Genomic DNA, 56,959 nt, shown 5'->3' with positions numbered 1-56,959 from the left:
GACCTGGTCGCGCTGGATGGGCTGGATGCGGTGGCCGGGCAGCGCGAGGACGAGGTGGCGCTGTTCGATTTCCACAACCGCGCGCGCAGTGCCGGCATCACCCTGCTGTATACCGCCCAGCACGGTCCGGACCAGCTCGGCCTGGTGCTGCCGGACCTGCGCTCGCGCCTGCAGCAGTGCGTTCGCGTGCAGCTGCAGCCGCTGGATGACGAAGGCCGCGCGGCGGTGCTGCGCGAACGCGCGTTGCGCCGTGGCCTGGCCATCGACGAGGCGGCGATCGAATGGTTGCTGACCCGCACCGGCCGCGAACTGGGCAGCCTGGTCAGCCTGCTGGACTGGCTGGACCGCGAATCGCTGGCCGCACAGCGACGCATCACCGTGCCGTTCCTGCGGCAGGTCCTGGAAGACGGCCCGCACCGGTTGTAGAGCCGACCGTTGGTCGGCTGCTCTGGAGACGGGCCCCCACCATGTAGAGCCGACCGTTGGTCTGCTGCTCTGGAGACGGGCCCCCACCGTGTAGAGCCGACCGTTGGTCGGCTATCTGCCAGGCCCGAGCGGAGAGCAGCCGACCAACGGTCGGCTCTACCACCGGGTCGCCCAGGTTCGTGCCTGCGGTGTTTTACCCGTGCCGGGACTGCAACTGGGCGTCCAGCTGCGCCAGACGCTCCGGCGTGCCCACGTCGGTCCAGCGCCCGCGGTGATGCTGCCCGCCCACGCGGCCCTGGCCCATGGCATGCCGCAGCAGCGGGGCCAGGCCGAACTGCGGCGGTTGGGCCGCCGCGCCTGCGGTGGCGCCGATCACCGCGCGCCAGCGGTCAAGGATGGCCGGGCGGTACACGCCGATGCCGGCATAGGTCAGGCGTGCGGCGTCGCCATCTTCATCAATGCGGCCATCGGGATGCAGGATGAAATCGCCGCGCGGATGCTGGACCGGATTGTCGACCAGCACCAGGTGCGCATCGCCCGCCGGTGCCTCCGGCAGCGTGCCGAAATCCAGGTCGGTCCAGACATCGCCGTTGACCACCAGGAACGGCGCATCGCCGAGCAGCGGTAAGGCGTTGAGGATGCCGCCGCCGGTTTCCAGTGGTACCGGGCCTTCGTCGATGAGGTGCAGGCGCAGGCCCCAGCGCGCGCCGTCGCCCAAGGCGGGGGCGAACTGGTCCCCCAGCCACGAGGTGTTGACCACCACCTCACGGACGCCCGCAGCGGCCAGCTTTTCCAGGTGCCAGGCGATCAACGGCTTGCCGCCGGCCCGCAGCAGCGGCTTGGGCGTGTGCAGGGTCAGCGGGCGCATGCGCTCGCCTTTGCCCGCCGAGAAAATCAGTGCCTTCATGGGCGCGCCAGCACCGGGCTGGCCAGCTGCGCCAACGCCGGTTTGATGCGCCGCTGCAGCAGGTCGTCCAGCGCGGCCAGTTCGGGATGGCGCGGCAGCACTTCGTCCAGGTAGGCGATGAAGCGCGGCGCGTCGTCGAAATAGTGGCCCTTGCCGTCGCGGTCGCGCAGGCGCACGAACAGGCCCAGGATCTTCAGATGGCGCTGCACGCCCATCCAGTCGGCGTCGCGCAGGAAGTGCGGCCACGGCCGCACCGGCAGGCCCGCGGCCAGCGCCTGGGCGTGGTAGCGCGCCAGCCACGCATCCACCTTGGCCAGCGGCCAGCTCAGGAACGCATCCTTGAACAGGCTCACCGGGTCGTAGGCGATCGGCCCGCGGACCAGGTCCTGGAAGTCCAGCACGGCCGGGCCGCCGTCGACCGGCATCAGGTTGCGCGGCATGAAGTCGCGGTGGGTGAGCACCTGCGGCTGGTTCAGCGCGTTGTCCATCAGCCGCCGGTGCACCAGTTGCAGCTGCTCCAGCTCGCCGCAGTCCAGCTGCAGGCCCAGGTGGCGCTGCAGGAACCATTCGTCAAACAGCCCGGCGTCGCGCTGCAGCAGCGCCTCACCGAAGCTGCCCATGCCCTCGGGCACGGGAATCTGTTGCAGGCGGATCAGCTGCGCGAACGCGGCATCGAACCACGCATCGGCATTGCGGTCGTCGATGTGCCGGGCCAGCGTGGGCCCGCCCAGGTCTTCCAGCAGCAGGAAGCCCTGCTCGACATCGCGCTCGAGCACCTGCGGCACGCGCACGCCGTTGGGTTCCAGCAGGTCGTGCATGCGCAGCCACGGGCGCACGTCCTCCAGCCCGGGCGGGGAGTCCATCACGATGTGGCTGCCGCGCGTGCTGGTGGCACGCCAGTAGCTGCGGAACCCGGCGTCGACCGAGGCGCGGTCGAGCGCCAGCTGCGGGTCGTTCAGCGCGGTGCTGGCCCACTGGCGGCGCAGTTCGGCGCGCAGGGGATCGGAAGCAGGATCGTTCATGGACAGGTACGTCGAAGCGGCACCGGGGGGCGCCAGGGGAATGGGAAACGTGCGGGGGCTCAGCGCTTGTCGCCGCCGCTGACCAGCCGCAGCACGGCGAGCACGGCCACCGCACCGAGGACCGCGCCGAGGAAGCCGGCCGGCTCACCGGCGGCATACCAGCCCATGTACTGGCCGAACCAGCCGGCCAGCAGTGCGCCGACGATGCCCAGCACGATGGTCAGCAGGCAGCCCATGCGGTTGTTGCCGGGCATGAAGAAGCGCCCGAGCAGGCCGACCACGAAGCCGACCAGGATGATGTAGAGCCAGCTGGTGCTGCCAAACAGTCCGTTCATGCCATCTGCGCCGTCGAAGGATGGACGCAGCCTAGCAAGGCCAGGCTGCGTCCGTCACGGCATCACGCAATCAGCAGCAGCCGTGGCCGCCGTGGCGGGTGCCGCTGTCGGCGGCAACCGGCGAACCGCTGGTCTCGCCGCGCAGGCTGGCCGCGTAGTGCTCGCTGATGACCTTGGACACGCACGCGGTGACCTTCTTGCCCATCGGAATGTGCAGGAACTCGTTCGGGCCATGCGCGTTGGAATGCGGGCCCAGCACGCCGGTGATCATGAACTGCGCGCCGGGGAACTTCTCACCCAGCATGCCCATGAACGGGATCGAGCCGCCTTCGCCCATGTACATCGCCGGCTTGCCGAAGAAGGTCTGGCTGGCATCGTCGATGGCCTGGGTCAGCCACGGCGCCATGGCCGGGGCGTTCCAGCCGCTGGAGGCCTTTTCCAGGTCCAGCTTCACTTCCGCGCCGTTCGGCGGGTCGCGCAGCAGCGCTTCCTTGAGCAGCTCGCCGCAGGCCTTGCCGTCGGCGGTGGGCGGCAGGCGCAGCGACAGCTTCACCGCGGTATGCGGGCGCAGCACGTTGCCGGCCGACGCCAGCGGCGGCATGCCGTCCACGCCGGTCACCGACAACGCCGGGCGCCAGGTGCGGTTGAGCACCAGCTCGGTGAGGTCTTCGTTCATCGGCTTCAGGCCGTCGACCATCGGGAATTTCTCGAAGATCGCGGTGTCCACCACATCGGCGGCGCGCTTGGCCTGTTCCAGGCGCTCGGCCGGGATCTCGACATTCATGCCGTCGATCAGGATGCGGCCGGTGTTCTCGTCCTCGATGCGCGACAGCAGCTGGCGCAGCAGACGGAAGCTGGACGGGATCACGCCGGAGGCATCTCCGGAATGCACGCCTTCGTTGAGCACCTTGACCGAGAAGTTGCCGCCGGTCAGGCCGCGCAGCGAGGTGGTGCACCACAGCTGGTCGTAGTTGGCGCAGCCCGAATCCAGGCACACCACCAGCGACGGCTTGCCGATGCGGTCGGCCAGGTGGTCCACGTAGGCCGGCAGGTCGTAGCTGCCCGATTCTTCGCAGGCTTCGATCAGCACCACGCAGCGCGCATGCGGCAGGCCCTGTTCCTGCAGCGCCAGCACGGCAGCCAGCGAACCGAACATGGCGTAACCGTCGTCGGCGCCACCGCGGCCGTACAGCTTGTCGCCGCGCAGCACCGGAATCCACGGGCCCAGGTCGTCGTCCCAGCCGGTCATTTCCGGCTGCTTGTCCAGGTGGCCGTACAGCAGGATGGTGTCGTCGCCGGTCTCGGCGCCGGAGGCGGGGATTTCCAGCAGCAGCAGCGGCGTGCGGCCTTCCAGGCGCACCACCTCCACCGTCAGGCCCGGCAGATTCTGGGCACGGGCCCAGGTTTCCATCAGGGTAACGGCCTGCTCCATGTACCCATTGGCCACCCAATCTGCGTCGAACATCGGCGATTTATTGGGAATACGGATGTAATCGACCAATTGCGGGACGATTTCGCTGTCCCACTTCTCACTGACGAATTGGCCGAGTTTGGTGCTGTCCATCTGACACTCCGGATGCATTGGCAAGTCCTCACATTCTACGCCCGGAGTAGGGGTAGGGATTTCCCTACACAACGTCAGGTATTTGGCTGGCTGTGTGAAGCTGCTGTGGACGATAGGCTGTGTGTATGTGGCGAGGCACGCTGGAGCTTCCGACGGGATAGCCGGCAGGCACCGGTTCCGAGCCACAAGGAGTAGCAAGGTGGGGCCTTGGTTTTCGTGTAAGGCGCTGGTGCTGGGACTGTTGCTGATGGGGGCTGCGCAAGCATCCGACCGGATCGACATCAATACAGCAGATGCGTCGACGCTGCAGCAGGGATTGGCGAACGTGGGGCCACACAAGGCCGAGGCGATCGTCGCGTACCGGCGACAACACGGCCACTTCCTTCGCGTCGAGGATTTGACGCGGGTGAAGGGGATAGGGACAGCAACGGTCGAACGGAATCGACAACGGATGACGACGGGGATCATGAAGAGTCCCGCCGCGGAACCGCCCAGGAGGGCGTTGCCGGCATCCGTACCGAGGCGCTGACCAGACAGGACAGGTCGGGGACGGGCAGGGAGCCTGTCACTGGTTGCCGCGCAGGACGCGCGGTGACACCGACATACGCAGGGACGCGGTGCGCAGGGATGCGGGCGCGGAAGGAATGGCGCGGATCCACCAGGACGGTGGCATCCAGACCCGGGAAGGGCTGTGATGGCGGAACAGGATACGGCCGAGTGCAGGGAGCATGGCCGGCACCCATACTGGGCAGGATGCACAGGGGGAAGGCGGGATGCCGACAAGGATGTGACGATTGCCCGGTACTGCGCAGGGATGCGTGGCCGGGCAATTTCTTTTTGGACGGCGTGGTGTGCTCGCGCCGCTGGCGCCACACGCTGCGTGGCGGCGGCTCCCGACCCTGCGAACACCTGTTTCATGCAGCGCGTTGGTGTAGCGTCTGCGCATCACTGGATGGAATGACCCCATGGCACCACGCCGCGCGTTGCTTACCCTGGCCCTGGCCACCCTGTTCGCCAGCGGACTCTGCTCGGTTGCGGTCGCTGCACCGCCGGCCGCAGCCGCCGTCGAAAAAGCCACCGCCGCACCGCGCGGGCCCACCGATCTCAAGCCGGGCGAATTTCTCTGGCATCCGGAAATCTCGCCGGCCGGGCCGATCGTGCTGGTGGTCAGCCTGGACGAGCAGCGCGCCTATGTGTACCGCAACGGCATCGCCATCGGCCTGAGCACGATCAGCTCGGGCAAGACCGGGCATGAAACCCCCACCGGTGTGTTCACCATTCTGCAGAAGGACAAGGACCACAAGTCCAACCTCTACAACAGTGCGCCGATGCCCTACATGCAGCGGCTGACCTGGGACGGCATCGCCCTGCACGGCGGCAACCTGCCCGGGCACCCGGCCTCGCACGGCTGCGTGCGCCTGCCGCAGGCGTTCGCGCAGAAGCTGTTCGGTGAAACCAAGCGCGGCGACACCGTGGTGGTGGCCGACGCCAAGAGCGCGCCGATGACGCTGGCCTACCCGGCGGTGCTGGCCCCGGTGAACAGCACCGGCAAGCCGCTGGTGGAAACCACCGATGCGCCGGCGCATTACTGGAACGACGCGGCCGCGACGAGTGGCCAGGTGGGCATCCTGGTCAGCCTGCACGACCAGCGCCTGTACGTGCTGCGTGATGGCGTGCTGATTGGCGAATCGCGGCTGGAGGCCAAGGCGCTGCCGGCGTTCGAGGGCACCACCCTGTTCGTGATGCAGCAGGGCTACTCGGACGTGCCCAGCCCGCTGGACGCGCACCAGCGCCTGCACAAGTGGACCGCCTACCCGTTGCTGGGGCAGAGCGCCGGCAACGCCAGCCCGGACCTGCTGGCTACCCCCAGCCTGCCGATGGCGCTGCCGCCTGAATTTGCCGAGCAGCTGTACAAGGCGCTGGTGCCGGGCACCACGCTGTTGGTGACCAGCCTGCCGGCGGTTCGGCCGGTGGCCGATGAACAGAACCTGCAGCCGGTGTTGGAATCGGACGCGGGTGGGTCCACCTTGTAGGGATTGGCCCTGTTGGTATGTCGTCCATGCGCGTGACCCGGATAACTCGAACTGCCCTGTGTGGGCTGGCGCTGGCCGGGGCGGCCGTGGGCGCATGCGCCGCTGCCGCGCCCGCCCCGTTGCCGCCGGCGCAGCTGGCCGACATGCTGGCGCGCGCGGCGCCGGGCGCCGACCGCAAGGTGCTGCAGCTGGCAGCCAAGGCGATGACCTGCGCACTGAGGCGGCCGGAACTGGGCATCGACCCGACCCGGCTGAGCGTGATCGACTACTCGCGCCCGTCCACCGAGCAGCGCATGTGGGTGTTCGACCTGGCCCGGCAGAAACTGCTGTTCGAGGAATGGGTGGCGCATGGCCGCAACAGCGGCGGCAACCAGACCGAACATTTTTCCAATCGCGATGGCAGCTTCATGTCCAGCCTGGGTGCGTTTACCGCCAAGGAAACCTACATGGGCGGCAATGGGTATTCATTGCGCCTGGAAGGGCTGGAGCCGGGCTTCAACGACAAAGCGCGCGACCGCGCCATCGTCATCCACGGCGCCCCGTACGTGAACCCGACGATGGCCCGGTTGCAGGGTCGGCTGGGCCGCAGCCTCGGCTGCCCGGCGGTACGGCTGACCGTGGCCAAGCCGCTCATCAACAGCCTGCGTGACGGTGCGATGGTGTTCGCGTATTACCCCGACAAGGACTGGCTGGCGCGCTCGCAGCTGCTGGGTCCGGACTGCGGCGGCCGCGCTGGCTGAGGCACAATGCGGGCATGTCGACCGACCCTGTCCTGAGCGCGGCCACGCGCGTGATTCCAAGTTTCGAGTACCGCCGCGAGCGCTGGCGCAATGGGCTGGGCTGGACGCGGGAAATTCTGCGCGTGCCCGACACCGATGATTGGCAGGTGCGCCTGTCGATCGCCGAGATCGAGCAGGATGCGGCGTTCTCGTCGTTCCCCGGCATCGAGCGCGAACTGGTGTTGCTGCGCGGCGAAGGCCTGCGCCTGCGCTTCGCCGACGGGGCCGTGCAGACGCTGCTGCCGCCGCACGACAGGTTGCGCTTTGCCGGCGAAGCGGAGATCCACGGCGAGCTGGTGGACGGGCTCACCCACGACTTCAACCTGATGTGGCGCCGCGACGCACTGGAGGCCGAACTGCTGCACCGTCCGCTGGTGGGCAGCATGTTCTTCTTCACCGAACCGACCACGGCGTGGGCGATCCATTTGTTGGCCGGGCAGGCGCAGTTCGAGGGCGACACCGACCTGCCGCCAATGGACGCCGGCGACACCGCCTGGCTGGCGGCCGGCCCGCGCACGCGATTTGCGTTGCGTGGCGGCGGTGAACTGCTCGCGATTCGACTGAGCCCCCGGTAGGGTCGCATCCCGATCGACTGCCGATAACCTGTGCAGCGTTCGGTGGTGGCATGACCTGTGTCGAAGGCGCCCCCGTTGCGGGTCATGCGTTCGCCGCGTCGATCACCGTCATCGGCAGTCGTTTGGGAACCCACCCTACCGGTGGTCGTGCAAACGGTCATCGGCGGTCGTTTGGAGGCCGGTGGCGGCGTGATCCGCCTTGGTAGGGTCGCATCCCGATCGACTGCCGATAGCCCGTGCAGCGTTCGGTGGTGGCATGACATGTGTCGAAGGCGGCTCCGTTGCGGGTCATGCGTTCGTCGCGGCGATCACCGTTATGGGCCGTCGTTTGGGAACCGACCCTACCGGTGGTTGTGCCAACGGTCATCGGCGGTTGATTGGGAGCCGGCGGTCGCGCGAGAGGTCATCGGCCGTCGCTTGGAAACCGGCGTTGGCGCGAGAGATCATCGGCCGTTTATTGGGGGCGGTAGCGGCGTGATCTGCCCTGGTAGGGTCGCATCCCGATCGACTGCCGATAGCCTGTGCAGCGTTCGGTGGTGGCATGACCTGTGTCGAAGGCGGCCCCGTTGCGGGTCATGCGTTCGCCGCGTCGATCACCGTCATCGGCAGTCGTTTGGGAACCGACCCTACCGGTGTGTGCCAACGGTCATCAGCGTCGATTGGGAAGCGGTGGTGGTGCGAAAGGTCTTCGGCGGTCGTTTGGGCACCAACGTCACCGGCGCGCGGCGCGTCCGTGCACTCAATACACGTCGCGCCGGTAGCGGCCGGCCACGATCAGCGCTTCCTTGCCTTCGCGGCCCAACGCGCGTTCGATCACTGCGTCCACGGCCGGGGCCATGCCCTGCAGGCTGCCGCAGACCAGGATCGTGGCGCCTTCGCGCGACCACTCCCACAGTCGGTCGATGTGCGCCTGCAGGCGATCCTGCACGTAGCGGTGCTCGCCGCCGTCGCGGCTGAACACCGTATCCAGGTGTTCGATCCAGCCGGCCTGCTGCCAGGCGGTCAGTTCGTCGCCAAAGTAGAAATCGTGCGCCTGCGTGCGCTCGCCGAACAGCAGCCAGGTGCGCCGCGCGCCGGCGTCGATGCGGGCACGCAGGTGCGCGCGCAGGCCGGCGATGCCGGTGCCATTGCCGATCAGGATCAGCGGGGCGTCTGGCGCCGGGGCATGGAAATTCGGGTTGCTGCGGAAACGCAGGTCGATGCGGCCGCCCAGCGCGGCGTGGTCGCACAACCAGCCGCTGCCCAGACCGGGCGTGCCGTCCGGACGCAGTTGCCGGCGCAGCAGCAGCTGCACGTGGCCTTCGCCGGGCATGCTGGCGATGGAGTATTCGCGGTGCGGCAAGGGGCGCAATGACGCCACCAATGCCGCCGCATCGTTGTCCGGTGTTTCATCGGCATCGGGCAGATGGGCGCGCGACAAGTGCGTGTGCAGGGTGTCGCCGTCGATCTGCTGCGTGCCGTCCAGCGCGGTGGCGGCCAGCCACGCATCCACCGCGGCGGGCGCATGCCGCGGGCCGATTTCCACCACGTCGCCGGCCTGCCACGCGGGCAGGACGCCGTCGGCGGGCACCAGCGATACGCGCCAGGTGCCGGCACCGGGGCTGCCCGGGTTTTCCAGCGTGCGGCTGCGCAGCTGCCAGTGCAGGTAATCGGCCGGGGTCCAGTCGGGCAGGTCGGTGGCGGTGCCGCCGAGCTGGCCCAGCAGCTGCTGCCAGTGGCGCAGCGCAGCCGGGTCGGCGTTGTCCACTTCCACGGTGTCGAACAACGGGTGCGCGCCGTGCTGGCGCAACCACGCATCCAGCTGGTGGCCGAACGCGCAGAAGTGCCCGTAGCTGCGGTCGCCCAGTGCCAGCACGCCATACTGCAGCTGCGGCAGTGCCAGCGCCTGTGGCATCACCGTGCGCAGGAACGGTAGCGCGTGGTCGGGCGCATCGCCCTCGCCGGTGGTGCTGGCGATGAACAGGACCTGCGTGGCCTGCTGCAGCGTGCTGGCGTCCACCTGGTGCAAGCCGCGCAACCGCACCGGTATGCCCGCCGCGCGCAGGGCCTCGGCGCTGCGTTCGCACAGTTGCTGGGCAAAGCCGGTCTGGCTGGCCCAGACCAGCAGCAGCGGTGCCTGCCCGCCTGCCACCGCGGCATCGTCGCGCGGCCGGCCCCGCCACCAGATCAGGGCGCAGAGCGCGGCATAGCCGAACACGCTGGCGGCGGCGATGCGCCAGTGCGATGCCAGCGGTGCGCCCTGCCACCACGGTTCCTGCAGGTGCAGGCGCAGCAGCAGCCACGCCAGCACCACCAGCAGGGCGATCACCAGCACGTTGCCGACCGTGGCGCGCGACGGACGGCTCATGCGCGCGGCGCCTGTGGTGCATCCAGCAGCTGCGCGAAGGCCGGGCTCATGTGTTCTTCGATGCCGTGCGCGCCGCGGCTGACAAAACGTGCGGCCAGCGCGTGCTCGCGGGCGAAGGCCAGGCCCTGCGTAACGCCCATCACGGTCAGGGCGGTCGCCCAGCCATCGGCGTGCATCGCATCGCGTGCGGCCACGGTGACGGCCGCGGCGGCACGCGTGACCGGCGCGCCGGTGCGCGGGTCCAGGGTGTGGCTGAACTGCGCGCCGTCCTGTTCGAAGTGGTGCCAGCGGTCGCCGGAGGTGGCCACGGCCAGGTCATCCAGTGCGAGCACCCGCGGTGGCAGCGCGCTGCTGGCCTCTTCCTCGGGACCGGCTTCGACCAGTACGCGCCATGGCTGGCCATCGGGCTTGCGGCCGTAGCCGTGCAGTTCACCGCCCACTTCCACCAGCGCGGCGTGCACGCCCTGCTGGCACAGCCAGGCGCTGACCTGGTCCACGCCGAAGCCTTTGGCAATGGCGGACAGATCCAGTTCCACGCCACCGGGTTGCTGCAGGGTCTGGTCGGCCCAGTGCAGGCGCTGCCAGCCGCAGCGGGCGCGGGTGGCGGCCAGCGTGGCGGGGTCGGGAATGCGTTGTGCGTGGGCGTGCGCGCCAAATCCCCACAGCGCGACCAGCGGCCCCACGGTGGGGTCGAAGGCACCCGCGCTGCGGCGGGCGATGTCCACGGCGGCGTCCACCACGCGTGCGAACAGGTCGGGCACGCGCTGTGCGCTGCCGGGCGCGGCACGGTTGAAACGGGCGATGTCACTGTTGGCTTCCCAGGTGCTCATCTGCGCCACGATGGCGTCGAGCTGGGCCTGGATGCCGGCATGCAGCGGGTGCAGGTCACGCGTGCGCGCGACCACCAGCTTTACCTGCCAAGTGGTGCCCATGGTGTGGCCACCGAGGCTGGCGATGTCGAGGGGTACGTCATTCATGGGCTGGGGCAGGGGGGGCGTGCGGCCCGCGCCATCATCGATCCTGGTCAAAGGCCCCCTCCGCCGGGGAGGGGGCGTGCCGCAGGTGCGGCCTGAAGCGGAACTGCGCGGGTTACTGCGGCAGCACTTCGAGGGTAGCCACATAGCTCAGGCGGCGGGTCTTGGCCTGCTTGAGCGAGGTCTTCTTGTCTTCGCTGCCGGTTTCCAGCCAGTACATGCCGGCCTCGGGCCAGGTGACGCTGAACTCGCCCTTCTTGTCGGTGGTGACCTTGATCTCTTCCTGGGCGTTGCGGTAGCGCGTACCGCCGCGGGTGATCTCGAAGGCCAGGCCGGCGCGCGGCTTGCCGTCGACCAGCACGCGGAAGCGGGCGGCTTCGCCGGCGACCAGGTCGTTGGGATGACCCAGCGCGACCATTTCGATGCCCTGCTTGGTCGGCTTCAGCGCGGTGTCGTTGGGGGTGCCGTTGGTGACGAAGGTTTCCACCCGGCCGACCGACTGCGCTACCTGCAGCTTCTTGGCCTTCTTCGGCACTTCGGTGGCGAAGGTGGCGGGGGTACCGCGCCAGCGCTTGGGCTTGCCGTCTTCTTCCCAGCTGGCCGACAGGCCGTTGTTGACGGTGGCCAGGCGGTAGGTGCCCTGCTGGGTGAGCTCGACATCGAACACGCTGCGGAACTTGCCGGTGGCTGCGTTCTGCGGCTGCACGAGGGTGCCGTCCGGAGCGGTGATGATCAGGTTGTCCAGGCGCAGCGGCACGTGGTTGAAGTAGAACAGGTCGTTGGACACGGCCGCATCGACGGTGATCCACGGCTTCTCGCCGGCGACGACGGTCTGCGAGGGCTGCAGCCAGGCTTTGTGGGCCAGGGCGGAGAACGGAAGTGCGGCGGCCAGGGCGGCGGCTAGGACGAGCGAGCGCTTCATCAACAACTCCATGTAAGGGGGCAGGTACGAGGGACATGCCCGGTGAACGGGGAACGGTCCGACCGCCGATGCTACGCGGCGGTGCGGGGGTGTGGTGTGCCCGCCGGCGAAGACGGGCGGAAGGTCACGGTTTGGCGGTGAGGGTGACCAGGCCGAGTTCGGTGGCGCCCTGCGCCTTGCCGTTCTGGGCGGTGGTGACCGGCCAGGTGAAGGGGATTTTGAGCAGTTCGCGGCCACCGACTTCGCGCACGGCTTCGACCACGAGGGTGTAATTGCCGGGGGCCAGGGCCTTCAGCGCGGGCTGCTTGTCGTTGAACGACAGGGCCTGCTTGCCGGCGGGGCGGGTGGGGCCGGTGACGCCGTCGACGGGGACGTCCAGGGTGCGGCCGCTCTTGCGCCACCACTGGCGCAGGTCGGGCAGCCACTTGGTGCCATGGCCTTCGCTGTTGCCGGTCTGCTGGTACCAGACCGAGAGGTTGGCGGCCACTGTCTGGTCGGCGCCTTCCAGCCACACCGCGACGTAGGGGCGGTGATATTCGGCGACGGTGAGCTTGGGCACTTCGAGGTTGATGTCGAGGGTGGCGGCGTAGGCGGGGCTGGTGGCGAGCAGGCCGCTCAGGGCGATGGTCAGGGTGACGCGCATGGTGCGGCTCCGTGGGGGCGATCAGTGGATGAGGATGAGGGCGATGAGCAGGGGGATCATCAGGCCGAGGCCGACCAGGGGCCAGGTCATGCGCCGCTGGCGGGCATGCAGGTGGAGCAGGAACAGGCCGGTGATGCAGAACACCAGGCAGGCGGCGGCGAACACGTCGAGGAACCAGCCCCAGGCGGGTCCGGCGTTGCGGCCTTTGTGGAGGTCGTTGAAGTAGGAGACCCAGCCGCGGGTGGTGGCTTCGTATTCGACGGCGCCGCTGTCGCGGTCGATGCTGAGCCAGGCGTCACCGCCGGGGCTGGGCATGGAGAGGTAGATTTCGCCGTCGGACCATTCGGCGGGGCGGCGGCCGATGGCGATATGCAGTTGGGCATCGAGCCAGCGGGCGGTGGCACGGGGCAGGGGCGCGTTGCCGTCGGCGCGGTCGCCGAGCGTGGCGAGCAGGTCGGCGGGCAGGTCCAGCTGGCGGTTGACGACCTGCGGGGTGGCTTCGATCCTGGCGGCGTGGTTGAGGGTGATGCCGGTGGCGGCAAACAGGAGCATGCCGATGAGGCAGACGGCCGAGCTGATCCAGTGCCACTGGTGCAGGGTGCGCAGCCAGAAGCCGCGACTTTGTTGCTGCTGCACGCTGGAGGTTGGAGTGGGCACTGGGGGTGGACTTTGATCGAATGGCGAATTACACCATTGATGAGAATGGTTCGCAATTTGTGGGTGGTTTTGGCCAAAGCTCAAAGCTTTCAAGCAAAGCGGCACTGTGGTCTGCCGGGGCGTGACGGCGGGTATGGGTTCACGGGACACGCCGCAAGTACGTCCTTGTAGCAACTGTGTTGCTGGAGGAGGCTTCGGCCCCTCCAGCAGACGGGCACGGTAGTGCCGGCCGCTGGCCGGCAGCCGTTGGAGATGTGCCCGGGCGCGCTTCAGGCGGGGATCGGTCCGCTTTGAGCGTCGCGCACGCGGGCGTTGAGGATCACCAGCATCTTTCGCATTACCGCCACGATGGCTACTTTGGCCTCCTTGCCGCGGGCCCGTAGCGACCGGTAAAAGTCCCGTATGCGCGGTTCGTGCTGCAGGGCTGACATGCCGGCCATGTAAAGCACCTGACGGATCTCGGCTCGACCGCCGTGGATGCTTCGTTTTCCACGCATCGTCCCGCTGTCGTGGGACATCGGCGCCACGCCCACCAGGCTGGCGATGGCCTTTCCACTGATATGGCCCAGCTCAGGCAGGTAGCTGGCCAGCACCGCCTGTACCACCGGCCCGACGCCCTTCATCGACTTCAGAACCGTGAGCTGGGGCTGTTGAGCGAGCTGCTCGGCAATCTGCTTTCCCAGGCGTTTGACCAGTGTCTTCAGGTGGGTGATGTTGGCCTGCAAAAGCCGGCGCAGTTCACGATCACCCACCATTTCCTGCTGCTGTCGCGCGACGGCCAAGGCCTGGATCATCTGTCGACGTGCCCGCACAAACTCCCGCAGTTTCTGCTGCCAAGCCTCCAACGGCTGATAGGCCGGCAGCTTCACCAGCGTGGCCATCTGTGCCAATGCATAGGCATCCAAGCGGTCGGTCTTGGCCCTCTGGCCCAGCCCCTGAGCAAGCTTCCGCGCCCGCAAGGCATTGGCCCGAACCACCGGATGACCGGCCTTGTGCAGAAAATCCAGCACAGGCTGTTCGTAGCCACCGGTGGCCTCCAGCACGATCTGGTTACTCGGGCGCTGCCTCAGCCAGAGGTCCAATTCAGCGAAACCGGAGGGGTCATTGCTGACCTGCAGGGTTTGGCCGTCGGAGGTTCCAACATCCAGCCGGCGCTTGCTTACATCAATCCCGATCCCGTTCATCGCCCGACTCCGTATAGTCTGGAAGGGTCGAGAGCTCCCCCGCTTGCCCAGTCTTATCGCTTCGAGTGACAGCTCCAGCAACTGTTCGGGCGGATCAAGGGAGATTCCGGCGTGGGCGCCAAGCTACACGGCGATCGTCGAGATCCAGGCTCACACGGCGGCCCACGCCGGCTCTCGACACCTAAACTGCCAGATTCCGATCAGATAAGGCTCCGCCACCGCATCCATGCGGTGGAGGGTCCCGTGAACCCATACCCGCCGTCGCGTGGACACAGGGTCGGCGCGCATGGGAAGAGCGGACTGTTGGCCGTTTTTTGGAGAGGGGTGCCGAGCATGGCTCGGCAAAAACCAAGCCGCGATCCGGTAGAGCCGAGCGTTGCTCGGCTGCTGTTGCTCTGGATCTTGCTCTTGCTCTTGCTCTTGCTCCCCGCCCTTGACTGCGCCGGGGCCCCCGACCACCTGTCTGGGGTCGGTGGGGGTGGGGTTATGGGGCCGTAGAGCGCCATGGATGGCGCGAACGAGCTTACACGGACGTACTTGCAGCGTGCCCCATAACCCCACCCCCACCGACCCAGCCAAACACCCCGAAAGCCCCGACGCAGTTAGCCTCAGAACTTCGCGTTCAACGACATCCAGTAGCTGCGGCGCTGGTCCTTGGTTGCGTAGTCGTCCACGCAGTTGTATTCGCTGTCGCTGATCAACACGCACGACTGCGACACGAAGTCCTTGTCGAACAGGTTGTTGACCCGTGCATTGAGCGTCAGCCAGCGGTTGATGTTCCAGCTGCCGCCCAGGTGGAAGATCGTGTAGTCCTCGTAGTAGCGCACCTGCGACGTGCTCACCCCGCCCACGTTGCCCACCAGCGTGTCGCGGTAGCGGTCGTAGCGGCCTTCGCCGATCAGCGACAGACTGACCGCATCGTTGAGCTGCCAGTTCAGGCTGGCATTGGCCATGTGCCGGGCCGGCGTGGTCGTGCCACCCACCGGCTTGCCCTTGTCCACGCCGCTGGTCTGCTCGGACGTGGTGTAGGTGTAGTTGCCGCGCAGCTGCAGGCTGTCCAGCAGGTCCACGTATGCCGCCGCCTCGACACCACGCGTTTCGGCCTTGTCGATGTTCACGCTCTGGCTGAAGGTGCTGTAGCCCAGCGCCGCCCAGCCCGGGCCCACGTCCACGCAGTAGCCGCTGCCGGCCGGGGCCACTTCGCAGTTCGGGAACGTGCCGCCGCTGGCGATCTTGTCGTCGAACTTGTTGAGGAACCCGGTGACGTTGAAGCCCCAGTTGCTGCCTTCGTAGTACGCCGCCACCTCATAGTTGGTGCTCGTTTCCGGCTGCAGGTTCGGCGAACCCACCAGCGGCAGCACGCCCTGGCCGCCGAACCCGGTCACGCCCGGGAACAGCTGGTCCGGGCGCGGGGTCTTGTAGCCGGTGCTCACCCCGCCCTTGATCGTCCACGCGTCGCTCGCGTTCCACACCAGATACCCGCGCGGGCTGACGTGGCTGCCGAAGATGTTGTGGTCGTCGTAGCGCACGCCCACCGTGGCGGTCAGCGTGTCGGTCAGCGACCAGTTGTCCTCGGCGAACACCGACCACATCCGGTGCTGCTGCTTGACGTTGTCACGGTAGCCGGCGCCGTCCATGCCGAACACGCCGTCCACCATGTCGGTGTCGTTGTACTGGCCACCCACGGTCAGCTTGTGCGCGCCGAAGGTCATGTCGAGCATCGTGTCCAGCACGTAGCCTTCCAGCTCCATCGTGCGCAGCGGGCGCGGCAGGAAGGCCTGCAGGCGGGCCTGCTCGCTGGCGTTCAGGGCGGTCAGCGCATTGCCACGGCCTGCGGCGCAGTTGGCCGCCGCGCCGGTGCGTGCGCACACATCGTTCCACAGCGTCTGCAGGTCCGCGCGCTCGTCCAAGGTCAGCGGCAGCGAACGGCCCAGGTTGTTGCTGGTGGTGTGCGTCAGCGTGGTCTGCCAGGTACCGAAGCTGTAGCGGCCCTGGTGGCTCAGCGCCAGCTGGTCGCGCTCATAGCGCTGGTAGGCGGTGTAGCCCACGCGCGGCTGCACCACGCGGCGGGTGACCGTGCCGCTGCCGTTCGGATTGGGAATGGTCGCGTTGCCCACGCGCCACAGGCTGGCGGCGCTGTCCAGGGTGCCGGTCTGCCCTTCGCTGTTGTCGTACTTCTGGCGCGAGACGTCGTAGTCCAGGCTCAGGTCGTGGTCGTCGTTGATCGTCCAGTTCAAGCGCAGGCCGGTATTCCAGTTGGTGTTGGCCACCGCCTTGCCGCCACCGCCGAAGCCGATGCTGCGCTCCCACAGCGTGCCGTCCGGCAGCGGCAGGTCATCCCACTCCGGGTTGGACGCCTTGGCGTCGTAGTAGCTGCCGCGCACCGCCAGGGCCAGGCGGTCCTTGAGCAACGGGCCGGTCAGGTACACATCGGTAGTGCGCGCATCGCCGAACTGGTCGTCCTGCTGCACGGTGAAGCCCTGGGTGACCGAGCCGTGCCAGCTGTCCTGGTTGCGCCGGGTGATGATGTTGATCACCCCGCCCATCGCGTCCGAGCCATACAGGGTGGACATCGGGCCACGCACCACTTCGATGCGCTCGATGGCATCCAGCGGCGGCAGGTAGGCAAACTGGCCGCCGCCGAAGTTGTTCGGGTACAGCTGGCCCACGTTGCTCTGGCGGCGGCCGTCGATCAGCACCAGGGTGTATTCGGACGGCATGCCACGCATGGAAATGGTGGCGCGGCCGTTCTTGTCGGTGGTTTCCATGCCCACGTCGATGCCTTCCACGTCGCGCAGCGCATCCACCAGGCTGGTGTACGGGCGCTTGCTCAGTTCTTCGCGGCTGACCACGCTGATGCTGGCCGGGGCGTCGGTGATCTTCTGCTCGAAGCCGGCGGCGGTGACCACCACCTTGTCCAGGGTGGTCGGCGAGCTGGCAGCGGCACCGTTGGCGAAGGCCGGGGCACTGAGCGCGCCGAGCAGGGCGATGCTCAGCGAACAACGGGAAAGGGACGTATGACGACGCTGGCGCTGGGCCATGGCAATAACCTCGAAGGAAAGCAGACGGACGCGCGCGGGCGCGGCCAGCAGGCCACGCCACGCACCACAGATCAGGAAGGGGCCCGCAGGGCGGGCAGACAGGCGGTGATCGGCATCGACGGCGCGTTGGCGCCGCAGGCGATGCGCGGGATCAGCCCTGCGGTGGCGCCTGGCCGCGCTGTACGCGCAGCCCCGGCGCCGACGGCAACGGCGTGGCCGGTGCCGAATCAACAGACGGCGATACCTGCGGCGGCAACACGATCATCGTGGCCATCAGCGCGCCCAGTGCATCCACCGGTTCGGGCAATGGCGGCAGCGGCGTGCTTGACGCCCGCGCGCTGGCCACTCGGCGCAGCTTGGCCGGTGCGTCTTCCTGAGCGGCGGTTTCTCCGCCGCCGGCGGGGCGTTCTTCCACCGGCATCTGCAGCACGATGTCGCTGCTGCCCGGTACGGCGTGCTCCAGCACCGGCAGGCCGGTGAGCAGCATCGCCACCAGGGCCAGCCAGGCCAGCACGCTCGCCAACGCCGGACGCTGCCCGCGCATGGCGGGGGCGAAGCTGCGGTGGCGGTGCGGGTGGCGCAAGTGGGGGGTGTCCGGTCTACGGCGGCCCGGAGTTTCGGGACGCAACGCGCCGGGATTGTAGTGAGATACGTTCCCGGGTGCAAATGGGAATGATTTGCGATTGAGGATGATGCACCTGCCGCAGGACAGGCCCCGGTACGATCAGACCTCGCTCCAGCGGCGCAGCAGGTTGTGATACACGCCGGTGAGCTGCAGTACGGCGGCCGCGTCGGCACCGCCGGTGCGCAGCGTCTCGATGGCGCTGTCCATCTCCAGCAGCATGCGCCGCGCGCTGTCATCGCGGACCATGCTCTGTACCCAGAAGAACGAGGCAAGCCGGGCACCGCGTGTCACCGCGTTGACCCGGTGCAGGCTGCTGGACGGGTAGACCACCAGATCGCCGGCAGGCAGTTTCACCTCGTGCTCGCCATAGGTGTCGCTGACCACCAGTTCGCCGCCGTCATAGGCCTCCGGCGGGCTCAGGAACAAGGTGCAGGACACATCCGAGCGCAGGTGGGCACGCTGCTCGCCGTGGCCGGTGATCATCACCGCCCCGTCGACATGCAGGCCGTATTCGCCGCCGCCCTGGTAGCGGTTGAAGCGCGGGGGCAGGATCCGCAGCGGCAGCGCGGCGGCAAAGAACAGCGGATGCCGCTCCAGCGCCGCCAGCACCACCTGCCCCAGTTCGGCCTTCAGGGGCGAGGCGTCGGGCAGTTGCTGGTTGCGTTTGACCTGCGCGCCCTGTGCCCCCACCGTTTCGCGGCCATCGGCCCAGTCCGCCGCCGCAAGCGCGCGCTGCAGATGGGCCAGTTCATCGGCGGAAAGTACGTTGGGAACATGCAGCAGCATGGCGGGATCCTCTACGCGGCGCGGGGAACCTCCCCGCGCCGCCCACGCATCAGAAGCGGTAGTCGGCGCTGAGCAGGAACGAGCGCGGTGCGCCCGGGGTGTAACGGTACCCGCTCTTGTTGATCGCAGCCACGTACTGCTTGTCGAACAGGTTGTAGGCGTTCAAGCGCACCACCAGGTGCGGGTTGATGGTGTACGAGGCCACCGCATCGTAGACCGTGTAGGACTTGGTGAATGCCGGGGTGCCCACCGCGCCATCGGTACCGCGGTGCATCTGGCCGGCATACCGCGCGCCACCGCCCAGGGTCAGGCCGAACGGGAAGGTATAGCTGGTCCAGCTGGTGAAGGTATCGCCCGGCGTGTAGGTCAGGTTGCGGGTGCCGTCGGCGGCAACGTTGGCGCCTTCCTCGACGTCGGTATCGAGGTGGCTGTAGCCGGCGCTCACCGACCAGTTGTCGGTGATGCGGCCCACCGTGGACACCTCGATGCCCTGAACCGACTTCTTGCCGGTCTGGGTGGGGTTGCCGGCATCATCGAGCACCTGGGTGTTGATCTCGTTGCTGACTTCGGTCTTGAACAGCGCCACGTTCAAGGCCAGTGCGTCGTCCAGGAAGCTCCACTTGGTGCCCACCTCGAACGTCTTTGCCTTCTGCGGATCCAGGCTGGGATTGTCGGCGCTGCTGGCCGAAGCGCTCAGCTGGAAATTGCTGCCACCGGGAGGCTGCTGCGAGATAGCGTAGTTGGCATACAGGCTGACCAGGTCATCGACCTTGTACACCGCGCCGACTTTCCAGTTGAGCAGGGTGTCCGACTGCGCCAGCGACGGATTGCGGATCACCGTGCCGACCGGATTGCTGCCACAGGCGGGGCCGCGCCCACCGCAGACCGACGCGCTCTGGTAGTCGGTCTTGTAGTGGTCTGCACGCAGGCCGGCGGTGAGCAGGAAGCTCTCGCCGATGGTGAGCGTGTCGAACAGGTACGCCGACGACGTCGTGGTCTTGCCATGACTGTCGGCGCCGTTGTGGGCCCAGGTCAGGCCGGTGGCGTTCCAGTCCGGTGCGTACAGGTTGGCCGCGGACCACACGCTGCCGCCGGTGGCGGCCTGCCCGAAACTCTTCAGTTCTTCGCGGGTGAACTCCAGGCCGGTGCTCAGGTTGTGCGCGACCGCAGCGGTGGTGAAGTCGGCGCGCAGGTTGAGCTGGTCGGTAAGGATGGTGTTCTGCTGGTCCTTGAAGGTCGGCAGGCTGCGCGCGAGGGTGTAGCTGCCCAGGTCGGCGGCCGTGGTGTAGCGGATGTTGCCGGTCGCCGCGCCATTGGCACCGCGGGTGCCGGTGCCCATGAAGGCGGTCAGCATGTAGTCCTGGTCGGTGCGGCCCCAACGTGCGGTGTTGGTCAGGCGGACGTTGTCGTTGACGTCGTGCTCGATGCGGAACGTGGCCATCTTCGCGGTGACGTCGTCGTGGTCGGCGCGGGTACCGTAGAAGTTCTCCGGGTCCACCGGGTGGCCGGCCAGCTGCTCCAGCGTGGGCTGCGGCGTCCAGCCCGGCAAGCCGAGGGTGGGCACGCCGCCGTCGGGCACGTTGTCCTGTTCCACGTAAAGCAGGTTCAGGTAGTAGCGCGTGGCCGTGCCCAGGCCGAACGCGAGCGACGGGGCGATGCCCCAGCGGCTGTTGTTGACGTGGTCGCGGCCGGGCTGGTCGTTGTCCTGCCACATGGCATTGAGCCGCAGCGCGCTGGTAGCGCCCAGGGTCTGGTTCCAGTCGGCGGTGGTGCGCGCCTGGCTGTCGGTACCCGCCGACACGGTGCCGGACACCGCGTCATGCAGGGTGGCCTGCTTGCTCACCATATTGATCGCGCCGGTGGGGGCGGAGCGGCCGTTGTCGGTACCGGCCGGCCCCTTGGCCACTTCCACCTGTTCGGTATTGAACACATCGCGCGAGATCGAGCCGATGTCGCGCACGCCATCCACGAAGATGCTGCTGGAGGTGTCGAAGCCGCGCATGAAAATGCTGTCGCCGGTATTGGTGTTGCCGTTCTCGCCCACGTAGAACGTCCCCACACCCGGACTGTTGCGCAGCGCATCGGTCAGCGTGGTGGCACCCTGCTGGTTGAACAGGTCGGCGGTGATCACCTGGATGGTCTGCGGCGTGTCCTGCAGCGACTGGGTGAACTTGGGCGAGGCGACCTTGTCGGCCTTGTAGCCGCGCACCCCGAGCACGTGCACCTGGTCCAGGGTCTGCGGCGTGGCGGTGCTGGACTGGGCAAGGGCTGTGACGGGCAGCGCGGCCAGGCCGAGGCCGGTGACCAGCCCGGCGGTGGCCAGGCAGGCGGCGCTGCGCGAAGAGGGAGAGTGCTTGCGGCTCTTGATCATGGAGGACGGTCCAGAAGGGCGAAGGTAGGCAGCAGGGGCATGCAGCGATCTGGCGGGCCGATCGGCGGTGCAGGCGGGGCAGGGCAGGGCGAACAGGCGCGGCCGCTGGCTGCGCGACGCGCAGGCAGGGCAGGGCCACCACGCGGTGCGTGGCAGCGGGATCAGGCGTGGGGAGGGGCGTGGCCGGGGTTGAGCCGCAGCGACGGTTCCATCCGCTGCCAGCGCAGCGCATCGGCCGGCCACAGCGGCACCACCGCCACCCAGGCGGTGCGGCGCAGGCGCAGGGTCACCCCCGCGGCGCTGGTGTCAGGATCGGCGCCGCCTTCGGTGGTGGCGGCCTGTTCACTGGCCGGGGGTTCGGGGCAGGGGACCGGTGTCTGCGGCAGCGTGGCGGTGGCATCGACAGGCGACAGGGACAGCGCGGACAGCGCCACGGTCGGCGGTGCCAGCGGGATGCTGGCGCGTGCGCCGCTCAGCCAGCCGGCGGCCAGCAGCACCACGCAGAGCGTGGCCCACAGGGCAGCAACACCGAGGGCGGAACGGGTGGCGGACACGGTTTACCAGGCAGGCGCGGCCGGGCGGCCGCGGTGCACATGGTAATGCTAGCGATTCGCATTTTCAAAACGCGGCTGTTCAGTCGCGGTCGTCGCGGGCCCAGACCCCGTCGTGTTCGCGCTTGACCGGGAACCTGGCCACCGGCGAATAGGCCGGGGCGCACAGGGCGCGGCCATCGCGGATGTCGAAACGGGCGCCGTGCAGCACGCATTCGATGCTGGCCTCGGCGGTGTCAAAGGTGCCCGAGGACAGCTCGAACTCGTCGTGGGTGCACTGGTCTTCCAGGGCGTACAGCTCGCCGTCCAGGTTGAACACCACGATCGGGGTACCGGTGACCTCGTCGAAGGTGCTTTTCATCTCGCCCGGCAGCAGGTCGGCGCTGGCGCAGACGTAGGTCCAGGTGTCGCTCACGCCGGGACCACCAGCGGCTTTTCCAGGATCTCAAAGCGCAGGTCGTCGCGCTTGGGGATGCCGAAGCGCTCATCGCCATACGGGAACGGCTTCTTGATACCGGTGCGCGCGTAGCCACGGCGCTCGTAGAAGGCGATCAGTTCCTCGCGCACGTCGATCACGGTCATCTGCATCACCGACACGCCCCATTCGCGGGCGGCGTGCGCCTCGGCGGCGTCCATCATCTGCTTGCCGATGCCGCCACCCTGCTGGGCGGGGTCGACCGAGAACATGCCGAAATAGCCCTTGCCGTTGTCGTCGGCCACGTGCGCGCAGGCCAGCAGGTGACCATCGCGCTCAGCCAGCAGGATGGTCGAACGCGGCTTGGCCAGGTCGGCCTGCAGGCCCTGCGCGTCGATACGGGCGCCGTCCAGCAGGTCGGCTTCGGTGGTCCAGCCGGCGCGGCTGGCGTCGCCGCGGTAGGCCGAGGTGACCAGGGTGATCAGGGCGGGGATGTCGGCGGCAGTGGCCGCGCGGAAGGTCAGGGTGCTCATGCCGCCCATTCTAGGCGGGGGGCGCGGCGCCGGGTAGGTACCGGCCGTTGGCCGGTACGCGCTTCACCGCATGAAAAACTCCACCGGGAACGACAGCTCCACCGGTGCCGGGCGCTCTTCCGGCACCTTGGGCAACGGCGCGGCGCGGCGGAAGGTTTCCAGCGCGGCCTGGTCCAGCAGCGGGAAGCCGGAGGTGGCTTCCAGCGAGAGCGCCAGCAGGCTGCCGTCGCGGGCCACGCTGACCCGCAGTTGGGCGATGCCTTCCTGGCGGCGCGCGCGGGCGGCGTTGGGGTAACGCCGGAAGCGCTCCAGGCGCGCCATTACCCGTCCCTCCCAGCTGTCGCGGCCGGGCGTGGCTTCGCTGGGGCCGGCGGGCAGCGGCGGGCTGGGCGGTGCGGCGGCAACCGAGGCCTCCTGCTGCTGGGGCGCGGGTGAGTCAGGGGTGGGCTGCGGTGGCGTAGGCGGCGGAATGACCCAGTTGGCAGCGGCGCGCGGCGGTGTCTGCGGCAGCGGGCGCGGCGGTTCGGGCTTCTGTTTGGCCACCGACGCGGCGGTGCTGGGCGTGGGCGCGGCGATCTCTTCCAGCGGCACTTCCGGTGCACGCGGCGGCAGCAGGATCAGCTGGGTGCGCTCGGCCGGCGGTGGGGGCAGGTTGGCGGGCGAGTAGGCCTGTGTCCAGAGCAGGGCAACGAAGACGCCCACATGGGCCAACGCTGTGATGCCGGCCGCCAGGGCACGCGCATGGCGTTCGCCGAACGCCGGCAGGCGGGGCGACAACGGCGGACCGAGGTGCGGCTGGCCCGTGCGAAGGAGGGGAGACGACATCGCCAAGTGCGCAAATGAGAAGTGTTCGCATTATCGCATTGTTGGGCCGCCGGCGCGCGCGCGTTGGGCTACGCTGCCCGGAGCGAACGTGGGGCCACCGGGAGCGCCGGAACGCAGAACGCCGCGATCTCTCGCGGCGTTCCGGGGGCGCCAAGCGTCGGTTGCCGTCAGCCCAGCAGCTTGCGCACCTTGTTCAACGCGGTGATGAAGCGCTCGATCTCGTCGTGCGTGTTGTAGAACGCCAGCGACGCACGGCAGGTCGCCGCCACCCCGTAGTACTGCAGCAGCGGGTGCGCGCAATGTTGGCCGGACCGCACGGCCACGCCTTCCAGGTCCAGCAGGGTGGCCAGGTCGTGCGAGTGGGCGCCTTCGATCAGGAACGACACCACCGCCGCCTTGTCTGGCGTGGTGCCGAAGATGCGCAGGCCGTCGATCTTGCCCAGTTCTTCGTTGAAGTGCGCCAGCAGCTCGGTTTCGCGTGTTTCCACGTGGTCCAGGCCGAGCGATTCAAGGTAGTCCACCGCCACGCCCAGGCCGATGAAACCGGCGATGTTCGGGGTGCCGGCTTCGAACTTGTGCGGGGCATCGTTGAACACAGTGCCCTCGAAGCTCACTTCCTTGATCATCTCGCCGCCACCGATGAACGGCGGCATCGCGTCCAGGTGCTCGCGGCGTGCCCACAGTGCGCCGGTGCCGGTGGGGCCACACATCTTGTGGCCGGTGATGGCATAGAAGTCGCAGCCGATGGCGGCCACGTCCACCTTGCGGTGCGGCACGGCCTGCGAACCGTCCACTACGGTGATGATGCCGCGCTTGCGCGCTTCCCGGCAGATCTCGCGGACCGGGTTGACCGTGCCCAGCACGTTGGACACGTGCGCCACGGCAAGCAGCTTGACCTCGGCGGTCATGGCACGGCGCAGGGCGTCCAGGTCGAGCGCGCCGTCGGGGGTGATTTCGGCCACGCGGATCGTGGCGCCGGTGCGCTCGGCCACCAACTGCCACGGCACGATGTTGGCATGGTGCTCCATGCGCGACACCAGGATCACATCGCCGGCCTTCAACCGCGGCAGGGCCCACGAATAGGCCACCAGGTTGAGCGCGAAGGTAGTGCCGCTGCACAGCACCAGTTCGTTGGCGCGCACGTTGAGGAAGCGCGCCAGCTTGGTGCGCGCGCCTTCGTAAGCATCGGTGGCCTCGGTGCCCAGCGCGTGCACCGCGCGGCTCACGTTGGCGTTGTAGCGGCGGTAGAACTCATCCACCGCGCCAATGACCTGCACCGGCTTCTGGCCGGTGTTGGCATTGTCGAAGTACACCAGCGGCTTGCCGTGCACTTCGCGCATCAACAGCGGGAAGTCCAGGCGGACGCGGTCCCAGTCCGGGGCCACCGCGGTATCGGGGGCCGGGCGCGCGGTGGAGAGGTTCATGCCACGCCTGCCTGGGCCAGGGCGATGTCGAGCTGGCGGCGCAGCTGTTCGGTCAGGCGGGCGTCCAGCGCGTTCAGCGGTTCATGGCAGAACGCCGCACTGAGCAGCTGCTGGGCCTGGTCGGCGGCCAACCCGCGCGAGCGCAGGTAGAACAGGGCGTTGGCATCGAGCTGGCCGACGGTGGCACCGTGGGCGGCCTTCACTTCGTCGGCGTCGATCACCAGCGTGGGCTGGGTATCGATCTCGGCGTCGGCCGACAGCAGCAGGTTCTTGTTGGACAGGTTGGCATCGGTGCCATCGGCGCCGGCGCGGATGTGGATGCCACCATGGAACACCACGCGGCTGCGGTTGGCCGCCACGCCACGCCACAGCATCTGCGAGCTGGTGTCGCGCGCGATGTGCTCGATGCCCAGGCGGGTATCGATATGGCGGCGGCCGTTGCCCAGCAACACGCCGTTGGCGGTGAGCTGGGCGTTGTCGCCTTCCAGGCGCACGTTGAGCTCGTGGCGGCTCAATGCGGCGCCCAGTTCCAGGTCGATGCGGCGGTACTGCGCGTTACGTGCGAGCACGGCGTCGGTGCGCAGCAGGGTAGTGGCGCGACCGCTGTCGGCCTGCACGCGGGCGTGCGAGAGCACGGCGTCCTGGGCCAGGTGCACGTGCACCAGGGTGTTGCCCAGGTGCGCGGCATCGCCCACATGCAGGTGGTGTTCGACCACGCCGAGCGCGGCACCGGCGCGCAGTTCGATCAGGTGGCGATGGTGCCAGGCCAGGTCGGTCTCGCCGGCCACGCTGATGAAGACCAGCTGCAGCGGCAGTTCGACCTGTGCGCCGTCTTCCACGCGCACCACCACGCCTTCATCGGCGAGGGCGGCGTTGAGGCGGGCGAACACTTCGTCGCTGCGCTCGAAACGGCGGCCGAGAAAGCGCAGGGCTTCGTCGCCGGCGGCCAGCGCCGAGGACAGGGTCTGCAGCTGGATGCCGGCCGGCAGCGCGGCCACATCGCTCAGTGCCTGCGACGGACGGCCGTTGACGAACACCAGGCGCGGCGACGGAATGTCGGCCAGCAGCGCGGCATCGACGTCGGTGGCGGCCAGGGGCGCCGGGCTGAAGCTGCGGCGTTCCAACTGGCGCAGCGAGGTGTACTTCCAGGCTTCGGTACGCGGGCCGGGCAGGCCGGCCTGCAGGGCGGCGTCCAGTTCGGCGCGGCGCGCGTCGCTGCCGCAGAAGCCGCTGGCAAGGGAATCGAGCAGGGCGCTCATCAGACCGCTGCCTCCGGCACCACGCGGTCCTTCAGGAAGTGGTAGCCGTGGGCTTCCAGTTCCAGGGCCAGTTCCGGGCCGCCGCTCTGCACGATCTTGCCGTCGGCCAGCACGTGCACCACGTCCGGCTTGATGTAGTCGAGCAAGCGCTGGTAGTGGGTGATGACGATGAACGAACGGTCCGGCGAGCGCAGCGCGTTGACGCCGTCGGCCACGCTCTTGAGCGCGTCGATGTCCAGGCCCGAATCGGTTTCATCCAGGATCGCCAGCTTGGGTTCAAGCACGGCCAGCTGGAAGATCTCGTTGCGCTTCTTCTCGCCACCGGAGAAGCCTTCGTTGACGCCCCGGTGCAGCAGTTCGTCCTTCAGGTGCAGCACGGCCAGCTTCTGGCGCACCAGCTTGAGGAACTGCATCGAATCCAGTTCCTCTTCGCCGCGCGCCTTGCGCTGGGCGTTGAGCGCGGCGCGCAGGAAGTAGGTGTTGTTGACGCCGGGGATTTCCACCGGGTACTGGAAGGCCAGGAACAGACCGGCGGCGGCGCGTTCTTCCGGCGCCAGCTCGAGCAGATCGCGGCCTTCGAACTGCACGCTGCCCTCGCTCACGTCATAGCCGTCGCGGCCAGCCAGCACGTTGCCCATGGTGGACTTGCCGGCGCCGTTGGGGCCCATGATGGCGTGCACCTGGCCGGGCTTCACGTCCAGCGACAGGCCCTTGAGGATTTCTTTCTCGCCGATGCGGGCGTGGAGGTTGTCGATCTTCAGCATGATACGAATCCGGGGTAGCGCCACGCCATGCGTGGCTGAAAAATTCAAACGAAGGCGGCGGTGGGGTTAACCCACAGACCCTTCCAGCGACACTTCCAGCAGCTTCTTGGCTTCCACCGCGAACTCCATCGGCAGCTCGCGGAAGACCTGCTTGCAGAAGCCATCGACGATCATCGACACCGCGTTTTCCTGGTCGATGCCGCGCGCGCGGCAATAGAACAGCTGGTCGTCGGAGATCTTGGAGGTGGTTGCCTCGTGCTCCACCGTCGCGCTCGGGTTCTTGACCTCGATGTACGGGAAGGTGTGCGCGCCGGAGGTCTTGCCGATCAGCAGCGAGTCGCACTGGGTGTAGTTGCGCGCGCCGTCGGCGTTGCGGTCCACCTTGACCAGGCCACGGTAGGTGTTCTGGCCACGCCCGGCACTGATGCCCTTGCTGACGATCTTGCTCTTGGTGCGCTTGCCGATGTGGATCATCTTGGTGCCGGTATCGGCCTGCTGACGGTGATGGGTCAGCGCGACCGAGTGGAACTCGCCCACCGAGTCATCGCCCAGCAGCACGCAGGACGGGTACTTCCAGGTGATCGCCGAGCCGGTTTCCACCTGGGTCCAGGTGACCTTGCTGCGCGCGCCACGGCATTCGGCACGCTTGGTGACGAAGTTGTAGATGCCGCCGACGCCGTTCTCGTCGCCCGGGTACCAGTTCTGCACCGTGGAATACTTGATCTCGGCATCCTCCAGCGCCACCAGCTCGACCACCGCGGCGTGCAGCTGGTTTTCATCGCGCATCGGCGCGGTGCAGCCTTCCAGGTAGGACACGTACGCCTTGTCCTCGCAGATGATCAGGGTGCGCTCGAACTGGCCGGTGTGGCCGGCGTTGATGCGGAAGTAGGTGCTCAGTTCCATCGGGCACCGCACGCCCTTGGGAATGAACACGAAGCTGCCGTCGGAGAACACCGCCGAATTCAACGCGGCGAAGTAGTTGTCGCCAACCGGCACCACGGTGCCCAGGTACTGTTTGACCAGTTCCGGGTGCTCCTTGATGGCTTCGGACATCGAGCAGAAGATCACGCCCTTCTCGGCCAGTTCCTTGCGGAAGGTGGTGCCCACCGAGACCGAATCGAACACCGCATCCACGGCCACGCCGGCCAGCTTGGCGCGCTCGTGCAGCGGCACGCCCAGCTTGTCGTAGGTGTCCAGCAGTTCCTTGGGCACGTCGTCCAGCGAGGCGTACTTCGGGCCCTTCGGCGCCGAGTAGTAGCTGAGCGACTGCAGGTCGATCGGGGCGATCTGCAGCTTGGCCCAGTTCGGCATCGGCATGGTCAGGAAGTGGCGGTAGGCGTCCAGGCGCCACTGCGTCATCCATTCAGGCTCTTCCTTCTTGGCCGACAGGGCACGGATGGTGTCCTCGTCCAGGCCAGGCGGCAGCGAGTCCGATTCGATATCGGTGATGAAGCCGGCCGAATACTTGCGGCCAAGCTGCTCGTGGATCTCGCGGTTGGGGGTATCGCCGGTGGCGACGGTGTCGAGGATATCGGTGGCCATGGGGGCTGCCTGTGGATCAGGAGACGACATCGGCCGCGATCACGCGGCGCGAAGCATCAACAAGGGGAAGAGGGGGCAGGATCTGCGCCAGGCTGACCGCGCGCAGTGCTTCGGACACCACGTCGTTGATCAGCCGCCAGCTGCTGCGCGCGCCGCATTGCATCTCGCGCCCGCACTGGCTGTGCTCGTGGGCGCACTCGGTCAGCCCCAGCGGGCCCTCCATGGCTTCCACGATCTCGAACAGGGTGATCTGCTCGGCCGGGCGGGTCAGGCGGTAACCGCCGCGCACGCCGCGCAGGCCTTCCACCAGCCCGGCCTGGGCCAGCGGCTTGAGCAGCTTGCTGACGGTGGGCGGTTCAAGGCTGGCGAACTCGGCCAGTTCGGTCGCACTGAGCACTTCGCCCGGGCGGGCGGCGAGCACGGTCAGCACGACGGTGGCGTAATCGGTGAGTTTGGTGACGCGGAGCATGGGGAGGGTGGAATCGTAAAGCGGACTGAAATTGTACGCTTTTCTCCGCGGGCATCCAACCCACCCCGTTCAGGGGCGATCCGGCGAGGCGTTGCAGGGGCTGGGTGTCGCGTGGCTTTGGCAATCACAAAGATTAAGCGAGAATCGGGGCTTACCTTCCGCAACGGCCAGCCACATGCCCAAGAAGATCCAAGCCCGCAAGTCCTCCATCCACGGCAATGGCGTGTTCGCGCTGGCGCCGATCAAGCAGGGCGAGCGGGTCATCCAGTACAAGGGGTTGCTGCGCAGCCACGCCGATGTGGATGCCGATGATACCGGGGATGTCGAGAGCGGGCACACGTTCCTGTTCACCCTGAACGACGATTACGTCATCGATGCCAACTACAAAGGCAACGACGCGCGCTGGTTGAACCACAGCTGCGACCCGAACTGCGAAGCGGTGATCGAGGAAGCCGAGGGCGACAACCGCCGCGAGGACAAGGTGTTCATCGAGGCGATCAAGGACATCAAGCCGGGCGACGAGCTGACCTACAACTACGGCATCACCCTGGCCGAGCGCCACACCGCGCGCCTGAAGAAGATCTGGGAATGCCGCTGCGGGTCGAAGAAGTGCACCGGGACGATGCTGCAGCCCAAGCGCTGATCCGGCGGCGTGCGCGGGGTGCCGGTGGCTGCCGGCACTGCCCACGCGGCCTGCACATGCTGGTCACCGTTGCCCAATGCGCGGCGCGGCAGACTGAAGGCTCCTTTCTACCGGAGCCTTTCCATGGCACACGCACTCAACGGCAAGCAGGTGGCGATCCTGGCCACCGACGGTTTTGAACAGTCCGAGTTGCAGGAACCCAAGCGCCTGCTGGAAGGCTGGGGCGCCACGGTGACGGTGATCGCACCGGGCGATGCCAGCCAGATCCGCGGCTGGAAGGGCAAGGACTGGGGCGAATCGGTGGCGGTGGATCAGGCGCTGACGGCGGCGAAACCGGATGCGTACCACGCCCTGGTGCTGCCGGGCGGGGTGATCAACCCCGACACGTTGCGCATCGACACGCAGGCAGTGGACTTCATCAAGGCATTTGGCGCGTCGGGCAAGCCGGTCGCGGCGATCTGCCATGGCCCGTGGCTGCTGGTGGAATCGGGGTTGGCCAAGGGCCGCGCGGTCACCTCGTGGCCGTCGCTGAAAACCGACCTCACCAACGCGGGCGCGCAGTGGCGCGATGCCGAGGTGGTGGTGGACGGCAACCTGATCACCAGCCGCAAGCCCGATGACATTCCCGCGTTTTCCGACGCGGTGGCCAAGGCATTGGCCGGTTGATCGCGGCGGGGACCGACGGGGTGCGTACCGACGTGATGCGTACCGACCAACGGTCGGTACGCCCTTGCATCACTTGCCCAACATACCCGCCGGGACCAGCTTGCCCAGGTCCTGGTTGAAGGTCACCACCAGCTTGCCGTTCTCCACCTGCGCCGATTGCACCTGCAGCGCGCCGAGCACGCTGGCCACGGTGGGGTCGATCTTGTAGATCGGCTCGCGGCGCGCATAGTCGGTCAGCCAGGCATTGAGCAGGCTGCGCGTGCGCGAATCCAGGCGCCCGCCGTTGTTGGCCGGGGTGAAGTCATCCACGGTCGGCTGATCCAGGTGGAAGCCCTGGGTCTGGGCGTCGTAGCGCAGGCCACTGCTCAGTTTCACCTTGCCCAGCGCGGCCGGGGCACTGCCGGCCGTGGCCATGGCGACATCAAACCCCAGGTCCAGGCGGTTGCCCTGCGGCAGCGCCAGCTGCGGGTGGCTCATGGTCATGGCGATCAGGCCGCCGAGCGCATCCTGGGTGCGCGGGAAGCTGCCGTCCAGGTACTGCTGCACATCGCTGGCGCCTACCGACAACTGGCGACCGGACACACTCGGCGCCGCCTGCGCACCAACCGCGGCGGCGATCAGCACGGTGCATGCGGCGAGGCGGGACAACAACGGGCGTGCGTTCATGGGGGCGGGCCGTGGCGAAGGAGGAGACGCCAACGATAGCGCTTCCGGCTGAATCCAGCTTGGACGCCGCCTCGACGTGGCGCTGTCGTTGCCGGGCGGTCAGTCCAGTACCGGTTGCAGCGACGCGCCGTGGATTTCCCAGCCGCTGCCGTCGGCCCGCGGCTGCAGGCGGTACCAGCCCTGGAACCGCAACGTGCGCTCGCCGGTGACCACGCGGATCCGCACCGGTACTTCGCGCAGGCGCGAGGGCTGTGCGTCGTCGCGGGCGATGGGCAGGTCGCTGTCCATGCGCAGTGAGCGCACGTCGGCTTGTTCGGGGTGATCGGCGAGGCGGCGCAGCGCCGCGTCATCGGCGTGCGAGGCCGGCTGCCCGCCGCTCCAGAACGCGTCGGCGGTGGCACGGTCGCCCCGCATCAACGCATTGAAGTAGTCGCGCACCACGGTGCTCTCATCATCGGCGCCCGCGGCGACGGCACTCAGCGCCGCCAGCGGAGCCGCCGCCAGCGCGGTGGCGGTAGCCGGGGCGTGATCGGTGGCGGCGACGGGCGCATCGGCGGCCGGTGGCGCCGGGGGGGGAGTGCTGTCATCCCCGTGGCGCTGGCAGGAGCACCCACCCAGCAGGAGCAGCGGCAACAGGATCACGGCACGACGCATTGGACTCTCCCCGGGCAAGGGCAGAGTGTAGCGGCCTGTCGCAGTGATCAGGGTGCCTGCTGGATCGCCTCGAGCGCCTGCAGCACGTCGCCCAGCTGCGGCTGCAGCGCCGTCAGCGGGTGGCTCGGGTCCTGTGCGTGGCGGCGCGCCAGGTCGTGCAGCAGCTGGGTGGCGACGATGGCGGCGGCACGCTCGTCACCGCTCAGGCCGGTCTGGCGTCGCGCGATTTCCAGCAGGCGCATCCAGTCCTGCTGCGCGCGGTGTTCCAGTTCGATCGTGCAGCGTCCGCTGCACTGCAACCCGTCCTTCTCGATCGGGGTGACGGTAATGCGGTAGCGCTGGGAGGGGCTGGTCATGGCGGCAGGTGTTGGGGGGACGAACCCACCATAGGCGTGCCCGTGGCCGGCGGCGACGGGCGCCGCCGCACGCAGTGTTCCACCGTGTGCGTTCCACGCCGGCGCACGCGGCCGGAGATGGCCGTGGGCGCAGCGTTTGCGCGGCATGCGGGACGGTGTGCCCCAATTGGCAACGCTGTGTTTCGCTGCGTGCGAGGGGGGGCAAAGACCGCTTATTTCTCTCCTCGCTGGGGAAGACAGACGGCTGGCGCTGTTGCCTGCATCGGGACAGAGCCGGGATGGGTGATCCCCAAAGAGATTTGTTTGCGAATGCAGTGAACGCTCTGCGTTTCCGTGTCCCGCCCATCCCTCCGCACCTGCCCACACACGGTACCGTCCGCACTAGCCGCGCTGGTTCTGGCGCCATTCCAGCTGAGTGTTCCCAAACGAAAGACGCCAAAAAAGAACGGGACGGCCAAGGCCGTCCCGTTCGGGTGCTGCAGGAAACGCGCTGGTTAGAGCGCAGCGTCCTTGAGCTTCTTGAGCGGACGCACCTTCAGCTTGGTGGAAGCCGGCTTGGCGGCAAACCACTGCTCTTCCTTGGTGAACGGATTGATCCCCTTGCGCTTCGGCTTGGCCGCAACGCTGACGGTGGTGATCTTCAGCAGGCCCGGCAGGGTGAAGCTGCCCGCGCCCTTCTTGTGCACCGAAGCGGCGACGGCGCCTTCCAGCGAGGCGAGCACGGCGCGCACGTCCTTGGCGACAACGCCGGACGTTTCAACGATGTGTGCAACCAGACCAGACTTGCTCAGTACGTCCTTGATCGGCTTGGGAGCGGCCGGCTTGGCGGCTGCCTTGGTAGCGACTTTCTTTACTGCCTTCTTCGGGGCAGCCTTCTTAGCGGTCTTTGCCATGGTTTCCTGTTCCGTGAACGGTTGGTTGTTTGGTCGCGCCGAACCCGGTCGGCAAGCGAAATGTAGGCCAACCAGGCGGCGCCGCCAATAGGCAATCGCATAAAAGTTCGCGATTTCCTGCCTGCCGGTTACTGCAGTGCATCAGCACATGCCCGAAAAACAGGGCCGACGGTCGGTCCTGTGGCGTCGGTCAGGATCGCCTGGCGGCCTGCCGCTACCGCCCAAACCCCTTGAAAACAGCGGTTTTCCTGTTGCCGTGTGGTGCGGCGACGGGGCTTGGGTCAGCGCCCGGCGTGGGCGCGGCCGCCGGACCGACGCCGTGCTAACGCCGCCTCGTCCATGCTGGACCTGCCATTCATCCGCAGGAGACACACCGATGGGTATTTCGCGTCATGCCACCGCGCACTGGGAAGGTGACCTCAAGACAGGCAAGGGACAATTGAGCACGCCGCAGAGCGGCCTGCTGGACAAGACCCGGTATGCCTTCAGCAGCCGCTTTGGCGATGAGAAGGGCACCAACCCCGAAGAACTGATCGCCGCCGCGCACGCCGGCTGCTTCACCATGGCGCTGTCGGCCAAGCTCACCGAGGCCGGGTTCGTGCCGACCTCGCTGGATACCGAAGCCAAGGTGGATCTTTCCATGGAAGGCGGCCCGCAGCTGTCGCAGATCACCTTGAAGGTGAAGGCCGTGGTGCCCAACATCGACGCCACCCAGTTCCGGGCGATCGCCGATGACGCCAAGCAGAACTGCCCGGTGTCCAAGGCGCTGAGCGCAGTGCCGATCAGCATGGAAGCCGAGCTGGCGTAACGCCCGACGGCTGCTTCAGGGGTGCCGGCCAATGGCCGGCACCCGCAGGGCCGCGGTACCCGTAGGGCAGGCCGCGGCCGGTTCTACCAGTCCAGGGTGCCGCGGATCACGGTCTGCACCTGGCCGCCCGACCACACATCACCGTCCGCATCGATATACAGGCTGAGCCGCGCGTCGTGGCCCACTTCACGGCCCTGGCTCACCACGTAGCGGCGCCCTTCGCCGGGCAGCGCATTGCGGGTGTCCAGCCACGCGGCGAGCACCGCGTTGGCGGCCCCGGAGGCGGCGTCCTCGAAGCGGCGACCATTGCCGACGAACGCCCGCACCGCCAGGTCCCACGACTCGCCGGTGCTGCGCGCATAGGCGAACACACCCATGCTGTCGGTGCTTTCGGCCAGTGCGGCAATTGCGTCCCAGTCGGGCCGCAGCGCACGCAGGGTGGCCTCATCGCGCAGTTCCACCACCCACCAACTGCGTCCACCGGCCATGCGCGCCGGCGGCAATGCGCCCAGCGCCCAGCCGGCCAGTGCGGCCTGCAGGCGCGGGTCGCCCGGCTGTGCCACCTCGGCCACGCTGGCGCGCGGGGTGCGGATGGCGATGGTGCGGGCCGCGCCCGTGCCGTCCACCTGCAAGGGCAGCGTGCCAGCAATGCCGTCCTGGACCAGCACGCCGTCCACCGGCGCGGCCACCGCTTCCTCCAGCACCGCGTGCGCGGTGCCCACGCTGGGGTGGCCGGCGAAGGGGACTTCCTTCTGCGGGCTGAACATGCGCAGGCGGTAGCTGCTGCCGGGCGCCTCCGGTGCGAACACGAAGGTGGTCTCCGGCAGCCGGGTCCAGCGCGCGATGGCCTGCATCGCCGCCTCGTCCAGGCCTTCGGCGTCCAGCACCACCGCCAGGGGGTTGCCGGCGCCGGGGTAAGGGGAAAACACGTCCAACTGCAGGAAACGGCGGGAAGTCATGGCGTCAGGGTCTGCGAAACGGTCGGGCAGCTTACCAATCCGGGACGGCCCCGGGCCCGGTTTCGGGGCACCCAAGGTGCCCGCACAGGCCCTGCCGGGGCCGGGCTTGGCATAGAATCGGGAGTTCGGCCGGTGTGCCGGGCGAATCCCCCCCCTCACTACGAAACCCTCTTTACTTCCATGTCAGCTTCCCCCCTTGTCGATCGTTGGATCGTACTGAAGTTCGGCGGCACCTCCGTGTCGCGTCGTCACCGCTGGGACACGATCGGGAAGCTGGCGAAAAAACGTGCGGAAGAAACCGGCGCGCGCGTGCTGGTGGTGGTGTCGGCGCTGTCCGGGGTCACCAACGAACTGACCGCCATTGCCGATGGCGCCGCCGACAGCCGTGCCCGGGTGGACGCGCTGGTGGCCCGCCACCGCGAGTTCCTGGTCGAGCTGGGGCTGGACGCCACCGCGCTGGATGAACGCCTGGCCGGGTTGTCCGGACTGCTCGATGACTCGCGCGCGGCCAGCCGCCCGCTGGACTGGCAGGCCGATGTGCTGGGCCAGGGCGAGCTGCTGTCCTCCACGGTGGGCGCGGCGTACCTGCATGCCAGCGGCCTGGACTTCGGCTGGATGGACGCGCGGCAGTGGCTGGATGCGCTGCCGCCGCAGCCCAACCAGAGCGACTGGTCGCAGCGGTTGTCGGTGAACTGCCAGTGGCGTGCCGATGCCGACTGGGCCGCGCGTTTCCGCGCCCAGCCCACGCGCATGCTGATCACCCAGGGCTTCATCTCGCGCCACGCCGATGGCGGTACCGCCATCCTCGGCCGCGGCGGCTCGGACACCTCGGCGGCGTACTTCGGTGCGCTGCTGGGTGCCAGCCGCGTGGAAATCTGGACCGACGTGCCGGGCATGTTCAGCGCCAATCCGCGCGACGTGCCCGATGCGCGCCTGCTGACCCGGCTGGACTATTACGAAGCACAGGAAATCGCCACCACCGGCGCCAAGGTGCTGCACCCGCGCTCGATCAAGCCGTGCCGCGACGCCGGCGTGCCGATGGCCATCCTGGACACCGAGCGCCCGGAACTGCCGGGCACCAGCATCGACGGCAATGCCGCGCTGGTGCCGGGGGTGAAGGCGATCAGCCGCCGCAACGGCATCGTGCTGGTGTCCATGGAAGGCATCGGCATGTGGCAGCAGGTGGGCTTCCTGGCCGACGTGTTCGGGCTGTTCAAGAAGCACGGGCTGTCGGTGGACCTGATCGGTTCGGCCGAAACCAACGTCACCGTGTCGCTGGACCCGTCCGAGAACCTGGTCAACACCGACGTGCTGGCCGCGCTGTCGGCCGATCTGTCGCAGATCTGCAAGGTGAAGATCATCGTGCCGTGCGCGGCGATCACCCTGGTCGGGCGCGGCATGCGGTCGCTGCTGCACAAGCTGTCGGACGTGTGGGCCACGTTCGGGCGCGAGCGCGTGCACATGATTTCGCAGTCGTCCAACGACCTCAACCTGACCTTCGTCATCGATGAAGCCGACGCCGACGGCCTGCTGCCGATCCTGCACGCCGAGCTGATCGACAGCGGCGCGATGCCGGTGGAAGAAGGCGAAGTGTTCGGCCCGCGCTGGCGCGAGATCGCCGGTACCGTGCGCCCGCGCGAAACCGCCTGGTGGCGGGGCCAGCGCGCGCACCTGCTGACACTTGCCCAGGCCGGTACGCCGCGCTACGTGTACAACCTGCCCACGGTGCGCGCCCGTGCGCGCGCGCTGACCGCGATCAAGGCCATCGACCAGCGTTACTACGCGATCAAGGCCAACTCGCATCCGGCCATCCTGGAAGTTCTGGAGCAGGAAGGCTTCGGCCTGGAGTGCGTGTCGCACGGCGAGCTCAAGCACGTGTTCAACACGCTGCCCACGCTGTCGCCCAAGCGCGTGCTGTTCACCCCCAGCTTCGCCCCGCGCAGCGAGTACGACGCGGCGTTCGCGCTGGGCGTCACCGTCACCGTGGACAACGTGGAGGCGCTGCAGCGTTGGCCGGACCTGTTCCGCAACCGCGAACTGTGGCTGCGCGTGGACCTGGGCCGTGGCGAAGGCCACCACGCCAAGGTCCGCACCGGCGGCAAGGACTCCAAGTTCGGCCTGCCGATCGCCCGCGTGGACGAGTTCGTGCGCCTGGCCACCGAGCTGGGCACCCGCGTGGTGGGCCTGCATGCGCACCTGGGCAGTGGCGTGGAAACCGCGCAGCACTGGCGCCTGATGTGCGATGAGCTGGCCGGTTTCGCGCGGCGCATCGGCAGCGTGGAAACCATCGACATTGGCGGTGGCCTGCCCATTCCCTACAGCGCCGACGACGAACCGTTCGACCTGGACGCCTGGGCCGTCGGCCTGGCCGAGGTCAAGGCGGTGCACCCGGCGTTCCGGCTGGCGATCGAACCGGGCCGCTACCTGGTGGCCGAATCGGGCGTGCTGCTGGCCACGGCCACCCAGGTGATCGAAAAGGACGGCGTGCGCCGCGTGGGCCTGGATGCGGGCATGAACACGCTGATGCGCCCGGCCCTGTATGACGCCTGGCACGACATCGAGAACCTGAGCCGGCTCGGCGGCTATGCCGAAGCTGCGTTCGACGTGGTCGGCCCGATCTGCGAGTCCAGCGATGTGTTCGGCAAGCGCCGCAAGCTGCCGGTCTCGACCGCGCCGGACGATGTGATGCTGATCGCCGATGCCGGTGCCTACGGTTACGTCATGGCCAACACCTACAACCAGCGCGAGCTGCCGCGCGAGGACGTCATCGATGACGGTCCTTGACCGCCGCCTGCCGCCCACCCTTGAAGACGCGCCGTGCACACGCACGGCCGCCCTCTGAACCGGATACACCATGACTGCTTTCGATAAACACCAGGTTGCCGTTTTCCGCTTCGTCCGCTGCGAGTTCGCCGCGGATACCGGCGTGGCGCAGCTGGTCTATGCCTTCGACGACGGCCCCGAGCTGACCGAGACGGTCACCATTCCCGGCGCACCGTTCGCGCTGGACGGCGCGCGTGCCGAGGCGGTGCAGCGCGCCCTGCGCCTGCTGCACCTGATTGCCGGCGTGAGCTACTACAAGGCCGGCGTGCCCGAACAGGTCCGCATCGACAGCTACAGCATCGACGCGGCCACCGCGGCGCTGGTGGAGGAGATCTACCTCAACGGCCTGGGCGAGTTCGCCTACCGCAACGGCCTGAACCTGCGCGGTCGTTTCCGCCTGCCGGTGGACGGCGAAGCGTTCAGCGCCCCGTCGGTGGGCCTGCGCGAACACGCGCTGGTGGCCATTGGCGGCGGCAAGGATTCGCTGGTGAGCATCGAGGCCCTACGCGGGCTGGGCATTGCCGAAACGGTCACCTGGATCGGCGGTTCGCAGCTGATCCGTGCGTGCGCCGAGCGTACCGGCCTGCCTACCTTGAACATCGGCCGCGCGCTGGCCCCGGAACTGTTCGACCTGAACCGCCAGGGCGCGTGGAACGGGCACATCCCGGTGACCGCGGTGAACTCGGCGATCATGGTGCTGGCAGCGCTGCTGCAGGGCGTGGACCAGGTGGTGTTCTCCAACGAGCGCTCGGCCAGCTATGGCAGCCAGATTCCCGGCACCGGCGAGGTGAACCACCAGTGGTCCAAGGGCTGGGCGTTCGAGCAGGCGTTCGGGGAATACCTTGAGCAGCACGTGGCCGCCGACCTGCACTATTACTCGCTGCTGCGCCCGCTGTCGGAGCTGGCGGTGGCGCGGCAGTTCGCCAAGAGCGACTTCTACGACGCGCACTTCTCCAGCTGCAACCGCAACTTCCACATTCTGGGCGAGCGCCCGGTGAACCGCTGGTGCGGGGTCTGCCCGAAGTGCCACTTCGTGTTCCTGGCGCTGGCCCCGTTCATGCCCAAGACCCGCCTGGTGGCGATCTTCGGCCGCAACCTGCTGGACGATGCGGAACAGGCCGGCGGCTTCGATGCGCTGCTGGAATTCCAGGACCACAAACCGTTCGAATGCGTGGGCGAAGGCCGCGAATCGCGCGCGGCCATGGCCACCCTGGCGGCACGCCCGGAGTGGGCCGAAGATGCGCTGGTGAAGCGCTTCGTCAGTGAGATCCAGCCGCAGCTGGACAGCGCCGAGCTGGGCATCGCGCCGTTGCTGGTGCTGGAAGGCGAGCACCGCATTCCGGCGCGGATCTGGGAGCGCCTGCGTGCGAATTTCGCAGCTTGAGGGCAAGCGCGTTGCGTTGTGGGGCTGGGGACGGGAAGGGCGCGCTGCCTTCGGCGTGCTGCGTCAGCGGCTGCCATCGCTGACGCTGACCCTGTTCTGCCCCGACGCCGAGGCCGCTGCCGCACGCGCGGAAACCGCGGGTGCGTTGACCGTGCGTTCGGATGTGACCGGCGAGGCATTGGCCGCGTTCGAGGTGGTGATCAAATCGCCGGGCATCAGCCCGTATGGCGAGGCGGCACTGCACGCGACGGCGGCGGGCACGCAGTTCATCGGCGGCACCTCGTTGTGGTTTGCCGAACACGCCGCGGCTGATGGCACCGCGCATGACACTGTGTGCGTGACCGGCACCAAGGGCAAGAGCACCACCACCTCGCTGCTGGCGCACCTGCTGCGCGCGTCCGGCGCACGCACCGCGCTGGTGGGCAACATCGGCCTGCCGCTGCTGGAAGTGCTGGACCCGCAGCCGGCGCCGCAGTACTGGGCGGTGGAGCTGTCCAGCTACCAGACCGGCGAGGTCGCGCGCAGTGGCGCGCACCCGCAGGTGGCGATCGTGCTGAACCTGTTCCCCGAACACCTGGACTGGCACGGCAGCGAAGCGCGCTACATCGCCGACAAGCTGCGCCTGGTCACCGAGGCGCAGCCGCGCATCGCCGTGCTCAATGCCGCCGACCCGCACCTGGCCGCGTTGTCGCTGCCGCACAGCCAGGTGGTGTGGTTCAACCAGCCGCAGGGCTGGCACATGCGGGGCGAGGTGGTGTATCGCGGCGAACACGCGGTATTCGATACCGCCAACACGCCACTGCCCGGCCGGCACAACCGCGGCAACCTGTGCGCGGTGCTGGCCGCGCTGGAGGCGCTGGGGCTGGATGCCGCGGCATTGGCACCGGCCGTGCAGGACTTCCGCCCGCTGCCCAACCGCCTGCAGACCCTGGGCACGCGCGATGGCCTGACCTTCGTCAATGATTCGATCAGCACCACCCCGCACGCCAGCCTGGCGGCGCTGGACTGCTTCGCCGGGCAGCGCATCGCGCTGCTGGTGGGCGGCCATGACCGCGGGCTGGACTGGCACGACTTCGTGCAGCACATGGCCCACGACGTGCCGCCGGTGGAGATCATCACCCTGGGCGCCAACGGCCCGCGCATCCATGCGCTGCTGCAACCGCTGGCCGACGCCGGCCGCTTCGGGCTGCATGCCGCCGCCGACCTGCCTGAAGCACTGCAGTTGGCCCGCACCGCACTGGGCGAGCAGGGCGGGGTGGTCCTGATGTCGCCGGGCGCGCCCAGCTACGGCGTCTACCGCGACTACGTCGCCCGCGGCCGCCATTTCGCCGAACTGGCCGGGTTCGACCCGGACGCCATCACCGCCATCGCCGGCATCGGCATCGCGTAGCGCCGACCGTTGGTCGGCTGCCGAACCGGACGGTGGATCGGCCTTCGTCACCGTTGGTAGAGCCGACCGTTGGTCGGCTGCCGCACCGGACGATGGGTCGGCTTTCATCGCCATTCGTAGGGCCGACCGTTGGCCGGCTGCGTCCCCCAAGGCAAACGACCCCGCGCCCCACGCGCGCACCCGATCCCCCCGGGCCTCAACGCATTACCCGTCCTGATCAGCCATGAACAGGTACTCGCCCTCGATCAACTGCTCCAGGTACGCATCGAAACCCGGCGCGATCACCGCATAGCTGTCCGGATCATGCAGGTAGCGCACCACCTGGCCCACGGTGCCGCCAGGCGCGGGATCGAAATCCAGGTACAACACCGAGGTGCCCCCGTTGTTGCAGCAGTGCGAGAAGCACAGGCGCTGGCCCATCGGCAGGTCGGCATCGATGCCGGCGCCGAGGATGTCGGCGTCTTCCTCCAGCCATTCCTCGTAGATCGAGCGGATGCTCTCGCCCCAGCTGTCCCACTGGGCGGTGTCTTCGAAGATCTGTTCGACCGACCGCAGGTAGTACGGATAGTGGCCGACGTCCGAGCCAAGCATCAGCACGCAGACTTCGCCGGCGGGGTAGGCACGGTAATGCGTGCCATCGATCCGGCCCAGCAGTTCCACCAGGCTGTCGGGCACCTGCGGCCAACGGGCACGCAGGCGCTGCAGGTCGTCGGCGCTGGCACCTTCGGCCCAGGCCCACATGGCGACGTCGTCGTCGGGCAGGCGGGGCACCAGGCCGGTGAGGAAGCGGTCGACAAGCGTCATGGAACAGCGTCCGTGCAGAAGCGGCCGACAAGGGTGACAGATTTTCGTAGAGCGGGGCTCTGCCCCGCTGCTTTGGATTCCGCGTGGTACGGAACGGCAGCGGGGCAGAGCCCCGCTCTACACGGGGCGTTCGCCTGGCCGTCCTACACTCGGGGTTCTTATCCGGAGGAGCAGGCGCATGGTCAGGCAATGGCGGTGGGGGGCGGCGGTGCTGTTGGGGATGGTGGCGCTGCCGGCGGTGGCGGCAATGAAGACCCAGCCGGTGGAATGGCAGCTGGACGGCACCACCTTCAGTGGCGTGCTGGTCTACGACGACGGTGACAGCGACAAGCGCCCCGGGCTGGTGATGGTGCCGAACTGGAAGGGGGTCAACGACTCGGCGATCGCCAAGGCCAAGCAGCTGGCCGGCGACGACTACGTGGTGCTGGTGGCCGATGTGTACGGCAAGGGCGTGCGCCCGAAGACCGACGCCGAGGCGGGGCCGGTGGCGACCAAGCTGCGCAACGAGCGCCCCGTGCTGCGGGCGCGCGCGCTGAAGGCCATCGACGTGCTCAAGGCCCAGGCCGGCAAGGCGCCGTTGGATGCGTCGCGGATCGGTGCGGTCGGCTTCTGCTTCGGCGGCACCACCGTGCTGGAAATGGCCCGGGCCGGCGCACCGCTGGCCGGCGTGGTCAGCCTGCACGGCGGGCTGGGCTCACCGTTGCCGGCCAAGGCCGGTGGCCCCCATCCGTCGGTGCTGGTGCTCAATGGCGCTGACGACAAGGGCGTGAGCAAGGACGACATCGCCAGCTTCGAGCAGGAAATGAACGCGGCCAAGGTCGACTGGGAGTTCACCAACTACAGCGGCGCGGTGCATTGCTTCGCCGAAGCCGACGCCAACAGCCCGCCGGGCTGCCTGTACAACGAACGCGCCGCCAAACGCGCCTGGAAGGCGCTCGACGAATTCTTCGACGAGCGTTTCGAGACGCGCCGCCGGTAGAGCCGACCGTTGGTCGGCAAAGGCAGGCGGTAGAGCCGACCGTTGGTCGGCTGCACCGCGCAGGGCGTGGTGCATGTATCGGTGATCGCGGTGGCACAAGGAAGAGCAGCCGACCAACGGTCGGCTCTACCTGTGAGGGCCGGTGCCGGCGGTCAGCCAGCACACCCCGTCAATGCGAACGCTGCACCGCGTAACGGGCCAGCCCGCGCAGGGCGGCAACGGCGTCGTTGTCGGCCAGGCCGTCAAGCGCGCGTTCGGCGGCATCGGCGTATTCCACGGCGCGGGCGCGGCTGTATTCCAGGCCGCCAGTGGCGTGGATGGCGGCCAGCACTTCCGGCATGGCGTCCGCGTCGCCGTTCTGCACGATCGCACGCAGGCGCTCGCGGGTGGTCGCATCGGTATGCGCCATGGCGTGGATCAGCGGCAGCGTCGCCTTGCCCTCGGCCAGGTCGTCGCCCAGGTTCTTGCCCAGCTCGTCGGCGTTGGCCGAGTAGTCCAGCACGTCATCGGCAATCTGGAAGGCATAACCCAGCGCCATGCCGTAGTCGTACAGCGCCTGCTGGGTGGCCTCATCGACCCCGCTGGCCAGCGCGCCCAGGCGGGTGCCGGCCGCGAACAGCACGGCGGTCTTGCGCTCGATCACCCGCAGGTAGGCCGCTTCGTCGGTATCAGGGTTATGCACATGCAGCAGCTGCAGCACCTCGCCTTCGGCGATGCGGTTGGTGGTGTCGGCCAGGATCCGCATGACCGGCATGCGGTCCAGTTCGACCATCAGCTGGAAGCTGCGCGAGTACAGGAAGTCGCCCACCAGCACGCTCGGCGCGTTGCCCCACAGGGCATTGGCGGTACTGCGGCCGCGGCGCAGGTTGGATTCGTCCACCACGTCGTCGTGCAGCAGGGTCGAGGTGTGGATGAACTCGATGATCGCCGCCAGCTGGTGGTGTTCCGGGCCGGCCTGGCCCACCGCGTGGCCGGCCAGCATGACCAGCATCGGCCGCAGGCGCTTGCCGCCGGCGGAGATGATGTGGTCGGCGATCTGGTTGATCAGCACGACATCCGAGGACAGTCGGCGGCGAATCAGCGCATCGACGGCGGCCATGTCGGTCGCGGCGAGCGTCTGGATCTGGGGCAGGCCCAGCGCGGGGCGGGTGTCTTCGGTGATGGTCATGCGGTCTGACTTTCAGGCTTGACCTTAATTATAGGCGGTGCCGTCGTGTTTCGCCCGCGAAGGCCGGCCGCGCCCCGCTGCCCGGCGCGCGGGCGGTCATCCGGCCCGCCGGAGGGGCCGGCGGCACCTGACCATGACGCCGGCGCCCGGTGGTCCCACAGGTCGGCCCGTAGGGCGCCATCGGCGCGTATGACGTGAATACGTATGCATGCAGCGCCATCGCTGAAGGTGCAGGGCTAAGCTTGTCGGGTTCGTTTTGGCACCCCGTTCGGCGGGTGCATGGAAGCCCGGAGGGGGGCCCTCGATGTCGCAGACTCCATGGTGGCGCGGTGCCGTCATCTACCAGATCTACCCGCGCAGTTTCCTCGACGCCAACGGCGACGGGGTCGGTGACCTGCCCGGCATCATCGACCGGCTGGAGTACGTGGCCGCGCTGGGCGTGGACGCCATCTGGGTGTCGCCGTTCTTCACCTCGCCGATGGCCGATTTCGGCTACGACATCGCCGACCATCGCGACGTGGACCCGTTGTTTGGCACGCTGGCCGATTTCGACCGGCTGCTGGCCAAGGCGCATGCGCTGGGCCTGAAGGTGATGATCGACCAGGTGTTCAGCCACACCTCGATCGACCACGCCTGGTTCCGCGAGAGCCGCCAGGACCGCACCAATCCGAAGGCGGACTGGTACGTGTGGGCCGACCCGCGCGAGGACGGCACGCCGCCCAACAACTGGATGTCGATCTTCGGCGGGGTGGCCTGGCAATGGGAACCGCGCCGGGAGCAGTACTTCCTGCACAACTTCCTGGCCGACCAGCCGGACCTGGATTTCCATAACCCGGCGGTGCAGCAGGCCACGCTGGACTACGTGCGCTTCTGGCTGGACCGGGGCGTGGACGGGTTCCGCCTGGACTCGATCAACTTCTGCTTCCACGACGCGCAGCTGCGTGACAACCCGGCCAAGCCGCTGGAAAAGCGCGTGGGCCGTGGCTTCAGCGCGGACAATCCGTACGCCTACCAGTACCACTACTACAACAACACCCAGCCGGAGAACATCGGCTTCATCGAGCGCCTGCGCGGGCTGCTGGACGAGTACCCGGGCACCGTGAGCCTGGGCGAGATCTCCGCCGAGGACTCGCTGGCCACCACCGCCGAGTACACCGCGCCGGGCCGCCTGCACATGGGCTACAGCTTCGAGCTGCTGGTGAAGGATTTCAGCGCCGGCTACATCCGCGACACCGTGTCGCGGCTGGAAGCGACGATGACCGAAGGCTGGCCGTGCTGGGCGATCTCCAACCATGACGTCGAGCGTGCGGTGACCCGCTGGGGCGGCCATCCGGCCCAGCCGCGGCTGGCGCGGATGCTGGTGGCGCTGCTGTGTTCGCTGCGTGGTTCGATCTGCCTGTACCAGGGCGAGGAGCTGGGCCTGGGCGAGGCGGACGTGCCGTTCGAGGCGCTGCAGGATCCCTACGGCATCACCTTCTGGCCGAACTTCAAGGGTCGCGACGGCTGCCGCACGCCGATGCCGTGGATCGATGCGCCGTTGGCAGGGTTCACCAGCGGTGAGCCGTGGCTGCCGATTCCGGCCGAGCACCGCGCCGCAGCGGTGGCGGTGCAGGAACACGACCCGCACTCGGTGTTGAACGCGTTCCGCCAGTTCCTGGCATGGCGCAGGACGATGCCGACGCTGCTGGTGGGCGACATCGTCTTCCTGCAGACGGCCGAGCCGGTGCTGATGTTCGAGCGCCGCCATGCGGGGGAGACGCTGCTGCTGGCCTTCAATCTGGCGGCCGACACCGCGCACGTGGCGCTGCCCGCCGGCAGCTGGCAGCCGATGCACGTGCCGGGCCCGGACGTGGGCCAGGCCGACAACGGCACGCTGGTACTGCCGGCGCAGTCGATGTACTGCGCGCGCCTGGGCTGATTCGATTTCCGGTGGTATTGAGAGGGCGGGGCTTGATGGCCTCGCCCTTTTTTTTTCTTCTCCCCGCTCCAGGGGCAATGTGGATCTGGTGGTGTCTTCGCTCGGGCGTGCCGCGATCCGAAGGGCTCCGTAGCCGCCGGCAGGCCCCTGGCGCAAATGTCCCCCGGCCGCGTGGCGGCCTCCTCCTTTATTTTGCCCAGGGGCCAACCGGCGGCCACGGAGCTCGGCGTGCGGTGCGCAGCAGGAAGCGCGGCTTTTCTGGCGCTGGTCGGTGGGTCGGGCGTTGGGTCCCGATGCCCTTGGAGGCGAAATAAAGGGGGAGGGGGCGGCCGCAGGCCGACGCCGGAGGACATTCGCCGGAAAGGGTATCGGGGCCCAGCGCCCGACCCGCCGACCGCCGCCGCCGTTCATGGCACAACAAAAAACCCCGCTGCCGAAGCAGCGGGGTTTCTGTTGGTGCAGCTACCGCTGGATCAGAACTTGTAGTTCACGCCCAGCATGTAGGTGCGGCCCCACTCGATGTATTCCAGCGGGCGGTCCTTGGTGCCGGCATAGGTGCGGTACGGCTCGTTGGTCAGGTTGCTTCCCTGCAGCAGCAGCGTCAGCCCGTGCAGGCTGCTGTCGTCGGCGAAGGTGTAGCTGATCTGCGCGTCGGTCACGTTCTCGCCCACCACGTAGCGCAGCGTGCGGTTGCCGTTGAAGTTGCCGATCTCGCCGATGAAGTCCGACCGCCGACGCTGGCTCACGCGGGCCTCGAACCCACTGCGCTCGTAGTACGCAGTGAAGTTGTATACGCGCTTGGACAGCCCCGGCAGACTGATCGGATCGCTGCCCACGCTGGACGCGCTTTCCGGGTCCAGGATCTCGATGTTGCTGTCATTGAACGTCGCACTGGCCTGCACGCCGAACCCGCGCAGGCTGTCGGTGAACATGTCCAGCGGGAACGACGCCGTCAGCTCCAGGCCCTTCAGCTTGCCACCCTTGCCGTTTTCCGGCGAAGAGAAGGTACCGGTGGTCAGCAGCGGGGCGGTCATGCCCGGCGGAATCACGTAGCTGGCCAGCAGATCGCTGAAATCGTAGTCGTCGCGCGACTGCGTGTACACGTACGACTTCAGGTCCTTGTAGAAGATCGCCGCCGCGACATAGGCCTTCTCGCCGAAGTACTTTTCATACGACAGATCCAACGCATTGGCGCGCCACGGATCCAGCAGCGGATTGCCGCCGCTGCCGCCCGGCTTGCCGGTGGCCGTATCCACGCCGAACTCCAGGCCGGCGCGCATCTGGTCCACGCGCGGACGTGCCACCTGCTTGGCCGCGGCGAAGCGCAGCGTCTGCTGGTGCGGGAACATGAACACCAGGTTCAAGCTTGGCAGCCAGTCGGTGTAGGTCTTGCCCGCATCGATCGGCAGCACTTCCTGGCCCGCGGGGCGCGACCGGTCGAAATAGTTGGACTGCGAACTCTGGTCCGTGCGCACCATCTGCACGCCGATGTTGCCGCGCACGCCCACCGCGCCGATGTCGGTATTGATGTTGGCGCGCACCCAGGCCGTGCTGGTCTTCTCCTGCACCGTCCACGCCTTGGGAATCAGGTAGTCCAGGTTGGTGACCGGGTTGAACACCATGTAGCGGTCCACCGCGCCCGGCACGTTCCAGGCCGGAATGCTGCCCAGCCCGGCAAAGCCCAGGTTGACCGGACGGTACTGCAGGTCGCCGGCGATGTTGGCATCGCCCTGGTCGCCAAGCAGGATGTTGCCTTCGGCCTGGGTCTTGTCCTTGCGGCGGTCGGCGTAGTTGACGCCCACGTCCACGTCGGCAAACCACTTCATTGCCTCGGGCAGCGCGAAGGTGGCCTGCAGGCGCGCGGCCTTCAGGCGGTCTTCCACCTGCGGCACCTTGCCGTAGCCGGAGCCGTAGATGGTGTTGGTCAGGAACAGCGCATCGGGGTTGGAATAGTCCAGGCCCGGGCGGATCTGCGAGAACCCGTTCGGGTTCACCACCACGCCCACCGTATCCAGCTGCGGCATCGGCGTGAGCTGCAGGTTGTTTTCCAGGTTCAGTTCGTCGCGGGTGGCCTTGGAGTAGTTGACGTCCGCCACCACCTTGACCGATTCGAAGTTGAACTCGTTGTTCCAGCCAAACGCATCGATCTTGTCCTTGCGCTTGTTGTACATGCCGCGCACCAGCGGATACACGCCGCTGGCCACGCCACCGGTGAAGGTGCCATCGGCATTGACCTGCGGGTTGCTGATCAGCAGGCCCGGGGTGTAGTTGCCGTTGTAGTTGCTGAGATTGAGCTCGAACTGGTTGGCGGTGTCGATCTGCTCGGCTTCGGTGTGGAACGCATCCAGGGTGCTGGTCCACACGTTGGACGGGCGGAACTGCACGGTGGCCATCACGCCGTCGCGCTTGGTGTTGCCGGTGCGGCGCAGGGCCTTGATGCCGTCGGAGAACACCGTGCCCGGGGCCAGCCCGGGGCGGTTGCCGTTGTCGGTGTTTTCAGTGGTCCACGGCTCGTACAGGCCCACCTGGTTTTCCTGGATCGGCATATCGCTGTGCGCGTAGCCGATCGCAACACCCCAGGTGTTGTCCATGAACTGGTCGATGTAGCTGGCGCTGAAGCGGTTGCCGTAGGGGTCCACGTTGGCCGCCTTGCCCAGCGAGCTTTTCTGGTAGCGGCCGCTGACGGCGATGACGCGCTCGGCGAAGCTGAGCGGGCGCGCGGTCTGCATGTCGATGGTGCCCGACAGGCCCTGGCCGACCAGCGCCGCATCGGGCGTCTTGTAGACCACCACGCCGTTGACCAGTTCCGAGGGGTACTGGTCGAATTCGACGCTGCGGTTGTCGCCGGTGCTGACCACTTCACGCCCGTTGAGCAGGGTGGTGGCGAAGTCCGGCGACAGGCCGCGCACGCTGATCACCTGGGCACGGCCGGCCACGCGCTGGGCAGCCAGGCCGGGCAGACGCGAGATGGATTCGCCGATGCTCACATCGGGCAGCTTGCCGATGTCTTCGGCCGAAATCGCCTCGACCACCGAGGTGGCGTCCTGCTTGATCGCAATGGCGTTCTCGATGCCGCGGCGGATGCCGGTGACCTGCACGGTGTCCAGGTTGGTGGCCGCGGTCCCGCTCGGCGGGGTGGCGGTAGTGGGTTCGGCGGTCTGCGCCGACGCCATCAACGGCGTCAGGGCGACGGCCAGCGCGATACTCAGCGCGCTGCGCTTGCGGTTCAACATTTTCCCCTCCCAGGCAATGTTGCCAATCGATTTTTTGGTTGCCCGGAGAACCGGGAGCGTCACGGCACGGTGGCCGTTGACTGCGTGGCTATGGTAGGCAGCGGGTCGGCTGCGGGAACCACCCTGCATACGTATTCAATGGGATTTGCAGCGTTGGAATCGGTTACAGGTGCGTCATCGCGCCCGCACCGACGCGCACGCGCCCGGTAGGTGCCGACCGTTGGTCGGCACGCCGTATCCACGCACGGATGGGCCGGCGCCGCATGCGTCGCCCGACCAACGGTCGGGCGCTACCCGGGGCTGGCGTAACGACCTACAGAGGGGTGAAACGGATCGCCTGGCCGCCGCCGGGGGCCAGCGTCAGCACCAGTGCGTCGGCGCTGGTGACCTCGCGGGTTTCGCGCACGAACGCGAACGGATTGCTGCGGAAGTCCGCGCCGTCGCCGTCCCGGTAGATCTCGGCGCGGTAGCGCACGCCCGGGTCCAGGAAGCCCAGCGCTACCGGCAGCACGCGGCCGTGTTCGTCGGTGATGCTGCCCAGGAACCAGTCGCGGCTGTTGCGGTCCTTGCGCACGATCGTCACGTAGTCGCCCACCTCGCCATTGAGCACGCGGCTGTCCTCCCAATCCACCGCCACGTCCTCGATGAAGCGGAACGCTTGGCGGTGCTGCAGGTAGTGTTCGGGCAGGTCGGCGGCCATCTGGATCGGGCTGTAGATCGCCACGTACAGTGCCAGCTGCCGCGCCAGCGTGCTGGGAATGGCCTGCCCACCGCGGCCCTTCAGGCTCAGGATGCCGGGCGTGTAATCCATCGGCCCGGACAACATGCGCGTGAACACCAGGTTGACCTCGTGCTCGGGCGGGTTCGGGGGCTGGCCCCAGGCGTTGTATTCCATGCCGCGCGCGCCTTCGCGCGAGATCCAGTTGGGGTAGGTGCGGCGCAGCCCGGTGTCCTTGATCGGCTCGTGCGGGTTCACCGCGATGTGGCGTTTGGCCGCTTCCTGCACCACCTTCAGGTGGTGGCGGGCCATGAACTGGCCGTCGTGCCACTCGCGCCACAGCGGGCCGCCGGCCGGGTTGCGCCGGTCCACTTGGCCGTCGTCGCAGACATAGCCGCTCTTGAACGCATCCACGCCCAGCCGCGCGTACAGGTCCAGCGCGGCGCCCAGCTGGTCTTCGTAGTGCTCGATGGCGCAGCCGGTTTCATGGTGGCCGATGAGGTGCACGCCCTTCTTCGCGCCGTAGGCCGACAGCGCCTCGATATCGAAGTCGGCGGTGGGCCGGGTGAAATCGAAGTCGTAGCCGTTACCTACCCAGTTGCCGTCCCAGCCCGGGTTCCAGCCTTCCACCAGCACACCGCGGAAGCCATGTGCGGCGGCGAAGTCGATCACTTTCTTCGTCTTGGCGGTGGTGGCCGCATGCCTGGGCCCGGTGGCCCAGCTTTCGTGGTCCAGGTGCATCGACCACCACACGCCCAGGTACTTGGACGGCTTCACCCAGCTCACATCGCCCAGCGCGTTGGGTTCATTGAGGTTGAGGATCAGGTCCGATTCCACCAGTCCACCGGCGCGGTCGCTGATCTGCAGGGTGCGCCACGGGGTATCGAAGGGCACGCTGCGGCGTACCTTCCAGCCTTCGGCCGACGGCGACAGCTGCGCGCGTAGGCGCTGGCCGTCGGTGCGGCGCAGCCACATGCCTGCGTAGTCGACCAGGGCGGCTTCATGGATGGCGATGTGCAGGCCGTCTTTGCTGCGCAGGGTGATCGGGGTATGCACCAACGGCACCTGGTCCAGCGGCGTGCGCTGGTACAGGTATTCGTAGTGGATCGGCTCGCCGGCCGGGATCCACCAGGCGGTGGCGGTCGGAGCGATCGCAAATTCGGTCAGTTCGTCGTCGATGATCGCCTCGCGCAGGCCCGGCTGCTCGGGGAAGCGGTAGCGGAAGCCCACGCCGTCATCGAAGGCGCGGAACACCACCTCGAAGCGGCGTTTTGCCCCACTGCGCTCGCCCAGCTGCACCACCACTTCGTTGTAGTGGTTGCGCACCCGGCGGCGCTCGCCCCAGGGCTGTTCCCAGGTCTCGTCGAACGCACGCGTGTGCTGGCCGAGCACCTCCAGGTCGCGGTCGAGCCGGCCGTCGCGCAGCTGGAAGCCCAACCGCGACGGCGCCACCACCGTGTCACCGAAGCGTTCCACCTGGTAGCTGGGCGTGCCGCCATCCAGCTGCACCGACACCCGCAGCACCTTGCCCGGCGACGCCACGCTGGCCACCGTGACCGGTTCGGCGGCAGCGCCGAAGGCCAGCAGGAGCACGGCGGCAGCCAGCCAGGGCAGGCCGGTGGTAGTGCATGATCCACGCGGTGAATGCGGCTGTTTTGTCGGCATTTTCCCCTCCCAAGGCGGCCGTTGTCTGGCTCGGACTATAGCCACGCCGTCCCGCTCGTCCCGCCGCTGCGCCATGAATACGTATGCAAGGCGGCGCGCACCGGAGCCTGCCGTCTACCATGGGGCCAGGCACCCTGGGAGGGGGCCGCGAGCGCAACGCCACACCGGTGCACAGACCGGGAGGTACCGACCTTGGCCGGCACCGTGCGTTGCGTAACCACAACGCGTGCAAAGAGGGAGGGAGGCGCCGGGCGCAAGCCGGGTAGCCGCTTCGATGCTGAAGATGATCTGCCTGACCGCTGCCCTTGGGCTGGCGCTGGGTTCGACCGCAACCGCGGCGGACCTGACCTTCGACGGCCGCACCGCGCGCGCCGACACGGCCGCCGATGGCGGCTTCCGCCTGCAGGCCGCCGGCCAGACGGTGGCCATTGCCGCCCAGCCGATGCGCAGCCGCACCGACAGCGTGCTGTTCGATGCCCTGTTCGCACTGGCCCAGCAGGAGATGGACGCCGACCGCGTGGATGCGATCCGCGACCCGGCCTTCAACCAGGGCAACCCGGTGCCGTGCGACTGCTTCCAGACCGGCGAGCGCTGGCCCTACGTGTGGACCCGCGATGTCAGCTTCGCAGCCGACCTGGCGCTGGCCCGGCTGGACCCGCAACGTACCCGGCAGTCGCTGCAGTTCAAGCTGTCGCCTGCGCGCGACGGGCGCACCCCGGGGTTGTTCGTGGCCCAGGACACCGGCTCGGGCGGCAGCTGGCCGATCAGCAGTGATCGGGTGGTGTGGTTTCTGGCCGCGCGCCACCTGCAGGATGACCCGGCCTTCGCCGAGCAGACCTGGCAGGCGCTGCAGGCCACCCTGGCGCAGGACCGCGCGGCGGTGTTCGATGCGCGCATCGGCCTGTACCGCGGCGAGACCTCGTTCCTGGACTGGCGCGAACAGACGTACCCGGACTGGACCCGCCAGGACGTGCGCTTCATCGGCGACTCCTTCGCGTTGTCCACCAACGTGCTGCACTACCAGACGCTGCGCCTGGCCGAGCAGATGGCGCGCGCCCGCGGTGACGCCCGCGCCAGCCAGTACGCCGGCTGGGCCGCTGCGCTGGCCGTGCAGATCGACGCGCGCTTCTGGCGCGATGATGCCGGTATGTACATGAGCTACATCGGCGAGGCGGCGCACCCGGTGCCCTATGCCAAGTACGACCTGCTGGCGCTCTCGCTGGGCGTGCTGGCCGACGTGTTTCCGGCCGACCGCGCGCGCCGCGCGCTGGCCGCTTACCCGGCGGTGGAGGGCGGCAGCCCGGTGGTGTGGCCGCAGGAAGCGCAGCAGCCGATCTACCACAACCGCGCGGTCTGGCCGTTCGTCAGCGCGTATTCGCTGCGCGCCGCGCGCCGGCTGGACGATGCCGCACGCATCCAGCTGGAGATCGAATCGCTGATGCGTGGCAGCGCGCTGGCCGGTTCGAACATGGAAAACTACGAGATGCGCAGCCTGGCCGTGCATGTCGACGAGGGCGCATTGAGCGGCCCGGTGGTCAATTCGCCGCGCCAGCTGTGGTCGGTGGCCGGTTACCTGTCGATGGTGCTGGAAGGCGTGTTCGGCGTGGAAGCCGACGGCACGGTGGCGCCCAAACTGCCCACCGCGCTGGTGCCGCAGTTGTTCGGCACGCGCCGCAGCATCGAACTGGACGACGGCCAGCGCCGCTACATCCTCACGCGCCCGCGCACGCTGGACGGCGACCTGCTGGTGGCAAAGAAGATCGTGCGCCGGGGCAACACGGTCACCGTGCATCTGGTGGCCCAGGCCGCCGCAGGCAGCGCCGAGCCACGCCCGGCTGCGTCTGGATCTGCAACCGCCTACGCCCCCGCCACGCCCGCCGCACCGACACCCACTGCGCGCGGCACCGCATGGTCGATCCCGATCCCGGCCAACCACGTGCTGTGGCGGGATGGTCGCGCCGTCAGCGCCGCCTCGCCGTTGCTGCTCACCGACGACGGCGACCAGCACTGCCTGAGCTTCACCCGCCGCGAGGGTGCGCTTGAATCGCTGCACAGCCCGACGACCTGCATCGGACCGCAGCAGCGTCTGCGCGGTGCCAGCACCTGGAACTGGACCGCCACCAAGGCCACCCGGGTGCGCGTGCGCCTGCGCTACGACAACCCCAATGGCCCGATCAACACCGGTGTGACCGCTGCGGTGAAGCAGCTGGTGGTGCAGTGCCCGGGCCAGCCGGCGCAGCGTGCCAGCGTGGTGATGCCGCACAGCGTAGGTCCGCAGGACTCCACCGCCGCTGAATTCGACCTGCCCGGCGGGCGCTGCCGCTTCGCGCTGGAAGACGGTTTCAACATGAGCGCACTGGCGCACTTTGCCACCTACAACGGCGGCAAGGGCGGGCGCGACGGCGTGGTCAACCAGGCCACGGTCAGCGCGCTGCTGATCGCGCCGATTGCCGCCACCGACGGGGACGCACGATGAGCCGCCCCGACAAGCCCACGCTGTCGTTCTGGCAGATCTGGAACATGTGCTTCGGCTTCATGGGCATCCAGTTCGGGTTCGCGCTGCAGAACGCCAATGCCAGCCGCATTTTCGAAACCCTCGGCGCGCCGATGGATGCCGTGCCCGGGCTATGGATCGCTGCGCCGTTGACCGGGTTGCTGGTGCAGCCGGTGATCGGCTACTGGTCCGACCGCACCTGGACCCGCTGGGGCCGGCGTCGCCCCTACTTCATGATCGGCGCGGTGCTGACCACGCTGGCCCTGCTGGTGATGCCCAACTCGCCCACGCTGTGGATCGCCGCCGGCACGTTGTGGGTACTGGACGCGTCCATCAACGTGTCGATGGAGCCGTTCCGTGCCTTCGTCGGCGACCAGCTGGCGCCGCGGCAACGGCCGACCGGCTACGCGATGCAGAGTTTCTTCATCGGCATCGGCGCAATCGTGGCCAGCTTCCTGCCCTTCCTGCTGGCCCACTTCGGCGTAGCCAACACCGCCGGGGCAGGGCAGGTGCCCGACACCGTGCGCTACGCGTTCTACGTGGGCGCGGTGGTGCTGCTGGCGGCCATCTGCTGGACGGTGTTCAGCACCCGCGAGTACTCGCCGGCCGAGCTGGCCGGGTTCGCCGATGCCGAGCCGCCCGTGCATCAGGCCGGTGCCGCCCTGCGCGGGCCGGCACCGTGGTACCAGGCGGCGCTGTGGCTGGGAGTGGGCGTGGTACTGGCCGGGCTCATCGCCTGGTACCGGGGCGACAAGATGCTGTACGTGCTGGCCGGGCTGTGTGCCGCGTACGGCGTGCTGCTGGGCCTGGCGCGGGTATTGCCCGGCACCCACATGCTGGCGCAGATCGTGGGCGACCTGCGCACCATGCCGACCACCATGCGGCGGCTGGCATGGGTGCAGTTCTTCTCGTGGTTCGCGCTGTTTGCGATGTGGATCTTCACCACGCGCGCCGTGGCCGGCGTCCACTTCGGTGCGACCGAGACCGAATCGGCGGCCTATAACGAAGGCGCCAACTGGGTGGGCGTGCTGTTCGGGGCCTACAACGGCTTCGCCGCGCTGGCGGCGCTGTTGATCCCGCCGATGGTGCGCGCGCTCGGGCTGCGCTGGAGCCATCTGCTCAACCTGTGGCTGGGCGGCGCGGGGCTGATCTCGATGATGTTCATTGACGATCCGCGCTGGCTGCTGCTGTCGATGGTGGGCGTGGGCATAGCCTGGGCCTCGATCCTGTCGCTGCCGTATGCACTGCTGTCCGACAGCGTGCCGGCGGCGAAGATGGGCGTGTACATGGGCATCTTCAATTTCTTCATCGTGATCCCGCAGCTGGTGGCCGCCAGCGCGCTCGGCTTCGCCCTGCGTGCCTGGCTGGGTGGCCAGCCCATGCATGTGCTGGTGCTGGGCGGCTGCAGTCTGCTGGTGGCCGGTCTGTGCGTGCTGCGGGTTCCGTCCCGTCCGGAGGTGGTGTGATGCGTGGTGCGTTGTCTGTTGCTGTCCTGCTTTTTCTGTCCGCCGGCCAGGCCGTGGCTGCGCCGCGCCCGGACTACATCGGTACCACCGAGCCGTTCGCCAGCGATGCGGTGTACTTCGTGGTGACCGACCGCTTCGTCAATGGTGATCCGTCCAACGACCACCGCGACCAGGGCGGCAAACACCGCACCTTCGACATCCCGGTGCCGTGCCCGGACAAGGTGGACGGCAACATCGGCTACCTGGGCGGCGACTTCAAGGGCGTGCTGGACAATGCCGACTACATCCGCCGCCTCGGGTTCGGTGCGGTGTGGATCACGCCCATCGTGGACAACCCCGACGAGGCGTTCACCGGCAGCAAGCCGATCAGCTGCACCAGTACCCTGACGGACCGCGGCAAGACCGGCTACCACGGCTACTGGGGCGTCAATTTCTACACGCTGGACGAGCACCTGCCCAGCGCCGACCTGGACTTTGCCGGGCTCACCCGCGGCCTGCACGCGGCCAAGCTGAAGGTGGTGCTGGACATCGTGGGCAACCACGGTTCGCCGGCCTGGACCATGCCCACGCGCCAGCCGCAGTTCGGCCAGATCTTCGACAAGGACGGCACCCTGGTAGCCGACCACCAGAACCTGCCGCCACAGCAGCTGGACCCGCAGCACAACCGGCTGCATGCGTTCTACAACACCACCGGCCCGGTCGACGGCAAGAACGGCTCGATCTTCGACGGCAACCTGGCCGAGCTGTCCGACTTCAACGAACACAACCCGGCGGTAATGGACTACCTGGTGGGTGCCTACCTGCAGTGGACCGCGCAGGGCGTGGATGCGCTGCGCATCGACACCATCGGCTGGCTGCCGCACCCGTGGTGGCACGAATTCGTGGGCCGCATCCGCGCCGCGCACCCGGGCATGTTCATGTTCGGCGAAGCGTTTGACTACGACGCCAGCAAGATCGCCGAACACACCTGGCCGGCCAACGCCAATGTCAGCGTGCTGGATTTCCCGCTGCGCGGGGCGCTGTCGTCGGTATTCGGTAAGGAGCAGAAGGGCTTTGAAACGCTGGCCGAACCGCTGCACCTGGTGGGCGGCCCGTACGCCAACCCGTACGAGCTGATGAGCTTCTACGACAACCACGACATGGCCCGCCTGGACGCCACCGACGCCGGCTTCATCGACGCGCACAACTGGCTGTTCACCGCGCGCGGCATTCCGGTGCTGTACTACGGCTCGGAAACCGGCTTCATGCGCAGCCGAGCCGAGCACGCCGGCAACCGCGCCTACTTCGGCCAGCCGCGCGTGGACGCCGCGCCGCAGAGCCCGATCTTCGGCCCGCTGCAGCGCATCGCCACCCTGCGCGAGGCGACCCCGGCGCTGCAGCGCGGCCTGCAGGTCAATGAGCGCCTGCACGGCGACGAAGCAGTGTTCTTCCGCGTGCTCCAGCACGGCGACACCACCCAGACCGCGCTGGTGCTGCTCAACAAGGGCGACACCGCGCGCAGCATGGAGGTTCGTCGCTATCTGCAGCCGGGCCAGTGGCGCGACGCGTTGGACGGGGGCAGCCAGCAGGTGGGCGGCAGCCTGAAGGCCACGGTGCCGGCGCACGGGGTCAAGGTCTATCTGCTGGATGCGCCGGTGAAGCAGACGGACCTGCAGGCCGAACTGCAGCGCGCCATTGCTGACCAGCAGGCACGCAGCGCACGCCTGGCCCGCTGAGGCTGACCTGTTCTGCCGGCCGCGGGCCGGCTCGCGGGATACTGTGGTGCGATCGGGGTGCCGGCCAGCGGCCGGCACTACCGGTACAATTCCGGCCCGCCACGCCCCGACAGGTTGCCCATGACCGAACTGCCCCCGCAAACGCCGATCGAAACCCTGCTGCAGTCCGCGATGGACGGCCAGTTGCCGATCGGGTTGTTCATGAAGGCCTTCGTGGCCTCCGAGGTGGTGCTGCTCACCGGCAGCCTGGTCACCGCGGATGGCAGCGGGTTCGACCCGTTGCTGTTCGACAAGCAGGGCGTGCTGCACGTAGCCGTGTTCACCGATATGGCGCGGGTGGGCTTCCACAGCCAGCAGGCGCCGCACACGATCCGGATGCAGATGATCGAGGTGTTGAAGCGGGTGCCCGGCGGCTACGGCGTGGTGGTCAACCCGGGGACGCGATTGGGGCTGGAACTGTCGGCGGCGGGGATCGGCGAGATTTTGAAGGATTTTGGTTGATCGACGGCCGCCGGGCAGAGCCCGGCGTTACGGGGTGGTGCAGCCGGGCGGAGCCTGGCATTACGTGGTGGGGCACGGTTGCT

At 68.1% G+C, this 56,959-nt stretch carries 49 protein-coding genes (1 of these 49 running past the window's edge); 17 read left to right on the top strand and 32 right to left on the bottom strand.

Going from position 1 to position 56,959, the window contains the following annotated elements:
• Positions 1-426 carry the 3' portion of a DnaA regulatory inactivator Hda gene (gene hda / locus DX03_RS14780; protein WP_038689943.1) on the top strand. Its footprint begins 285 nt before the window's first position, so 426 of the gene's 711 nt are visible here — the last part of the coding sequence; its start codon lies off the left edge, out of view; its stop codon occupies positions 424-426.
• A 193-nt stretch (positions 427-619) separates the two neighbouring features.
• Here hda and murU read toward each other — a convergent pair whose 3' ends face one another.
• The 4 genes from murU to DX03_RS14760 form a co-directional block, all read right to left on the bottom strand.
• On the bottom strand, positions 620-1,333 hold the full coding sequence (murU, locus tag DX03_RS14775; protein ID WP_038689941.1) for an N-acetylmuramate alpha-1-phosphate uridylyltransferase MurU: 714 nt from the start codon (positions 1,331-1,333) through the stop codon (positions 620-622).
• Entirely contained in the window at positions 1,330-2,355 is a 1,026-nt protein-coding gene (locus DX03_RS14770) for an aminoglycoside phosphotransferase family protein (protein WP_038689939.1), read from the bottom strand. Before DX03_RS14770 ends, murU begins: the two co-directional genes overlap by 4 nt.
• A gap of 59 nt (positions 2,356-2,414) precedes the next feature.
• Positions 2,415-2,690, bottom strand: a complete 276-nt coding sequence (locus DX03_RS14765) for a GlsB/YeaQ/YmgE family stress response membrane protein (RefSeq protein ID WP_038689937.1) — start codon at positions 2,688-2,690, stop codon at positions 2,415-2,417.
• A gap of 70 nt (positions 2,691-2,760) precedes the next feature.
• Positions 2,761-4,254 (bottom strand): M20 family metallopeptidase, encoded by a 1,494-nt coding sequence (locus tag DX03_RS14760; protein ID WP_038689935.1) that lies wholly within the window; start codon positions 4,252-4,254, stop codon positions 2,761-2,763.
• A gap of 199 nt (positions 4,255-4,453) precedes the next feature.
• On the opposite strand from DX03_RS14760, the gene DX03_RS14755 reads away from it, so the two are divergent.
• From DX03_RS14755 to DX03_RS14740, 4 genes are all read left to right on the top strand, one after another.
• Positions 4,454-4,783, top strand: coding sequence for a ComEA family DNA-binding protein (locus DX03_RS14755; RefSeq protein WP_038692446.1), 330 nt, complete (start codon positions 4,454-4,456; stop codon positions 4,781-4,783).
• 436 nt (positions 4,784-5,219) lie between these two features.
• Positions 5,220-6,287, top strand: coding sequence for a L,D-transpeptidase (locus tag DX03_RS14750; RefSeq protein ID WP_038689933.1), 1,068 nt, complete (start codon positions 5,220-5,222; stop codon positions 6,285-6,287).
• 26 nt (positions 6,288-6,313) lie between these two features.
• The gene (locus tag DX03_RS14745) at positions 6,314-7,027 is read left to right on the top strand and encodes a murein L,D-transpeptidase catalytic domain family protein (protein WP_038689931.1); all 714 of its coding nucleotides are present in this window, start codon (positions 6,314-6,316) and stop codon (positions 7,025-7,027) included.
• Between the two features lie 14 nt (positions 7,028-7,041).
• A complete protein-coding gene (locus tag DX03_RS14740) occupies positions 7,042-7,641 on the top strand; it encodes a HutD/Ves family protein (protein ID WP_038689929.1) in 600 nt (199 codons plus the stop codon).
• 739 nt (positions 7,642-8,380) lie between these two features.
• Here the strand turns inward: DX03_RS14740 and DX03_RS14735 are convergent.
• The 19 genes from DX03_RS14735 to DX03_RS14645 all read right to left on the bottom strand — a co-directional run bounded on the left by DX03_RS14735 (position 8,381) and on the right by DX03_RS14645 (position 28,973).
• Positions 8,381-9,988: a sulfite reductase subunit alpha gene (locus DX03_RS14735; protein WP_038689928.1), complete on the bottom strand. Its 1,608-nt coding sequence runs from the start codon at positions 9,986-9,988 to the stop codon at positions 8,381-8,383.
• The gene (locus tag DX03_RS14730) at positions 9,985-10,965 is read right to left on the bottom strand and encodes an FAD:protein FMN transferase (RefSeq protein ID WP_038689926.1); all 981 of its coding nucleotides are present in this window, start codon (positions 10,963-10,965) and stop codon (positions 9,985-9,987) included. Before DX03_RS14730 ends, DX03_RS14735 begins: the two co-directional genes overlap by 4 nt.
• Positions 10,966-11,077: 112 nt before the next feature.
• Positions 11,078-11,884 (bottom strand): DUF4198 domain-containing protein, encoded by an 807-nt coding sequence (locus DX03_RS14725; protein WP_038692444.1) that lies wholly within the window; start codon positions 11,882-11,884, stop codon positions 11,078-11,080.
• A 124-nt stretch (positions 11,885-12,008) separates the two neighbouring features.
• Positions 12,009-12,527, bottom strand: a complete 519-nt coding sequence (locus DX03_RS14720) for a DUF2271 domain-containing protein (protein WP_038689924.1) — start codon at positions 12,525-12,527, stop codon at positions 12,009-12,011.
• Positions 12,528-12,548: 21 nt separating this feature from the next.
• Entirely contained in the window at positions 12,549-13,184 is a 636-nt protein-coding gene (locus DX03_RS14715; protein ID WP_102100640.1) for a PepSY-associated TM helix domain-containing protein, read from the bottom strand.
• 269 nt (positions 13,185-13,453) lie between these two features.
• Positions 13,454-14,368: an IS110 family RNA-guided transposase gene (locus tag DX03_RS14710; protein WP_038685553.1), complete on the bottom strand. Its 915-nt coding sequence runs from the start codon at positions 14,366-14,368 to the stop codon at positions 13,454-13,456.
• A gap of 608 nt (positions 14,369-14,976) precedes the next feature.
• Complete coding sequence (locus DX03_RS14705; protein ID WP_038689920.1) at positions 14,977-17,409, bottom strand: TonB-dependent receptor domain-containing protein; 2,433 nt, start codon at positions 17,407-17,409, stop codon at positions 14,977-14,979.
• Between the two features lie 151 nt (positions 17,410-17,560).
• Positions 17,561-17,992, bottom strand: coding sequence for a hypothetical protein (locus tag DX03_RS14700; RefSeq protein WP_244880131.1), 432 nt, complete (start codon positions 17,990-17,992; stop codon positions 17,561-17,563).
• A gap of 141 nt (positions 17,993-18,133) precedes the next feature.
• Entirely contained in the window at positions 18,134-18,820 is a 687-nt protein-coding gene (locus tag DX03_RS14695; RefSeq protein ID WP_038689916.1) for a Fe2+-dependent dioxygenase, read from the bottom strand.
• A gap of 49 nt (positions 18,821-18,869) precedes the next feature.
• Positions 18,870-21,191: a catecholate siderophore receptor Fiu gene (locus DX03_RS14690; protein ID WP_038689913.1), complete on the bottom strand. Its 2,322-nt coding sequence runs from the start codon at positions 21,189-21,191 to the stop codon at positions 18,870-18,872.
• Between the two features lie 161 nt (positions 21,192-21,352).
• Positions 21,353-21,745, bottom strand: coding sequence for a hypothetical protein (locus DX03_RS14685; RefSeq protein WP_185753326.1), 393 nt, complete (start codon positions 21,743-21,745; stop codon positions 21,353-21,355).
• A gap of 79 nt (positions 21,746-21,824) precedes the next feature.
• Positions 21,825-22,157 (bottom strand): non-heme iron oxygenase ferredoxin subunit, encoded by a 333-nt coding sequence (locus DX03_RS14680; RefSeq protein WP_038689910.1) that lies wholly within the window; start codon positions 22,155-22,157, stop codon positions 21,825-21,827.
• Positions 22,154-22,690 carry a GNAT family N-acetyltransferase gene (locus DX03_RS14675; protein ID WP_038689908.1) on the bottom strand — a complete coding sequence of 179 codons (537 nt, stop codon included), beginning with the start codon at positions 22,688-22,690 and terminating at the stop codon, positions 22,154-22,156. Before DX03_RS14675 ends, DX03_RS14680 begins: the two co-directional genes overlap by 4 nt.
• Positions 22,691-22,753: 63 nt before the next feature.
• Complete coding sequence (locus tag DX03_RS14670; RefSeq protein WP_185753360.1) at positions 22,754-23,515, bottom strand: energy transducer TonB; 762 nt, start codon at positions 23,513-23,515, stop codon at positions 22,754-22,756.
• A gap of 167 nt (positions 23,516-23,682) precedes the next feature.
• Positions 23,683-24,939 (bottom strand): cysteine desulfurase, encoded by a 1,257-nt coding sequence (locus DX03_RS14665; protein WP_038689906.1) that lies wholly within the window; start codon positions 24,937-24,939, stop codon positions 23,683-23,685.
• Complete coding sequence (gene sufD, locus DX03_RS14660) at positions 24,936-26,198, bottom strand: Fe-S cluster assembly protein SufD (protein WP_038689903.1); 1,263 nt, start codon at positions 26,196-26,198, stop codon at positions 24,936-24,938. The genes DX03_RS14665 and sufD overlap by 4 nt, the downstream gene beginning before the upstream one ends.
• Entirely contained in the window at positions 26,198-26,962 is a 765-nt protein-coding gene (gene sufC / locus DX03_RS14655) for a Fe-S cluster assembly ATPase SufC (protein WP_038689901.1), read from the bottom strand. The genes sufD and sufC overlap by 1 nt, the downstream gene beginning before the upstream one ends.
• A 66-nt stretch (positions 26,963-27,028) precedes the next feature.
• Positions 27,029-28,504 (bottom strand): Fe-S cluster assembly protein SufB, encoded by a 1,476-nt coding sequence (sufB, locus tag DX03_RS14650; RefSeq protein WP_038689899.1) that lies wholly within the window; start codon positions 28,502-28,504, stop codon positions 27,029-27,031.
• A 16-nt stretch (positions 28,505-28,520) separates the two neighbouring features.
• Positions 28,521-28,973 (bottom strand): SUF system Fe-S cluster assembly regulator, encoded by a 453-nt coding sequence (locus DX03_RS14645; protein ID WP_038689897.1) that lies wholly within the window; start codon positions 28,971-28,973, stop codon positions 28,521-28,523.
• Positions 28,974-29,148: 175 nt separating this feature from the next.
• Here DX03_RS14645 and DX03_RS14640 point away from each other — a divergent pair, with 175 nt between their 5' ends.
• Positions 29,149-29,616: an SET domain-containing protein gene (locus DX03_RS14640; protein WP_038689895.1), complete on the top strand. Its 468-nt coding sequence runs from the start codon at positions 29,149-29,151 to the stop codon at positions 29,614-29,616.
• 123 nt (positions 29,617-29,739) lie between these two features.
• Positions 29,740-30,282, top strand: a complete 543-nt coding sequence (locus DX03_RS14635; RefSeq protein ID WP_038689894.1) for a type 1 glutamine amidotransferase domain-containing protein — start codon at positions 29,740-29,742, stop codon at positions 30,280-30,282.
• Between the two features lie 69 nt (positions 30,283-30,351).
• Here DX03_RS14635 and DX03_RS14630 read toward each other — a convergent pair whose 3' ends face one another.
• The 4 genes from DX03_RS14630 to DX03_RS14615 all read right to left on the bottom strand — a co-directional run bounded on the left by DX03_RS14630 (position 30,352) and on the right by DX03_RS14615 (position 32,851).
• On the bottom strand, positions 30,352-30,948 hold the full coding sequence (locus tag DX03_RS14630; RefSeq protein WP_038689892.1) for a DUF1439 domain-containing protein: 597 nt from the start codon (positions 30,946-30,948) through the stop codon (positions 30,352-30,354).
• A 99-nt stretch (positions 30,949-31,047) separates the two neighbouring features.
• Positions 31,048-31,602 (bottom strand): hypothetical protein, encoded by a 555-nt coding sequence (locus DX03_RS14625; protein WP_038689890.1) that lies wholly within the window; start codon positions 31,600-31,602, stop codon positions 31,048-31,050.
• Positions 31,603-31,649: 47 nt separating this feature from the next.
• A complete protein-coding gene (locus DX03_RS14620; protein ID WP_038689888.1) occupies positions 31,650-31,958 on the bottom strand; it encodes a DUF3861 family protein in 309 nt (102 codons plus the stop codon).
• A gap of 494 nt (positions 31,959-32,452) precedes the next feature.
• Positions 32,453-32,851, bottom strand: coding sequence for an HU family DNA-binding protein (locus DX03_RS14615; protein ID WP_038689886.1), 399 nt, complete (start codon positions 32,849-32,851; stop codon positions 32,453-32,455).
• Between the two features lie 376 nt (positions 32,852-33,227).
• Here DX03_RS14615 and DX03_RS14610 point away from each other — a divergent pair, with 376 nt between their 5' ends.
• Complete coding sequence (locus DX03_RS14610; RefSeq protein WP_038689884.1) at positions 33,228-33,659, top strand: OsmC family protein; 432 nt, start codon at positions 33,228-33,230, stop codon at positions 33,657-33,659.
• An 83-nt stretch (positions 33,660-33,742) separates the two neighbouring features.
• Here the strand turns inward: DX03_RS14610 and DX03_RS14605 are convergent, their stop codons facing one another.
• A complete protein-coding gene (locus DX03_RS14605; protein WP_038689882.1) occupies positions 33,743-34,618 on the bottom strand; it encodes a PhzF family phenazine biosynthesis protein in 876 nt (291 codons plus the stop codon).
• Positions 34,619-34,798: 180 nt separating this feature from the next.
• Between DX03_RS14605 and DX03_RS14600 the strand changes: the two genes are divergently transcribed.
• The 3 genes from DX03_RS14600 (at position 34,799) to murD (ending at position 40,215) form a co-directional block, all read left to right on the top strand.
• A complete protein-coding gene (locus tag DX03_RS14600) occupies positions 34,799-37,402 on the top strand; it encodes a bifunctional aspartate kinase/diaminopimelate decarboxylase (RefSeq protein ID WP_038689880.1) in 2,604 nt (867 codons plus the stop codon).
• 70 nt (positions 37,403-37,472) lie between these two features.
• Positions 37,473-38,825, top strand: a complete 1,353-nt coding sequence (murL, locus tag DX03_RS14595) for a UDP-N-acetyl-alpha-D-muramoyl-L-alanyl-L-glutamate epimerase (RefSeq protein ID WP_038689879.1) — start codon at positions 37,473-37,475, stop codon at positions 38,823-38,825.
• A complete protein-coding gene (gene murD / locus DX03_RS14590; protein ID WP_038689877.1) occupies positions 38,806-40,215 on the top strand; it encodes a UDP-N-acetylmuramoyl-L-alanine--D-glutamate ligase in 1,410 nt (469 codons plus the stop codon). Before murL ends, murD begins: the two co-directional genes overlap by 20 nt.
• A gap of 204 nt (positions 40,216-40,419) precedes the next feature.
• Here the strand turns inward: murD and DX03_RS14585 are convergent, their stop codons facing one another.
• Positions 40,420-41,019 (bottom strand): SMI1/KNR4 family protein, encoded by a 600-nt coding sequence (locus DX03_RS14585; protein WP_038689874.1) that lies wholly within the window; start codon positions 41,017-41,019, stop codon positions 40,420-40,422.
• A gap of 178 nt (positions 41,020-41,197) precedes the next feature.
• Between DX03_RS14585 and DX03_RS14580 the strand changes: the two genes are divergently transcribed.
• The gene (locus tag DX03_RS14580; protein ID WP_038689873.1) at positions 41,198-41,998 is read left to right on the top strand and encodes a dienelactone hydrolase family protein; all 801 of its coding nucleotides are present in this window, start codon (positions 41,198-41,200) and stop codon (positions 41,996-41,998) included.
• 169 nt (positions 41,999-42,167) lie between these two features.
• On the opposite strand, the gene DX03_RS14575 is transcribed toward DX03_RS14580, so the two are convergent.
• On the bottom strand, positions 42,168-43,166 hold the full coding sequence (locus DX03_RS14575) for a polyprenyl synthetase family protein (RefSeq protein WP_038689871.1): 999 nt from the start codon (positions 43,164-43,166) through the stop codon (positions 42,168-42,170).
• 304 nt (positions 43,167-43,470) lie between these two features.
• On the opposite strand from DX03_RS14575, the gene DX03_RS14570 reads away from it, so the two are divergent.
• Complete coding sequence (locus DX03_RS14570; RefSeq protein ID WP_038689869.1) at positions 43,471-45,084, top strand: alpha-glucosidase; 1,614 nt, start codon at positions 43,471-43,473, stop codon at positions 45,082-45,084.
• A gap of 473 nt (positions 45,085-45,557) precedes the next feature.
• On the opposite strand, the gene DX03_RS14560 is transcribed toward DX03_RS14570, so the two are convergent.
• Together DX03_RS14560 and DX03_RS14555 are read right to left on the bottom strand one after the other, a co-directional pair.
• Positions 45,558-48,317 (bottom strand): TonB-dependent receptor, encoded by a 2,760-nt coding sequence (locus DX03_RS14560; protein WP_038689866.1) that lies wholly within the window; start codon positions 48,315-48,317, stop codon positions 45,558-45,560.
• A gap of 313 nt (positions 48,318-48,630) precedes the next feature.
• Positions 48,631-50,700 carry a glycoside hydrolase family 97 protein gene (locus tag DX03_RS14555; RefSeq protein WP_051598875.1) on the bottom strand — a complete coding sequence of 690 codons (2,070 nt, stop codon included), beginning with the start codon at positions 50,698-50,700 and terminating at the stop codon, positions 48,631-48,633.
• Between the two features lie 274 nt (positions 50,701-50,974).
• Here DX03_RS14555 and DX03_RS14550 point away from each other — a divergent pair, with 274 nt between their 5' ends.
• From DX03_RS14550 to DX03_RS14535, 4 genes are all read left to right on the top strand, one after another.
• On the top strand, positions 50,975-53,176 hold the full coding sequence (locus DX03_RS14550; protein WP_038689864.1) for an alpha-L-rhamnosidase-related protein: 2,202 nt from the start codon (positions 50,975-50,977) through the stop codon (positions 53,174-53,176).
• Positions 53,173-54,660 (top strand): MFS transporter, encoded by a 1,488-nt coding sequence (locus tag DX03_RS14545; RefSeq protein WP_038689861.1) that lies wholly within the window; start codon positions 53,173-53,175, stop codon positions 54,658-54,660. The genes DX03_RS14550 and DX03_RS14545 overlap by 4 nt, the downstream gene beginning before the upstream one ends.
• Positions 54,660-56,375 carry an alpha-amylase family glycosyl hydrolase gene (locus tag DX03_RS14540; protein ID WP_038689859.1) on the top strand — a complete coding sequence of 572 codons (1,716 nt, stop codon included), beginning with the start codon at positions 54,660-54,662 and terminating at the stop codon, positions 56,373-56,375. The genes DX03_RS14545 and DX03_RS14540 overlap by 1 nt, the downstream gene beginning before the upstream one ends.
• 120 nt (positions 56,376-56,495) lie before the next feature.
• Positions 56,496-56,876 carry an SseB family protein gene (locus tag DX03_RS14535; RefSeq protein ID WP_038689858.1) on the top strand — a complete coding sequence of 127 codons (381 nt, stop codon included), beginning with the start codon at positions 56,496-56,498 and terminating at the stop codon, positions 56,874-56,876.
• Positions 56,877-56,959: the final 83 nt, after the last annotated feature.

Source organism: Stenotrophomonas rhizophila, assembly GCF_000661955.1.
In the GTDB taxonomy this organism is placed as follows: Bacteria; Pseudomonadota; Gammaproteobacteria; order Xanthomonadales; family Xanthomonadaceae; genus Stenotrophomonas; species Stenotrophomonas rhizophila.
The sequence above is the reverse complement of the archived record's forward strand: the minus strand, read 5'-3'. Positions and strand labels throughout refer to the sequence as shown.

Excerpts from the sequence above, each read along its gene's own strand:
- murU (WP_038689941.1), bottom strand. The coding sequence starts at position 1,333 with ATGAAGGCACTGATTTTCTCGGCGGGCAAAGGCGAGCGCATGCGCCCG.
- DX03_RS14770 (WP_038689939.1), bottom strand. The coding sequence starts at position 2,355 with ATGAACGATCCTGCTTCCGATCCCCTGCGCGCCGAACTGCGCCGCCAG.
- DX03_RS14765 (WP_038689937.1), bottom strand. The coding sequence starts at position 2,690 with ATGAACGGACTGTTTGGCAGCACCAGCTGGCTCTACATCATCCTGGTC.
- DX03_RS14760 (WP_038689935.1), bottom strand. The coding sequence starts at position 4,254 with ATGGACAGCACCAAACTCGGCCAATTCGTCAGTGAGAAGTGGGACAGC.
- DX03_RS14750 (WP_038689933.1), top strand. The coding sequence starts at position 5,220 with ATGGCACCACGCCGCGCGTTGCTTACCCTGGCCCTGGCCACCCTGTTC.
- DX03_RS14745 (WP_038689931.1), top strand. The coding sequence starts at position 6,314 with ATGCGCGTGACCCGGATAACTCGAACTGCCCTGTGTGGGCTGGCGCTG.
- DX03_RS14740 (WP_038689929.1), top strand. The coding sequence starts at position 7,042 with ATGTCGACCGACCCTGTCCTGAGCGCGGCCACGCGCGTGATTCCAAGT.
- DX03_RS14735 (WP_038689928.1), bottom strand. The coding sequence starts at position 9,988 with ATGAGCCGTCCGTCGCGCGCCACGGTCGGCAACGTGCTGGTGATCGCC.
- DX03_RS14730 (WP_038689926.1), bottom strand. The coding sequence starts at position 10,965 with ATGAATGACGTACCCCTCGACATCGCCAGCCTCGGTGGCCACACCATG.
- DX03_RS14725 (WP_038692444.1), bottom strand. The coding sequence starts at position 11,884 with ATGAAGCGCTCGCTCGTCCTAGCCGCCGCCCTGGCCGCCGCACTTCCG.
- DX03_RS14720 (WP_038689924.1), bottom strand. The coding sequence starts at position 12,527 with ATGCGCGTCACCCTGACCATCGCCCTGAGCGGCCTGCTCGCCACCAGC.
- DX03_RS14710 (WP_038685553.1), bottom strand. The coding sequence starts at position 14,368 with ATGAACGGGATCGGGATTGATGTAAGCAAGCGCCGGCTGGATGTTGGA.
- DX03_RS14705 (WP_038689920.1), bottom strand. The coding sequence starts at position 17,409 with ATGGCCCAGCGCCAGCGTCGTCATACGTCCCTTTCCCGTTGTTCGCTG.
- DX03_RS14695 (WP_038689916.1), bottom strand. The coding sequence starts at position 18,820 with ATGCTGCTGCATGTTCCCAACGTACTTTCCGCCGATGAACTGGCCCAT.
- DX03_RS14690 (WP_038689913.1), bottom strand. The coding sequence starts at position 21,191 with ATGATCAAGAGCCGCAAGCACTCTCCCTCTTCGCGCAGCGCCGCCTGC.
- DX03_RS14675 (WP_038689908.1), bottom strand. The coding sequence starts at position 22,690 with ATGAGCACCCTGACCTTCCGCGCGGCCACTGCCGCCGACATCCCCGCC.
- DX03_RS14670 (WP_185753360.1), bottom strand. The coding sequence starts at position 23,515 with ATGTCGTCTCCCCTCCTTCGCACGGGCCAGCCGCACCTCGGTCCGCCG.
- DX03_RS14665 (WP_038689906.1), bottom strand. The coding sequence starts at position 24,939 with ATGAACCTCTCCACCGCGCGCCCGGCCCCCGATACCGCGGTGGCCCCG.
- sufD (WP_038689903.1), bottom strand. The coding sequence starts at position 26,198 with ATGAGCGCCCTGCTCGATTCCCTTGCCAGCGGCTTCTGCGGCAGCGAC.
- sufC (WP_038689901.1), bottom strand. The coding sequence starts at position 26,962 with ATGCTGAAGATCGACAACCTCCACGCCCGCATCGGCGAGAAAGAAATC.
- sufB (WP_038689899.1), bottom strand. The coding sequence starts at position 28,504 with ATGGCCACCGATATCCTCGACACCGTCGCCACCGGCGATACCCCCAAC.
- DX03_RS14645 (WP_038689897.1), bottom strand. The coding sequence starts at position 28,973 with ATGCTCCGCGTCACCAAACTCACCGATTACGCCACCGTCGTGCTGACC.
- DX03_RS14640 (WP_038689895.1), top strand. The coding sequence starts at position 29,149 with ATGCCCAAGAAGATCCAAGCCCGCAAGTCCTCCATCCACGGCAATGGC.
- DX03_RS14635 (WP_038689894.1), top strand. The coding sequence starts at position 29,740 with ATGGCACACGCACTCAACGGCAAGCAGGTGGCGATCCTGGCCACCGAC.
- DX03_RS14630 (WP_038689892.1), bottom strand. The coding sequence starts at position 30,948 with ATGAACGCACGCCCGTTGTTGTCCCGCCTCGCCGCATGCACCGTGCTG.
- DX03_RS14625 (WP_038689890.1), bottom strand. The coding sequence starts at position 31,602 with ATGCGTCGTGCCGTGATCCTGTTGCCGCTGCTCCTGCTGGGTGGGTGC.
- DX03_RS14620 (WP_038689888.1), bottom strand. The coding sequence starts at position 31,958 with ATGACCAGCCCCTCCCAGCGCTACCGCATTACCGTCACCCCGATCGAG.
- DX03_RS14615 (WP_038689886.1), bottom strand. The coding sequence starts at position 32,851 with ATGGCAAAGACCGCTAAGAAGGCTGCCCCGAAGAAGGCAGTAAAGAAA.
- DX03_RS14610 (WP_038689884.1), top strand. The coding sequence starts at position 33,228 with ATGGGTATTTCGCGTCATGCCACCGCGCACTGGGAAGGTGACCTCAAG.
- DX03_RS14605 (WP_038689882.1), bottom strand. The coding sequence starts at position 34,618 with ATGACTTCCCGCCGTTTCCTGCAGTTGGACGTGTTTTCCCCTTACCCC.
- DX03_RS14600 (WP_038689880.1), top strand. The coding sequence starts at position 34,799 with ATGTCAGCTTCCCCCCTTGTCGATCGTTGGATCGTACTGAAGTTCGGC.
- murL (WP_038689879.1), top strand. The coding sequence starts at position 37,473 with ATGACTGCTTTCGATAAACACCAGGTTGCCGTTTTCCGCTTCGTCCGC.
- DX03_RS14585 (WP_038689874.1), bottom strand. The coding sequence starts at position 41,019 with ATGACGCTTGTCGACCGCTTCCTCACCGGCCTGGTGCCCCGCCTGCCC.
- DX03_RS14580 (WP_038689873.1), top strand. The coding sequence starts at position 41,198 with ATGGTCAGGCAATGGCGGTGGGGGGCGGCGGTGCTGTTGGGGATGGTG.
- DX03_RS14575 (WP_038689871.1), bottom strand. The coding sequence starts at position 43,166 with ATGACCATCACCGAAGACACCCGCCCCGCGCTGGGCCTGCCCCAGATC.
- DX03_RS14570 (WP_038689869.1), top strand. The coding sequence starts at position 43,471 with ATGTCGCAGACTCCATGGTGGCGCGGTGCCGTCATCTACCAGATCTAC.
- DX03_RS14560 (WP_038689866.1), bottom strand. The coding sequence starts at position 48,317 with ATGTTGAACCGCAAGCGCAGCGCGCTGAGTATCGCGCTGGCCGTCGCC.
- DX03_RS14555 (WP_051598875.1), bottom strand. The coding sequence starts at position 50,700 with ATGCCGACAAAACAGCCGCATTCACCGCGTGGATCATGCACTACCACC.
- DX03_RS14550 (WP_038689864.1), top strand. The coding sequence starts at position 50,975 with ATGCTGAAGATGATCTGCCTGACCGCTGCCCTTGGGCTGGCGCTGGGT.
- DX03_RS14545 (WP_038689861.1), top strand. The coding sequence starts at position 53,173 with ATGAGCCGCCCCGACAAGCCCACGCTGTCGTTCTGGCAGATCTGGAAC.
- DX03_RS14540 (WP_038689859.1), top strand. The coding sequence starts at position 54,660 with ATGCGTGGTGCGTTGTCTGTTGCTGTCCTGCTTTTTCTGTCCGCCGGC.
- DX03_RS14535 (WP_038689858.1), top strand. The coding sequence starts at position 56,496 with ATGACCGAACTGCCCCCGCAAACGCCGATCGAAACCCTGCTGCAGTCC.